This window comes from Haloferax sp. Atlit-10N (genome assembly GCF_003586325.1).
GTDB classification, from domain to species: Archaea; Halobacteriota; Halobacteria; order Halobacteriales; family Haloferacaceae; genus Haloferax; species Haloferax prahovense.
This window is the reverse complement of the sequence record NZ_PSYX01000006.1, coordinates 173,015-230,685: the sequence shown is the minus strand read 5'-3', so window position 1 is coordinate 230,685 and position 57,671 is coordinate 173,015. Positions and strand designations below refer to the sequence as shown.

45 protein-coding genes (1 of these 45 cut by a window edge) are annotated in these 57,671 nt (G+C 65.2%); 20 read left to right on the top strand and 25 right to left on the bottom strand.

Annotation, left to right across the window (positions count from 1 at the left end; translation table 11 throughout):
• Positions 1–61 precede the first annotated feature (61 nt).
• The 6 genes from C5B91_RS17120 to C5B91_RS17090 form a co-directional block, all read right to left on the bottom strand.
• Positions 62–805 carry an ABC transporter ATP-binding protein gene (locus tag C5B91_RS17120; RefSeq protein ID WP_004971743.1) on the bottom strand — a complete coding sequence of 248 codons (744 nt, stop codon included), beginning with the start codon at positions 803–805 and terminating at the stop codon, positions 62–64.
• Positions 802–1,560 (bottom strand): ABC transporter ATP-binding protein, encoded by a 759-nt coding sequence (locus C5B91_RS17115; protein WP_004971745.1) that lies wholly within the window; start codon positions 1,558–1,560, stop codon positions 802–804. The genes C5B91_RS17120 and C5B91_RS17115 overlap by 4 nt, the downstream gene beginning before the upstream one ends.
• The gene (locus C5B91_RS17110; protein WP_008096732.1) at positions 1,560–2,702 is read right to left on the bottom strand and encodes a branched-chain amino acid ABC transporter permease; all 1,143 of its coding nucleotides are present in this window, start codon (positions 2,700–2,702) and stop codon (positions 1,560–1,562) included. The genes C5B91_RS17115 and C5B91_RS17110 overlap by 1 nt, the downstream gene beginning before the upstream one ends.
• On the bottom strand, positions 2,699–3,640 hold the full coding sequence (locus C5B91_RS17105) for a branched-chain amino acid ABC transporter permease (protein WP_008096734.1): 942 nt from the start codon (positions 3,638–3,640) through the stop codon (positions 2,699–2,701). The genes C5B91_RS17110 and C5B91_RS17105 overlap by 4 nt, the downstream gene beginning before the upstream one ends.
• A gap of 276 nt (positions 3,641–3,916) precedes the next feature.
• A complete protein-coding gene (locus C5B91_RS17095) occupies positions 3,917–5,335 on the bottom strand; it encodes a substrate-binding protein (RefSeq protein ID WP_008096737.1) in 1,419 nt (472 codons plus the stop codon).
• Positions 5,336–5,516: 181 nt separating this feature from the next.
• A complete protein-coding gene (locus C5B91_RS17090) occupies positions 5,517–6,728 on the bottom strand; it encodes a Tm-1-like ATP-binding domain-containing protein (protein WP_008096739.1) in 1,212 nt (403 codons plus the stop codon).
• A 452-nt stretch (positions 6,729–7,180) separates the two neighbouring features.
• Between C5B91_RS17090 and C5B91_RS17085 the strand changes: the two genes are divergently transcribed.
• Positions 7,181–12,403, top strand: coding sequence for a ThuA domain-containing protein (locus C5B91_RS17085; protein WP_115820018.1), 5,223 nt, complete (start codon positions 7,181–7,183; stop codon positions 12,401–12,403).
• A gap of 117 nt (positions 12,404–12,520) precedes the next feature.
• Here the strand turns inward: C5B91_RS17085 and C5B91_RS17080 are convergent, their stop codons facing one another.
• The 3 genes from C5B91_RS17080 to C5B91_RS17070 all read right to left on the bottom strand — a co-directional run bounded on the left by C5B91_RS17080 (position 12,521) and on the right by C5B91_RS17070 (position 15,404).
• Positions 12,521–13,921, bottom strand: coding sequence for an alkaline phosphatase family protein (locus tag C5B91_RS17080; protein WP_115820019.1), 1,401 nt, complete (start codon positions 13,919–13,921; stop codon positions 12,521–12,523).
• The gene (locus C5B91_RS17075) at positions 13,918–15,114 is read right to left on the bottom strand and encodes an inositol-3-phosphate synthase (protein ID WP_049913696.1); all 1,197 of its coding nucleotides are present in this window, start codon (positions 15,112–15,114) and stop codon (positions 13,918–13,920) included. The genes C5B91_RS17080 and C5B91_RS17075 overlap by 4 nt, the downstream gene beginning before the upstream one ends.
• 80 nt (positions 15,115–15,194) lie before the next feature.
• Entirely contained in the window at positions 15,195–15,404 is a 210-nt protein-coding gene (locus C5B91_RS17070) for a hypothetical protein (RefSeq protein WP_008096745.1), read from the bottom strand.
• A gap of 184 nt (positions 15,405–15,588) precedes the next feature.
• Between C5B91_RS17070 and C5B91_RS17065 the strand changes: the two genes are divergently transcribed.
• From C5B91_RS17065 to C5B91_RS17035, 6 genes are all read left to right on the top strand, one after another.
• Positions 15,589–16,368 carry a TatD family hydrolase gene (locus C5B91_RS17065; protein ID WP_199519540.1) on the top strand — a complete coding sequence of 260 codons (780 nt, stop codon included), beginning with the start codon at positions 15,589–15,591 and terminating at the stop codon, positions 16,366–16,368.
• 3 nt (positions 16,369–16,371) lie between these two features.
• A complete protein-coding gene (locus C5B91_RS17060) occupies positions 16,372–17,247 on the top strand; it encodes a sugar phosphate isomerase/epimerase (RefSeq protein ID WP_049968643.1) in 876 nt (291 codons plus the stop codon).
• Between the two features lie 45 nt (positions 17,248–17,292).
• On the top strand, positions 17,293–18,243 hold the full coding sequence (locus tag C5B91_RS17055) for a UbiA family prenyltransferase (protein ID WP_115820020.1): 951 nt from the start codon (positions 17,293–17,295) through the stop codon (positions 18,241–18,243).
• 96 nt (positions 18,244–18,339) lie between these two features.
• Complete coding sequence (locus C5B91_RS17050; protein WP_008096749.1) at positions 18,340–19,191, top strand: sugar phosphate isomerase/epimerase; 852 nt, start codon at positions 18,340–18,342, stop codon at positions 19,189–19,191.
• A 368-nt stretch (positions 19,192–19,559) separates the two neighbouring features.
• Complete coding sequence (locus C5B91_RS17040) at positions 19,560–21,944, top strand: PGF-CTERM sorting domain-containing protein (RefSeq protein WP_199519537.1); 2,385 nt, start codon at positions 19,560–19,562, stop codon at positions 21,942–21,944.
• A 209-nt stretch (positions 21,945–22,153) separates the two neighbouring features.
• Positions 22,154–23,815: a multicopper oxidase family protein gene (locus tag C5B91_RS17035; RefSeq protein WP_049968821.1), complete on the top strand. Its 1,662-nt coding sequence runs from the start codon at positions 22,154–22,156 to the stop codon at positions 23,813–23,815.
• 16 nt (positions 23,816–23,831) lie between these two features.
• Here C5B91_RS17035 and C5B91_RS17030 read toward each other — a convergent pair whose 3' ends face one another.
• Together C5B91_RS17030 and C5B91_RS17025 are read right to left on the bottom strand one after the other, a co-directional pair.
• A complete protein-coding gene (locus tag C5B91_RS17030; RefSeq protein ID WP_004971785.1) occupies positions 23,832–24,437 on the bottom strand; it encodes a YqaA family protein in 606 nt (201 codons plus the stop codon).
• Positions 24,438–24,627: 190 nt separating this feature from the next.
• On the bottom strand, positions 24,628–27,651 hold the full coding sequence (locus C5B91_RS17025; protein WP_115820021.1) for an FAD-binding and (Fe-S)-binding domain-containing protein: 3,024 nt from the start codon (positions 27,649–27,651) through the stop codon (positions 24,628–24,630).
• A 156-nt stretch (positions 27,652–27,807) separates the two neighbouring features.
• On the opposite strand from C5B91_RS17025, the gene C5B91_RS17020 reads away from it, so the two are divergent.
• Both C5B91_RS17020 and C5B91_RS17015 read left to right on the top strand, forming a co-directional pair.
• Positions 27,808–28,689, top strand: coding sequence for a GAF domain-containing protein (locus C5B91_RS17020; RefSeq protein WP_049968822.1), 882 nt, complete (start codon positions 27,808–27,810; stop codon positions 28,687–28,689).
• 186 nt (positions 28,690–28,875) lie between these two features.
• On the top strand, positions 28,876–29,640 hold the full coding sequence (locus C5B91_RS17015) for an IclR family transcriptional regulator (RefSeq protein WP_049968646.1): 765 nt from the start codon (positions 28,876–28,878) through the stop codon (positions 29,638–29,640).
• 123 nt (positions 29,641–29,763) lie between these two features.
• Here the strand turns inward: C5B91_RS17015 and aceB are convergent, their stop codons facing one another.
• From aceB to C5B91_RS16985, 6 genes are all read right to left on the bottom strand, one after another.
• The gene (gene aceB / locus C5B91_RS17010) at positions 29,764–31,074 is read right to left on the bottom strand and encodes a malate synthase AceB (RefSeq protein ID WP_008096759.1); all 1,311 of its coding nucleotides are present in this window, start codon (positions 31,072–31,074) and stop codon (positions 29,764–29,766) included.
• An 849-nt stretch (positions 31,075–31,923) separates the two neighbouring features.
• Positions 31,924–32,385 carry a nucleoside deaminase gene (locus tag C5B91_RS17005; RefSeq protein WP_222114937.1) on the bottom strand — a complete coding sequence of 154 codons (462 nt, stop codon included), beginning with the start codon at positions 32,383–32,385 and terminating at the stop codon, positions 31,924–31,926.
• A 60-nt stretch (positions 32,386–32,445) separates the two neighbouring features.
• Positions 32,446–32,589, bottom strand: coding sequence for a rubrerythrin-like domain-containing protein (locus tag C5B91_RS17000; RefSeq protein ID WP_004971811.1), 144 nt, complete (start codon positions 32,587–32,589; stop codon positions 32,446–32,448).
• A 116-nt stretch (positions 32,590–32,705) separates the two neighbouring features.
• A complete protein-coding gene (locus tag C5B91_RS16995; RefSeq protein WP_115820022.1) occupies positions 32,706–35,570 on the bottom strand; it encodes a bacterio-opsin activator domain-containing protein in 2,865 nt (954 codons plus the stop codon).
• 742 nt (positions 35,571–36,312) lie between these two features.
• Complete coding sequence (locus tag C5B91_RS16990; RefSeq protein WP_049968647.1) at positions 36,313–37,878, bottom strand: PAS domain S-box protein; 1,566 nt, start codon at positions 37,876–37,878, stop codon at positions 36,313–36,315.
• Between the two features lie 89 nt (positions 37,879–37,967).
• On the bottom strand, positions 37,968–38,843 hold the full coding sequence (locus C5B91_RS16985) for a hypothetical protein (protein WP_008096766.1): 876 nt from the start codon (positions 38,841–38,843) through the stop codon (positions 37,968–37,970).
• A gap of 131 nt (positions 38,844–38,974) precedes the next feature.
• Here C5B91_RS16985 and C5B91_RS16980 point away from each other — a divergent pair, with 131 nt between their 5' ends.
• The 3 genes from C5B91_RS16980 to C5B91_RS16970 all read left to right on the top strand — a co-directional run bounded on the left by C5B91_RS16980 (position 38,975) and on the right by C5B91_RS16970 (position 41,187).
• Entirely contained in the window at positions 38,975–40,159 is a 1,185-nt protein-coding gene (locus C5B91_RS16980; RefSeq protein ID WP_049913698.1) for an outer membrane lipoprotein carrier protein LolA, read from the top strand.
• Between the two features lie 343 nt (positions 40,160–40,502).
• On the top strand, positions 40,503–40,874 hold the full coding sequence (locus tag C5B91_RS16975) for a helix-turn-helix domain-containing protein (RefSeq protein ID WP_049968649.1): 372 nt from the start codon (positions 40,503–40,505) through the stop codon (positions 40,872–40,874).
• A 1-nt stretch (position 40,875) separates the two neighbouring features.
• Positions 40,876–41,187 (top strand): hypothetical protein, encoded by a 312-nt coding sequence (locus tag C5B91_RS16970; RefSeq protein ID WP_008096769.1) that lies wholly within the window; start codon positions 40,876–40,878, stop codon positions 41,185–41,187.
• 110 nt (positions 41,188–41,297) lie between these two features.
• Here the strand turns inward: C5B91_RS16970 and C5B91_RS16965 are convergent, their stop codons facing one another.
• Positions 41,298–42,728: a DUF6498-containing protein gene (locus tag C5B91_RS16965; RefSeq protein WP_115820023.1), complete on the bottom strand. Its 1,431-nt coding sequence runs from the start codon at positions 42,726–42,728 to the stop codon at positions 41,298–41,300.
• Positions 42,729–42,801: 73 nt separating this feature from the next.
• Positions 42,802–43,149, bottom strand: a complete 348-nt coding sequence (locus tag C5B91_RS16960) for a hypothetical protein (protein WP_115820024.1) — start codon at positions 43,147–43,149, stop codon at positions 42,802–42,804.
• A gap of 120 nt (positions 43,150–43,269) precedes the next feature.
• Between C5B91_RS16960 and C5B91_RS16955 the strand changes: the two genes are divergently transcribed.
• From C5B91_RS16955 to C5B91_RS16940, 4 genes are all read left to right on the top strand, one after another.
• Positions 43,270–44,556, top strand: coding sequence for a DUF6498-containing protein (locus tag C5B91_RS16955; RefSeq protein WP_233547703.1), 1,287 nt, complete (start codon positions 43,270–43,272; stop codon positions 44,554–44,556).
• Between the two features lie 167 nt (positions 44,557–44,723).
• The gene (locus tag C5B91_RS16950) at positions 44,724–45,989 is read left to right on the top strand and encodes a hypothetical protein (RefSeq protein ID WP_115820026.1); all 1,266 of its coding nucleotides are present in this window, start codon (positions 44,724–44,726) and stop codon (positions 45,987–45,989) included.
• Positions 45,986–46,648, top strand: a complete 663-nt coding sequence (locus C5B91_RS16945; protein ID WP_049968655.1) for an ABC transporter ATP-binding protein — start codon at positions 45,986–45,988, stop codon at positions 46,646–46,648. Before C5B91_RS16950 ends, C5B91_RS16945 begins: the two co-directional genes overlap by 4 nt.
• Positions 46,649–46,653: 5 nt before the next feature.
• The gene (locus tag C5B91_RS16940; protein ID WP_008096778.1) at positions 46,654–47,778 is read left to right on the top strand and encodes an ABC transporter permease; all 1,125 of its coding nucleotides are present in this window, start codon (positions 46,654–46,656) and stop codon (positions 47,776–47,778) included.
• A gap of 87 nt (positions 47,779–47,865) precedes the next feature.
• Here the strand turns inward: C5B91_RS16940 and C5B91_RS16935 are convergent, their stop codons facing one another.
• The 6 genes from C5B91_RS16935 to C5B91_RS16910 all read right to left on the bottom strand — a co-directional run bounded on the left by C5B91_RS16935 (position 47,866) and on the right by C5B91_RS16910 (position 53,203).
• Complete coding sequence (locus C5B91_RS16935) at positions 47,866–48,606, bottom strand: ABC transporter ATP-binding protein (RefSeq protein WP_008096780.1); 741 nt, start codon at positions 48,604–48,606, stop codon at positions 47,866–47,868.
• Positions 48,606–49,487 (bottom strand): ABC transporter permease, encoded by an 882-nt coding sequence (locus tag C5B91_RS16930; protein WP_119712792.1) that lies wholly within the window; start codon positions 49,485–49,487, stop codon positions 48,606–48,608. The genes C5B91_RS16935 and C5B91_RS16930 overlap by 1 nt, the downstream gene beginning before the upstream one ends.
• Complete coding sequence (locus C5B91_RS16925; protein WP_049968657.1) at positions 49,484–50,422, bottom strand: ABC transporter permease; 939 nt, start codon at positions 50,420–50,422, stop codon at positions 49,484–49,486. Before C5B91_RS16925 ends, C5B91_RS16930 begins: the two co-directional genes overlap by 4 nt.
• A 2-nt stretch (positions 50,423–50,424) precedes the next feature.
• Positions 50,425–51,528 carry an extracellular solute-binding protein gene (locus C5B91_RS16920; protein WP_081909238.1) on the bottom strand — a complete coding sequence of 368 codons (1,104 nt, stop codon included), beginning with the start codon at positions 51,526–51,528 and terminating at the stop codon, positions 50,425–50,427.
• Positions 51,529–51,688: 160 nt separating this feature from the next.
• Complete coding sequence (locus C5B91_RS16915; protein WP_049968659.1) at positions 51,689–52,663, bottom strand: deoxyhypusine synthase; 975 nt, start codon at positions 52,661–52,663, stop codon at positions 51,689–51,691.
• A 96-nt stretch (positions 52,664–52,759) separates the two neighbouring features.
• The gene (locus C5B91_RS16910; RefSeq protein ID WP_008096788.1) at positions 52,760–53,203 is read right to left on the bottom strand and encodes a DoxX family membrane protein; all 444 of its coding nucleotides are present in this window, start codon (positions 53,201–53,203) and stop codon (positions 52,760–52,762) included.
• Positions 53,204–53,960: 757 nt separating this feature from the next.
• On the opposite strand from C5B91_RS16910, the gene C5B91_RS16905 reads away from it, so the two are divergent.
• From C5B91_RS16905 to C5B91_RS16890, 4 genes are all read left to right on the top strand, one after another.
• Positions 53,961–54,698, top strand: a complete 738-nt coding sequence (locus C5B91_RS16905) for a 2-phosphosulfolactate phosphatase (protein WP_049968660.1) — start codon at positions 53,961–53,963, stop codon at positions 54,696–54,698.
• On the top strand, positions 54,691–55,488 hold the full coding sequence (locus C5B91_RS16900; protein WP_049968661.1) for a sugar phosphate isomerase/epimerase: 798 nt from the start codon (positions 54,691–54,693) through the stop codon (positions 55,486–55,488). Before C5B91_RS16905 ends, C5B91_RS16900 begins: the two co-directional genes overlap by 8 nt.
• Before the next feature lie 270 nt (positions 55,489–55,758).
• Positions 55,759–56,622 (top strand): hypothetical protein, encoded by an 864-nt coding sequence (locus C5B91_RS16895; RefSeq protein WP_233514281.1) that lies wholly within the window; start codon positions 55,759–55,761, stop codon positions 56,620–56,622.
• Positions 56,623–56,641: 19 nt separating this feature from the next.
• Positions 56,642–57,671, top strand: partial view of an ABC transporter ATP-binding protein gene (locus tag C5B91_RS16890; RefSeq protein WP_115820028.1) — the 5' portion only. 788 nt of this gene lie beyond the right edge of the window; the window shows 1,030 of its 1,818 coding nt (coding positions 1–1,030); it begins with the start codon at positions 56,642–56,644; the stop codon falls past the right edge of the window.

Sequence of the window (57,671 nt, the reverse complement as noted above, 5' to 3'; positions counted from 1 at the left end):
GGAAGCGAGGTGGGAGAAAAAGAGCGCGTCCGTCGCGCCGAGGGGCGCGCGTTCGGCGCGGTCAGACGACGAGGTACTCGTCGAGGTCTTCGGATTCGAGTTCGTCCACGGTCCCTCTGTAGACGATGTCGCCCTGGTCGAGCACGTAGCCGCGGTCCGCGATTCGGAGCGCCTCGCGGACGTTCTGTTCGATGAGGAGCACCGTCAGCCCCTGGTCGGCGATTTCCGCGACGGAGTCGCCTACCGCCTTGACGATTTGGGGGGCCAGTCCCTCGGTCGGCTCGTCCAACAACAGCAGCTTCAGGTTCGGGAGCCTGAGCGTCCGCGCGATGGAGAGCATCTGCTGTTCGCCGCCCGAGAGCGTCCCGGCCTGTTGGGTCCGCCGCTCGTCGAGCCGCGGGAACAGGTCGTACAGCTCGTCTATCGACATCGTGCTCTCGCCGCCGCCGAGGCCGCCCCGGCGGATGGTGTTCCACCAGCCGCGGGTGATTTTCGACATCTCGAGGTTCTCCTCGACCGTCAGTTCGGAGAACAGCCGACGACCCTCGGGAACGACGCCGATGCCGCCCATGGCGATGTTGTCGGCCGGCCAGTCCGTGATGTCGTCGCCGTCGAACCGAATCGACCCGGACCGAATCGCCGGCGGTTCGGTCCCGGCGATGCTGCGGACCGTCGTCGTCTTCCCCGCGCCGTTGCGGCCGAGGAGCGTGACGACCTCGCCCTCGTCGATGCCGAGCGAGACACCGCGGAGGATGTGGCTCGGTCCGTAGTAGGCGTGCACGTCGTCGAGTTCGAGCAGGCTCATTGTTCCCCACCTCCGAGGTAGGCCTCGCGAACGGCCGGATTCTCCCGAATCTCCTCGGGGGTACCCTGCGCGATGAGCCGTCCCTGATGGAGCGTGAAGATGCGGTCGGACACGTCGAAGACGATGTCCATGTCGTGTTCGACGAGGAAGATGGTCATCCCCCAGTCGGCGAGGAGGTCGTGGATGAGGTCGACCGTTATCTCGGTCTCCGTCGGCGACATGCCGGCGGTCGGCTCGTCCATGAACAGCAGGTCAGGGTCGGTCGCGAGCCCGATGGCGACCTCTAAGCGCCGCTTGTCCCCGTACGGGAGCGAACCGGCTTCCATCCGGGCCTTCGAGTCGAGGCCGATGGTCTCCAGGATGTCGTTCGTCCGCGCTTGGACCTCGTCGAACGAGTCCCGCCGGCGGAAGAAGTTGACCCGGAACGAGCCGTGTTCGGCCGCGAACGACGCGACCTGCACGTTCTCGCGCACCGTGAGTTCCGGGAGAATCGACGCCGTCTGGAACGACCGGCCGACGCCGAGCTGTGCGATTTCGAACGGCTTCATGCCGACGAGTTCGTTCCCGGCGTAGAACACCTCACCCTCGGTCGGGCGCAGCCGACCGGTGATGGTGTTGATGAGCGTGGACTTGCCAGCCCCGTTGGGGCCGATGAGGGAGACGAGTTCGCCCTCTTCGACTTCGATGTCGACGCCGTCGAGCGCCGTGAGCCCGCCGAACTCCTTGGTGAGCCCGTGGGTTTCGAGCAGCGCCATCAGTTCTCACCTCCCGAGGAGTCGCCGGTCGAGTCGCCGCCCGTGAGGGAGTCAAGCAGTTCTCTGGGTTCGCGGAGCGCGCCGGTGAAGGCGGTCGTCATCCCCCAGATACCGTCGCGGTAGACCCACACGACCGTGGTAAACGAAAGCGAGAGCAGGAGCAGCCAGTAGTTGCCGAGCGTCGGGAAGCCGTTGACGATGCCCTTGAAGTAGAAGAACACGAACGTCCCGATGACCGGGCCGGCGAGCGTGCCGAGGCCGCCGAGAACGGTCATGACGACGACGTCGCCGCTGACGGACCAGTAGAGTCGCTCGACGCCCGCGAACTGGGTGTTGACGGCCATCAGGCCGCCTGCGAGGCCGACGATGGACGCAGAGAGGAGGAACGCCGCGAACTTGTAGCGCCAGACGTCGAGACCGACGAACGCCGTCCGCGTCTCGTTCTCGCGAATCGCCTTGAAGATGAGTCCGTAGGGCGACTTACGGATGCGCGTGATGGAGGCGACGACGGCGACGAAGAAGACGCCGACGAAGAGGTAGAGGTTGTTCACGACGAGTTCGCCGAGGAGGCCGCCGTACTGGTGTTCCAGTTCGAAGAACCCGAGGACGGGCGACCGCGGCACTTCGAGGCCGTTTATGCCCTTGGTTATCTCCACGAGCGGTTCTCGGGCGAGGAAGTAGAGGAACTGGCCGATAGCCAGCGCCACGATGGAGAAGTACACCGTGTGGAGACGCAGGAGAATCAGCGCCGCGACCGCCCCGAGGGCGACCGCCGCCAGCGTCGCGACGACGATAACTGCCAGCGGGTCGTTGTACACGTGAATCGCGAACAGCGCCGCAGCATAGCTCGCGGTTCCGAAGAACATGGCGTGCCCGAACGAGAGGAGGCCGGTCTGGCCCAACAGGAGGTTGAACCCGAGCGCGAATATCGACCAGATGAGGATCGTAACCGCGAGTCCGTGATACCCCTGGAAGATGTCCGAAACGACCGGTGCGCGGCCGAACGCGTACGAGAACGTCAGGACGAACAGCACCGACGACAGGAGGACGAACGACTCGGTGTGTTTGATTCCGTCCCAGGTGTCCCAGCTAATCAACGACGATTCTTCGTCTACGGTCTTGTGGATGTTGTCCGTGCTCATTGTCCGACCTCCGCCGAGGGGAAGATACCGCTCGGCCTAATCGTCAGCACCACGATGGCCAGCAGATAGATACTGGCCTGCGTCATGCTCGGTTCGAGTTCCGTCGCCACCGCGAAGGTGAGCCCGGCGAGGAGCGCGCCGACAACGGTCCCGCGCAAACTGCCGACGCCGCCCATGATGACGATGACCAGCGACGGGATAATTATCTCCATGCCGATCTCGGAAGTCACGTTGAACAGCGACCCGCCGAGGACGCCGGCGAGTCCCGCGTAGGCGGCACCGACGGCGAATATCAGGAGGAACGGCCTGCCGACGCGGATGCCGAGCATCTGCGTCATCTCGGAGTCTTCGGTGCCCGCCCGCACGGCCAACCCGTAGTCGGTGTATTTGAAGAACGCGAAGATGCCGGCGACGAGCAACAGCGTGAGCGCGACGACGAGGACGCGTATCGTCGAGGCCGCGCTCATCCCCGGCGGCGTGCCGATGAGGGGAAGCGAAATCGCGCCCGTGAGCCACTCGGGCCGGGGGTAGATGGTCCCCGTCCGGCCGAAGAGGATGGCGACTAACTCTTGAGCGGCGATGAGGATTCCGAATGTCACCAAAAGCTGGTCGAGAAGTTCTCGCTCGTAGAACGGTTTTGCGATCCAACGCTCCATCGCGACGCCGAGGACGAAGATGACGACCGGCGTCAACACGAGCGCGGGTATGAACCCCCAATCGAGTCCGACCTGTCCGAAGTCGCTCAACAGTCCGCCGTACTGTTCGCTCGACGCGATGAGGAGCCCGATGTACGCGCCGCTCAAGTAGAGGACGCCGTGGGCCATATTCACGTATTTGAGCGACCCGAACACGATGGACAGGCCGACCGCGACGAGCAGGTACAGCGACGCGACGCTCAGCGCGATGAAGAGGAACCCGACGATGCTGTCGATATTCATCGTTTCCACCTCGGTACAGATGTGAGTAAGCACTTCATGGTGTGCACGATTATTCATGAATTCTTCAGTATGTTAATCTTGTGTTTCGCTGACTTCTGGCATGCCAGCGGGCCGCTCTCCGGGTTCGTCGGGGGCGGTCCCGGATGTCGGCGCGGCGCGAATGCAGTCGAGTGGGAGAATGGCGTGCGCGCGGCCGAGAACGCCGATGGCCGCTCGCGGATTATCGACTGCAGAAAATGGGAGTAAGGTACGTCGTATCGAGGCTTGGTCCGGCCGTTACTCGTCTCCGTACTCGTTGTCGCCCATGGCGCAGTTCGACGCCGGGAACTCGCTGCACTCGTAGACGAGCGGGTCGGTCGTCTCGACGATTTCCGTCCGGATACCGAGTTCTTCGGCGCGGTCGTCGCCGACGCCGCGGACCATGTACCACGGGCGCTCGACCTGGTGGTCGCAGGTCCGGTACGAGGAGTCGCCCCACGCGAGGCTCCACTCGAACTCTTCGAGCGTTCGAACCACCGTCGGCGGGTGGAACGTGCCGGCCTCTTCGACGGCGGCCGCGTACACCATCATCGACTCGTAGGTGTGCAGCGAACTCTGGTTGGGCGTCTCGTCGTACTCGGCCTGATAGGCTTCGACGAACGTCTGGCTCGCCTCGTTGTCGGCGTTCGGGTTCCACGGCTCCATGCCGAGGACACCTTCTGCGTCCGCGCCGAGCGGGTCGAGGGTGAACGCGCTGACGTGCGGGATGATGACGTCGATGTCGTCGGTCAGGCCGGCGTCTCGCAGTTGCGCGAGGCCGCTGGCGGCGAAGTTGCCGAAGCTGGAGAAGTACAGCGTGTCGGCACCGGAGTCTTCGAGCGCCTGAATCTGGGAGCTGTGGTCGGTCTCGCCCTCCGCGATGGCGGCACCGCCGGCGTCCTCCCACGGACCCTGTTCGGTGAGGTACTTGCGGGCGGCGTCGCGGTTCGACTGCCCGTAGGAGTAGTCCATGTAGATGTGGAACAGCGAGCGGTCCTCGCCGAGGACTGAGGGCGCGGCCTCGCCCATCGCCATCCCGATAATCTCCGCGTGGAACGTCGGGTGGAAGTAGTATCGCGAGCAGTTCTCCCCGGAGATGCCGGCGGACGTTGAGTTCCCGCCCATGAACGGAACTTTCTCTCGCTGGGCGACGTTCTGCATCGCCATCGTCACCGTACTGGACATGCCACCCGTCCAGAACTGGATGTTGTCCCGCTGAATCATCCGCTCGATGTTGTCCTGTGCCGTGTCGGCGCTCCCGGCGGTGTCGGCCTTCGTCGGCTCGACCTGGTAGCCCATGATGCCGTCGCCGCTCAGTCGGTCCCAGTAGTCGACGAGGCCGCCGCCCTCGTTCAGGTGTTTGACCGCGAGGTCGAAGCCCTTCTCTTGGTCTTGGCCGTCGGGGCCCAACGCGCCGGAAGTCGGCCCGTTGAATCCGATGCTCACGGAGCTTCCCTCGGGCGGGAAGTTCCCGATAGCCTCATAGTCCTCGCCGCTGTCGTCGCCGCCGGACGTGTCCCCGCCAGAGGAGTCGTCGCCTCCGCCGCCGTCGGTGTTCTCGGTCTCGGAACCGCCCCCACCGGTACAGCCCGCGAGGCCGGCCGTGAGTCCGGCCGTCCCGATTGCTTTCAGATAGCGTCGCCTGGATTCGTCAGTTAGCGCTGGTTGATCAGTCATGTTTCTTCGGAACGCTGGTAGTGACATGGTGTCATGGTATAGTTAAACTTTGTGATTATCCGGGTAGAAATCAGGTCACCCGGCCGGCCCGCGAGCGCGAACTCCCCCTCGTCGGCGCTCAGCACGTCGTCGGCAGCGGGGGCGACCCCCGAGTCCCGTTCTCGATTCGGAAACGCCCGGGTTAGGCCGCCGCCCGCATGCGGCGGTCGATGGCCTTCGCGAGCGTGAGCGCGAACTCCTCGTCGTTGATGTTGGCCGACGACTCGATGACCTCCACGTGGTCGTCGAGGTGCTCGCGCAGCGCGTCGAACAGCGCCTCGTCGGCCTCGGGGTCGTAGAACTCCTCGCCTTCGGCGTCGAGCATCGAGACGCCGCCGAGCGGGAGCGCGAGCGTGGTCGGCCCGGTCGCGGTGTTGAGCTTCTCCGCGATGATTCGGCCGAGTTCGGCGTTCTCCTCTGGGGTCGTCCGCATCAGCGTCACTTGCGGGTTGTGGACGTGGAACTGCCGGCCGTCGAACTCGTCGGAGATGGAGTCTTTCGGCCCGAAGTTGACCATGTCGAGCGCGCCGGTCGAGACGACCTGCGGGATGCCGCGCTCGGCCGCGGCGTCGAGCCGGTCCGGACCCGCCGCCAGGACGCCGCCGACCAGTTCGTCGGCCCACTCGGTCGTCGTGACGTCGAGCACGCCGTCGATAACGCCCTCTTCGACGAGCGACTCCATCGCCCGGCCGCCGGTCCCGGTCGCGTGGAAGACGATAGTCTCGTACCCGCGCGCTTCGAGCCAGTCGCGCGCCGTCTGGACGCACGGCGTGGTGACGCCGAACATCGTGATTCCGATGGTCGGTTTGTCCTCGGTCTCGACGGCCGGCTCGTTCGACACCATGCCGACCATCGCGAGTGCCGCGTTGGAGATGACGGTCCGCGAGAGTTGGTTGAGCCCCTCGATGTCGGCGACCGAGTACATCATCGCGATGTCGTGGTAGCCGATGTACGGCTCCGTGTCCCCCGAGGCCATCGTCGAGAGCATCAGTTTGGGGACCCCCATCGGAAGCGCGCGCATCGCGGCCGTCGCGACCGACGTGTTCCCCCCGCCGCCCAGACCGAGGACGCCGTCGAGTTGGCCCTCCGCGTGGAGTCGCGATGTGACGACGGCCGCACCGTCGCCCATGGTTTCGATGGCCTTGCCGCGGTCGCCGGCCTCCCGAAGCGCTTCGAGGGTGCTGCCGCCCGCCTCGGCCACGGCCGCGGCGTCGGTGTCCGGTTCGATTTCGGGCGCTCCCATCACGCCGACGTCGACGAGGTGAACCTCGATTCCCTGCCCTTCGAGCACGTCGCGGGCGAACCCTATCTCCTCGCCCTTGGTATCGAGTGTGCCGACGATGACGACGCTCATCGGTCACCCGCGGTGGACCGCTCGCGTCGGGTCGGTCCGCACCCGTCGTTCGAAACCTCGACGCCGCGCGGCGTCGCCGCCGATGCGACTGATTGTGTGCATGCGCGGTTCATACTTGCAATCGTGGCAACACTACAGACTGTAATTAATATTGGGGTCAGTCCAACGTTCACCGGCTAGTGAAGCATCGAGACATGCGGACACGACTTGCCGCTGGACAGTACATTCAAGTAATGTTAGTTCATGAGATTTGGTAGCCCAAATCAATGAGCCGACGGAAATAATGGCTATACTTCCGTTACACCTCGCCTGTCAGTTGGGTGGGAACGCGGGAGTGAGAGCCGCCCGTTCGGCGAATTGGCCGGGTACACGGCTGGGTTGCGGTTCGCGAGAGCAGCGCAGTCCTGTAATCGCACGGTAACCAACGACGACAGCGGTCGACGCAACACACTATGACACACGACGACGACACGACACGGGAATCGAACCCCGACGACGGCGACAGCGAGGGACTGAACATCAACCGACGCAACTTCATGAAAGTGAGCGGCGTCGGGGCGGCGAACTTCCTCGGGGCCAGCGGCGTCGCACAGGCGAAACAGCTCACCACCGACGACACGATTCGCCTCGTCGCGACGGAGGGAGACATTCTCGCGGCGTACACGAACGAGGAGTCGGTTATCGAGGGTTCGGGTCTCGCCGACGCGATATCCGACTGGCGTCAGGGCGACCTGACGACGAACTCCCTGCTGAAGGGAATCAACAGTTGGCGCAACGGGACGGAGATAGAGACCTCGGCGGACTCGTTCTCGTGGGTCGCGACCGCGCCCTCCGAGATGGAGGATACGACCAACCCGACGCTCGTCATGCACGAGGGCGAGGAGTACGAAATCGAACTCTCGAACGCCATGGACGAGGACATCACGTTCATGCTCGCGGACCCGACCGGCGAGGTGATGGAGTCGTTCTCGACGATGCAGGGGTCTGGCGACTCACAGACGGTCAGCTTCACCGCCGAGTCGTCGATGGCGATGTACTACGCCGAAGAGCACCCCGAGGAGATGCGGGGGAGCGTCGAGATAACGCCGCCTCCGGCCGAAGACAACATCAGCGTCCTCATGATGGGCGGCCCGCAGGGCGGCAGTCACAACGCGCCGGCCCGGCAGGTCCAGCTCACCGAGTACATGCTGGACCGCGGCATCGAGGTCCAGTACACCGACCGGCTCGCCGACCTCGAACCCGACGTGCTCCACCGCTACGACGCGTGGATCATGATGGACAACCGCGGCGCGAACTACGGCCAAGAGCTGACTCCGGAACAGGAGCAGTCCATCGTCGAGTTCGTCGAGAACGGCGGCGGCTTCATCCCGATACACAGCGCTTCGGCGTGTTTCACCGGCTCGGACGCCTACATGAACCTCGTCGGCGGCCAGTTCGCCGCTCACAACTTCGGCGAGATGACGACGAGCTTCGCCCAGCCGAGCCATCCGATTCTGTCGACCCTCGACCCCATCACGGTCGAAGACGAGACGTACCGCCACATGAACCTCAACGACGATATCAACGTGCTCGCCTACGCGCAGTTCCCCGACGGCGACAGCATCCCCGAGTACGACGACGGCCGCGAACAGGGCGAGCCGTGGTCGTGGACTCGCACACAGGGCGACGGGCGCATCTTCTACACCGCGTGGGGCCACGGCAGAGCCCCGTGGGCGACCGACGGCTTCAAAGCGCTCATCGAGAACGCGATTCGCTGGGTCACGAAGAACGAAGACACCATCGCTGAGGACACCAAGGTCCTCAACGACCTGGAGTTCATCGACGCCGACATCCCGTACTATCCGCCGCCGGAGGGGAGCCTCCTGGCGCCGGAGGTCCCCGAGGAGGTCGGCAGCGGAACGAGTTGGAACAAGATGCAGCGGGCGTTGAACCCCAGCGAGACGGTCCGGCGGACGATTACGCCGGAAGGGTTCGACCTCAAGCCGTTCGTCACCGAGGGCGACCTACCTGACGACGCGAAGGGGAACATCCTCGACGCGAAGTTCGACGCGCAGGGTCGCGTCTGGCTGTCGGTCACCCGCGACTATCCGAACGAGCTAGGCCAGGACCGCGACAAAATCGTCGTCTGCGAAGACACGGACGGCGACGGACAGGCCGACGAGTTCACCATCTTCGCGGACGGCCTCTCGGTGCCGGTCAGTATGGTTGTCGTCGAAGACGGCGTCGTCGTCGCCGACCTCGACGACCCCAGCGAGAGCGGGAAGATGGTCCACCTCGTCGACACGGACGGGGACGGGCAGGCTGACGAGCGAAACGTCCTGTTCTCCGGGTTCGGTAACGGCGACACCCACGCCGGCCCCAACGAACTGGCCCACAGCATCGATAACTGGATTTGGGGACAGGTCGGGTACGGCGGTTTCAGCGGCAACATCGCCGGCGAGGAGCGAAACTTCAGTTCCTCGGTCTACCGATTCAAGTTAGAAGACGGCTCGGTCACCGACTTCGAAATCGTCGGCGCACTGCCGGGGAACCAGGCGGGCCTCGGTTTCACCGAGGAGGGTCTCGCCTTCGGTTCGGCCGCGACCTCCGGGCGACCGAGCAACTACTTCGCTATCCCGCATCAGTACTACGACCTCATCGAGGGAACGGGACCGAACGACTTCGGTGCGGCGTCTGATTCGAACCGGTTCCTCCCGGTCACCGACCGCGTCCGGCAGGTCGACCTCCACGGCGGGTACACCGCGGCGACCGGCCACACCATCTACACGGCGCGCGAGTACCCCCAGAAGTACTGGAACAACACCGGCTTCGTCGGCGACGGCACGGGTCACATCCTCGGGTCGTTCTTCCTCTCGCAGGACGGTGCGGGCTACAACACCCACTACGCCCACAACATCGCCGGCGGCACCGACGCGTGGTTCGCGCCGTCGTACTCCTCCGTCGGCCCGGACGGCATGCTGTGGTTCATCGACTGGTACAACTACATCTACCAGCACAACCCGACGCCCGGTGGCTTCGAGAACGGCCCCGGCAACGCGTACATGACCGAGGTACGCGACCACGCAACTGCCCGGCTCTTCCGCGTCGTCTACGGCGACGACGACGGCTACGAGCCGACCGACCTCGCGGACGCGAGCGTCTCGGAACTCGTCGACACGCTGTCGAGCACGAACATGTTCTGGCGGCGGACGGCCCAGCGGCTGTTGGTCGAACGCAACGAGACGGGCGCGCTCTCGTCGCTCGTCGACCTCGTCACGACGGAGACGCTCGACGAGATTAACCTCGACCCGGCGGCGATTCACGCGCTGTGGACGATGCACGGCCTCGGCGCGCTCGACGCCGACACTGGAAACAGCACCGCGATTCAGGCCGCGCTCGGCGCGCTGACGCACTCTTCGCCGGGCGTCAGGCTCACCGCACTCCGCGTCCTGCCGTCGACGACGGACACGCGACAGGCGATTCTCGACAACGACCTCCTCAACGACGAGGACGGTCGGGTCGCCATGTGGGCGCTCGTCGCGCTCGCGCAGACGCCGTCCGACGACGCGTCCGGCGAGGCGGTCTACGAGATGATTAGCGCCGAATCGAACTATCAGGACACGGTCCTCGTCGACGCGGCGTCGCTCGCCGGCGCGACCCACGCCGACGGGTTCATCCCGGCGTACGAGGCCAACGAGGACACGAGCGACGGTGGGGACGACACCGGCGACCTGCCGAACCTCCTCGAAAACCCCTCGTTCGAGACGCCCGCCGGTGGCGACACCGGGGGTGACTCAGACCCGATGCCGGCCGGCTGGTCGACCACCCCGTACACCGGTTCACCGGAGTTCGCGTACGCCGAGACGGGCTACGAGGGTGACCGGAGCGTCCAAGTGTCGTCCACCGAGGGAGCCGACGCCTCGTGGAACACGACGGTCGCGGTCGACCCGAACACCGAGTACACTCTCTCCGCGTACGTCAAGACCGATAGCGTCCAACTCGTCGACGGTACCTCGATCGGTGAGGGCCCGCTCGGGGCGACTATCAGCGTCGAGCAGATAGCGAACACGGACTCGGGAACCCAGTGGGACACAATTCCGTCCGGACTGACCGGCACCAACGACTGGACGGAGGTGAGCATCACCATCAACAGCGGCGACCTCGAAGAACTCCAGATCAACTGCCTGTTCGGTGGCTACGGCGAGGCGACCGGCACGGCGTGGTTCGACAGCGTCTCGCTGACCGACCCCGACGGTACCGACGTGCTCTCGAACGGTTCCTTCGAAGAGAGCACCGGCAGCAGCGAGCCCGCGATGCCCGCCGACTGGACGACGAACACGTTCGCGGGCACCGCAGAGTACACCTACGCGGACGCGGGTCAAGACGGCAGCCAGAGCGTCCAAATCTCGTCCGCGGAGGGCGCGGACGCGGTCTGGCTCACCGACGGCATCTCGGTCCAGCCCGAGACGGAGTACACCCTCAGCGGCTGGATAAAGACCGAGAACGTCCAGGTGAGCGACTCGGCCCGCGGTGCGCTGTTCAACGTCCACAGTACGGACTTCGAGACGGGCCCGCTGACTGGCACCAACGACTGGACGGAGGTGAGCACCACGTTCACGACGGGTGCCGACACCACGACGGTCCAAATCAACTGCCTGTTCGGCGGCTACGGTAACGCGACCGGCACGGCGTGGTTCGATAACGTCTCGCTGACCGACCCTGACGGGAACAACGTCCTGCCGAACGCGTCGTTCGAAGAGGCCGCGAGCACCGACTCGTCGTCGGACCCCGAGGGCCCGGCGAACTGGGAGGGAACCACTTACGGCGGCACGGCTGAGTTCACCTACACCTCGGACGTGGCGCGGACGGGCGACTACAGCGTCCGGGTCGACTCAACGGAGGGTGCGGACGCGTCGTGGACGCAGTTCCGCGACGACCTCGAACCGAACTCCGAGTACCGCTTCCGAGCGTGGGTCAAGACCTCGGACGACTTCAGCAACTCCGAGGACGGCTTCGGTGAAATCGGAAGCTCCTACGGCGTCACCATCAACATCCACTCACTCGGACAGGGCTCCGTCACGGACTACTACACGGACCCCGTCGAGGACTGGCAACTGCTCGAAACGACGTTCTCGACCGGCGCGTCGCCCGGCGAGTTCCAGTTCAACCTGTTGTTCGGCGGCTGGGGCAACGCCACCGGTACCGCGTGGTTCGACGACACCGAACTCAAGCGCATCGGCGGCTCCGGCAACGGGCTGGAACTCGTCTACGACCGCGTCACCGAACACGTCGAGGCGACCAGTGGTGACGGGAGCGACGACGGCGGCAGCGACGACGGCGGCAGCGACGTCATCCCGTCGGGGTCGACCATCGAACTCGAAGCCGAGAGCAACGAGGGCTGGACCGGCGTCTCGCCGTCCGGTATCGCGGACGCGACGAACCCGACGCTCACCCTCGAAGCCGGCGGCGAGTACACGGTCACGTGGACGAACCGCAACGGCGCGCCTCACAACTTCGAGGTCGTCAACGGCGACGACACCGTCGTGAACGACATCTCCACGTCGTACCTCGCGACGCAGGGCGAGTCACAGAGCGTCACGTTCACCGTCACCGACTCGATGGCGGAGTACGTCTGTCGCGCCCACAGCTTCCGGATGCGCGGCACCATCGAAATCGCGAGCTCGGGAGGTAACTGAGCGGGCGAGACGCGTTCCGACCGCGGTCCGTGGCGTCTTTTCTTTCGTATCGAACTTGAGCCGAGCGACGCGGAAAATCAGCACTTCGGGCGCGTCGCGGCGATGCCCGGACTACACCTACACCTGCGGGCCGGCGAACAGCGACGGGCGCTCGAACGCGAGCGACACGTCGTCAGCGATGCCGAGCAGGTCCGCGACCGTCGGGGCGAACCGCCGGGCGTCGACGATTCGGTCGGACGAGCCGTCGGGGGCCGCCGGCCCGCCGAAGCCGTAGAAGCCGCGCGTCTCGGGGTCGACGCGACCGTGCGACCCGGACACCTTCGTCGGGTCGAGCGTCACGAGCCCTTCGTCGCCGAGAAACAGTTCGCACGGGTCGAAGCCGGGCTTGGCGTGGATGTCCATCTCCGTCGCGTACGACGGCGCGTCGGCGTCGTCGGTCCACCAGTAGTACTGGAACCACGCGTCCGCGTCGGCGACGGCGACGAGGTCGCCGGCGTTCGGGTGGTTCGCGTCGCCCCGCGCTTCGCCTTCGACCACGGCGTCGACGCCGGGGAGCGATTCGAGAACCTCTCGGGCGGCCGCCGGCCGGTCGGTGTACACGTGCGCGATTTGGTGGTCGACCATCGCGAACGCCGACGACGCGGCGATATCGACCTCCTCGCCGCCCTCGCCGTCGTCGCGCACCGAGAGCAGCCCCGCGTCGCGGAGCGCCCGGTTCGGGAACGCCGGCGTGTCGACCGCGTTGAAGCCGTACTCGTTGACGACGCCGACCGCCGTTTCGGACCAACGGGGCGTCGCTTCGAGCCAGTCGAGGAACTCGCCGACGAGGTCGTCGACGACGCCGACGGCCTCCCGAAGTTCCGGGGAGTCGGGACCGTGCCGCTGCGCGTCGTAGTCGAGGTGCGGCACGTACACCCACAGCAGGTCCAGGTCGTACCGCGCTATCGACTCCCGCGCGGTCGCGAGAATCCACTCGCTGCTGCGCTCGTCGGCGACCGGCCCCCAGTAGTTGTGCAGCGGGAAGTGGCCGTACTCCTCGCGGAGGTCGTCGTAGAACTCGTCGGGATTCGTCCAGCAGTCCATCTCCATGAGGTTGTTGTCCTCGTCTTCGATGGGCGACGGCGTGACGGCCACGTCGGCGCTCGTGCCGATGAGGTGTTGGAAGAACAGCGCGCCCGTCGTGAGGCCCGCCTCGTCGCTCGCGGCCTCCCACAGCCGCGTTCGCGTTCCTCGGTCGCGCTCCCAGAACTCGGCGACCTGTCGGTCGCGGTCGAACTCGCCGCTGGACACGTCGCCGTGGGCGGCGGGCGACTGCCCGGTCGAGAGAGTCGTCTGTGCGGGCACCGTGACGCTCGGAAACGGCGGTTCGAGCGCCCCGGACGGCTTTCCGGCAAGTAGGTCGGCGATATTCGGTGCCAATCCCTCGTCGAGATGTTCTTGTTGGAGTCCGACGACGTCGAGGACGACGACGCGCCCGGCACCGGACGCGGTCGCGTCCGAGGTCCTTCGAGCCGTCACGTTCCCTCCGCGTGGCGCTCCGCGTAGTCGTAGAGGAGTCGGAACTGCTCGGACAGTTCGTGTCTGTCGACGCCCTCGGGGGACTTGAAGAAGGACGCGAGGTGCGGCATCGTCCCGCCCTCGCCGCGCTCGTCGGCGAAGGCGGCCAGCCGGACCATGTCGAGGACGAGCGGGGCGGCGAGCGCCGAGTCGGCCCCCTCCCACGTGAACTGCATCTTCATCTTCGTCCCGAGGAAGCCCTCGAAGTGGACGTGGTCCCACGCGGTCTTCCAGTCGCCGAGCGACGGCGTGTAGTCGATGCGGACGGCGTTGTGGGTCTCGTACCCGAGGATGTCGTCCAGCAGGCTGCCCTTGCTCTCGATCTTCCCCGCCTTGTTGGCGTCGTCTTCGAGGACGAGCCCGTCGCTGTTGCCGAGAATGTTGTGGCCTTCCCACGAGAGAACGCGCAGGTTCCGCCCCGCGAACATCGGCCCGAGCGCGGACTTCATCAGCGTCTCGCCGGTTTTCCCGTCGCGGCCCATGTGCGGCACCTCGTTTCGCTCCGCGAGTTCGCGGAGCCCACCGAGCGAAGAGCCGGTACTGGGGGTGAAGTTGATGTACGGGTGGCCGTCGAGGAGCGCCGCGTACGCGTACAGGGCGCTCGCGGGGAGGTTCGGGTCGTCGCGCTCGACCGCCGTCTCGAACGCCGCCAGCGTGTCGTAGTCGCCGGGCGTCGGAATCGGCGGCTCGGTCGACGCGGCGTTCACGACGACCAGTCGGTCGACGTCCTGCGAGTCGGCGAAGGCGGCGTAGTCGGCCCGTATCTCCTCGACGATGTCGGCGACGGCCACGTCGTTACTCTCCGTCTCCGAGGACATCCCCTCGACCGCCTCGCCGCACCGGCGCGCGGTTCCGAGTTCGACGCGCTCGTCGATTTCGCGGAGGTCCTCGCGGACCGCGTCGAGGGTGTCGGGTGCCACGACGCCGCCGTGGCCCGCCATCTCCTCGGCGGTCTCCTCGATTCGCTGGGCCCGGATGTCGTGGCCCCCGAACACGAGGTCGTCGACGGCGGGGAGGTCCAGCGCGGCCACCGGTTCGTTGGCCGTCACCATCCCGGTCGTGTCCGCGACGCCGCGGGCGATTGCGCGCGCGCCGGTCATCGAGACGCTCGCGACGTTACCTCTGGCTCCGATAATCCAAACTCCGACTGTCATCGACTCACGATTGCGGTGTGCGATGAAGAATCTTGTCCTTCAATCATGTTGTTTCTGTGTCGGTCCCGGTTGGAGGGAACTCACCAGTCGCGGGAGGTGTCAGCGTCCCGTCTGTCGAGTTGGTCGCCGTGTTTGCTGAAGTCGAGGTTCCGGTCGAGGACCGTCTCTTCGGGGTGCCGCCACGTCTCGTCGCAGTCGACGCAGCGCCACTCCTCGTAGGGGCGACCCTCCTCGGGCGTGACGCGGTTCGATTCTATCGGCTCACCGCAGAACGGACAGTGTTCAGGCATGCGACTACGGAGTCTGCACGGACGAGTAAATAGCTGTCTCCGCCGTCGCTTGCGGTCGCTTCAGTCGGTCGCTTCGCCCGGTCGTTGCGCCCTCGTCCCGCGGCCGTCACCGAATCCACCGAAACAATGATTAACTACCATCAGAGAGGTAGGTCACATGTCGATACCAATTATCGACCCGCACATGCACATGGTGTCTCGCTCGACGAGCGACTACGAGCGCGCCCGGCTTGCGGGCGTGGAATGTTGCGTCGAACCCGCGTTCTGGAGCGGGACGGACAAGCAACACGCGGCGTCGTTCTTCGACTACTTCGAACAGATAATCGAGTTCGAGACCGACCGGGCGGAGCGGGCGGCGGGCATCGACCACTACGTCACCGTCGGCCTCGAACCGAAGGAGGCGAACTACCCCGAGATGGCGGAGGCGGTGATGGACGGGCTCCCCGAGTACCTCGACCGCGATCACGTCGTCGGGCTCGGCGAAATCGGCCTCGACCAGGGGACAGAATCCGAGGAGTACGCGTTCAGACGACAGCTCAGAATGGCGGAAGAGCGCGAACTGCCGGTCATCATCCACACCCCGCACACCCAGAAGCCAGAGGGGACCGAGCGACTCGTCGAGATGATTCAGGACGAAGACGTGACCGAAGAGCGAATCGTCATCGACCACAACACCGAGAACACGGTCGATATCTCGCTGCAGACCGACTGTTGGCTCGGCTTCACCCTCTACCCCGGAAAGATAGACGCCGAGACGACCATCGACATCCTCGAGGAGTACGGCACCGACAAGATGCTGCTCAACAGCGCCGCCGACTGGGACCCGTCTGACCCGCTCGCGGTCCCGAAGGCCCGAGACAAGATGCTCGACCGCGGCTGGGACCGAGACGAGGTCCGGAAGGTCGTCTACGACAACCCCCGGGAGTTCTTCGGCCAGTCGCCGAACTTCCACTACGAGGTGTGACCGATGGAGTTTGGCTTCTCGATGAACGCGTTCCGGCAGCGAACGCTTACCGAAGGCGTCGAAGCAATCGCCGACGCCGGCTACGACGGCGTCGAAATCCTGCTTGACGACCCGCACCTGTTCCCGGGGACGGCCGACGGCGACGACCTCGAACGCGCTCGCTCGCTCCTCGACGACTGCGGCATCGAAGTCAGCAACTGTAACGCCTTCATGCTCAGCGCCATCGAGCCCTCCGCGGAGAGTCGGGCGGCGACGTTCAACCGCGACACCGAGGCGTTCCACCACCCCTCGTTCGTCGAACTCGCGGCCGAGGACCGACAGGCGCGGGTCGACCACACGAAGAACGCGCTCGCCACCGCGGCCGCGCTCGGCTCGGAGAGCATCTCGATTCCGCCGGGTGGCCCGGTCCCGGAACGCATGTCGCGGGCGGACGCGCTCGACGCGTTCGTCTGGGGGCTCCGCGACGTCGCCGACGCCGCGGAGAAACTCGGCGTCGACGTGCTGGTCGAACCCGAACCGCACCTGCTCATCGAGACCTCCGAGGACTTCCTCGACCTCGTCGACCGCGTGGACTCACCCCGAATCGGCTGTAACTTCGACGCGGGACACTTCTACTCGGTCGGCGAGGACCCGGTCGAACTGGTGGAGCCGCTCGCGCCCCACACGCCGCACTACCACCTCGAAGACATCCCGGGCGACCGCACCCACGAACACACCCAACTCGGCGAGGGTGCGATGGACATCGACGGCTTCCTCGAAGCGGTCGAAGCGACCGGCTACGACGGCTACGTCACGGTCGAACTGTACCCCTACCAGGAGACCGCGGCGGAGACGGCCCGAACCGCGATGGAGTACCTCGAAGCCCATGGGTGGGCCTGACCGCGCGGGTCGGAAACGAGAGCCGGACCGACCGACGAACCGACGATGAACCGAACGAACGCGACACCCTCGACCGGCGGTCTTCGACGCTCGCTCGCGAGTCTCGCCAGACTCGTCCGCGTCCCGAACCTGTTCACCGCGCCGCCCGACGTCATCCTCGGGGCGGTGTTGGTCAGCGGCGGCCGCCCGTCGGTTCCGCTCTCGTCGCTCGCCGGCGTCGCGCTCGCCTCGGTGCTGCTGTACGCGGCCGGCACGACGCTCAACGACTACGTCGACGCCGACGAGGACGCGCAGTTCCGTCCGGAGCGCCCGATACCGTCGGGAGACGTGTCGCGCATGCGAGCTCGGAACCTCGGCGTCGCGCTCCTCTGTGCCGGCGTCGTCGTCGCCGCGGCCGCCGGGGGGCCGACCGCCGGCGTCGTCGCCGTCGTCCTCGGCTCGTTCATCGCACTCTACGACGGCGCGCTCAAGGGGACGCCGCTCGGCTTCGCGGCGATGGGCGGTTGCCGGGGAGCGAACGTCGCCCTCGGCATGGCGGTCGTGGCGGGAGCTCCCTCGTCGCTGTCGGCTCCGACGTGGGTCTACGTCGTGCCGGTCGTCGTCGCGCTCTACATCGCCGGCGTCACGTACATGGCCGAGCGGGAGACCGGCGCGGGCGACTCGGGGGCGGTGCTGGTCGGGATGGCCGGCGTCGGACTCGCCGTCGGGTCGGTCGTCGCGGCTGGCGCGGCCGTCGGCGTCGGACTCGCCGTCGGGTCGGTCGTCGTGGCCGGCGGACTCCTCGTCTGGTTCGCGGCGTGGACCGGCCGCGACCTCCTGACCGCCTACGCCGACCCCCGGCCGGGCACCATCGGCCCCGCGGTCGGCACGTGCGTCCTCGCGCTCGTCGTGTTGAACGCGGCGGTCGCCGGGCTTCTGAGTCCCGCGTGGGGTATTGTCGCGGCGGCGTTCGTCGCCCCCGCGGTCGGTCTCTCGTCCGCGTTCGACGTGTCGTGAACCGACGCGGCGCGTCGGTCCGTTGGCGCGTCGGGTTCCATCCCGAACGATTGGCAGTACCAAAACAATTATTCATGTGTGACTGTACCACGACGTATGGTACAGTTAGCCTTCTCTACGAACGCGTACACGCGTTTCGACCTGCCAGAGGCGATCAGGCGAATCGCCGACCACGGCTACGACGGGGTCGAGCTACTGGCGGACGTGCCGCACGCGTTTCTCGCCGACTTCGACGAGACCGACCGCGAGCGCGTCCTGACGGCGCTGGACGAGACGGGACTCTCCGTGTCGAACATCAACGCGAACACGACTTGCGGCTACTACGACGACGCGCCGCCGTCGGCGTTCTTCGACCCGACGCTCATCTCGGCCGACGAGGAAGACCGCCGGTGGCGCATCGAGTACACGAAGGCCGCCATCGACTTCGCCGCGCTGGTCGACGCGCCCGCGGCGTGCGTCGCCAGCGGGTCGTCGCTTCCCGGGACGCCGCCGAGCGAGGCTTACGAGTACCTGCTCGAATCGCTCGACGAACTCACGGCGTACGCCGAGGACGTCGGGGTCGACCTCGGCATCGAGTTCGAACCGGAACTCCTCGTCGAGTGCACCGAGGAGGTGTTGACGCTCATCGACGACGTGGGGAGCGACGCGCTCGGCGTCAACTTCGACGTCGGCCACTCGGCCGTCTACGGCGAGGACCCCGCCGAGAGCATCCGGCAGTGCGCCGGCCACATCACCGGTATCCACCTCGAAGACATCGAGGGCGGCCGCCGCGGGAAACACTACCACCTCATCCCCGGCGAGGGCGACATCGACTTCGAGCCCGTCTTCGGCGCGCTCGATGACATCGGCTACGACGGCTTCGCGACGTTCGAACTGTACACGTACCCCGACGAACCCGACGACGCGGCCCGGCGCGCGCGAGAAGAACTGGCCGAATACGCCCGCTGAAGCGCCGCGGTTCGGCAGGAATTCGCGACGAGAAGCGCACCGAACACCGCCGCTGACGGCATCGATTCCCGCGAGCGACGTCGCGTGAGTGGCCTCGCGGTCCGCACGCTCGGAAACGGTTCTCAGATAATCGTTAACTATTTGCATGGAGCTTTCGATTCACACGCTGATTGCATGCTTTCCAGCGAGAGCGAGCTATCCCCATCCAGAGGTAGCGCGCGCACGAGACGTCAGTCTCCTGTCCGACGAGTCGAACAGACACCGCCGGCGGTCGCGTCCCGCCGAGGCGAGGCGAAGCGGCAGACCGCCGCTTCGCGCTCCGTTCGCGGAACCACTGCTCCATCGAACTCCGACCTGACCACCGCGTCATGAGACCGAGCATACCACGTCCGGGGCGGTCGACGGAACTCCGGAACGCGCTCCCGGTCGTCGCGATGGCGGTCCTCTTGGTGCTCGGCTCGCTCGGTCTGGGCGCGGCTATCGCGCCGGTCGCCGCGGACGCCCACGGCGGGACGCTCACCCGGACAGTCGATGACACGACGCTCGCACCGGGCGAGTCCACCACCGTCACGGTCGAAGTGAACGCCTCCGAACGGGGGAACTTCACCGTGGTCGAAGAGCTGAGTCCGGGCTTCGAATCGGTCGAAATCGTCGACGCCGACGGCGCGGACTTCTCTGGCGTGCGGAACGCCGACGACGAACTGTTCGCCACCTACGGCGACCGCGAGAGCGTCACGCTCGTTTACGAGGTGACCACGGCCGACGACGCGAACGCGACGACCCACGAACTCACCGGATACGGCGACTTCGGCCTCGAAGACATCCGGGCCTCGACGACCGGTGACGGTGAAATCAACGTCTCGACCGACGACGGCGCGAGCGTGGTCCGTTCGGTCGACGACGCGACCCTCGCGCCCGGCGAGTCGGCGACGGTCTGGGTCGCCGTCGAACGGGACGAGGCGGCGAACTTCACGCTCGTCGAGGAGTTCAGCCCCGCCTTCGGCTCGGTCGAAATCGTGGACGCCGACGGTGCGGACTTCTCGGGTGTCCGTGACGCCAACGACGAGCTGTTCGCCACCTACGGCGACCGAAAGCTCGCCACACTCGTCTACGAGGTGACCGCGGCCGACGACGCGACGACCGGCACGGTCTACGAGCTCGACGGCTTCTCGGACGCGAACGGCTCGCAGTCGGCGACTGACGGGACCAGCGAACTCAGCGTGCAGGAGTCGAGCGATGACGACCTCGCGGCCGTCCGTTCGGTCGACGACGCGACCCTCGCGCCGGGTGAATCGACCACGGTCCGGGTCGCCTTCGACCGCGACCGGGCGACGAACTTCACGCTCGTCGAGGAGTTCAGTCCGGCGTTCGGCTCGGTCGAAATCGTCGACGCTGACGGCGCGGACTTCTCGGCCGTACGCGACGCCAACGACGAGCTGTTCGCCACCTACGGCGACCGCGAGTTGGCCACGCTCGTCTACGAGGTGACCGCCGACAACGACGCGACTGCCAGTACGGTCTACGAGTTCGACGGCTTCTCGGACGTGAACGGCTCGCAGTCGGCGACTGGCGGGACCAGCGAACTCAGCGTCCAGGCGTCGGACGACGATGACTCCGGCGCGGTTCGTTCGGTCGACGACGAGACGCTCGCCCCGGGCGAATCCACCACCGTCACGGTCGAGGTCGACCGGGACGAGGCGGCGAACTTCACGCTCATCGAGGAGTTCAATCCCGCGTTCGCGTCGGTCGAAATCGTCGACGACGACGGGGCTGACTTCTCGGGCGTGCGGAACGCTAACGACGAACTGTTCGCCACCTACGGCGACCGCGAGAGCGTCACCCTCCAGTACCGCGTGACCGCCGGTGACGACGTGGACGCCGGAACGGCCTATCAGTTCGACGGCTTCACCGACGTGAACGGCTCGGAGGTGACGACCGGCGGCACCGACGAACTCGACGTTCAGAGCGAGTCCGACGACGACAACTGGGACCTCACCCGGTCGGCCGACGACGCGACACTCGAACCCGGTGAATCGACCGTCGTCTCGGTGGAAATCACCGGCAGCGAGGCGACGAACTTCACCGTCATCGAGGAGTTCAACCCCGGATTCGCGTCGGTCGAAATCGTCGATGACGACGGGGCTGACTTCTCGGGCGTGCGGAACGCCAACGACGAGCTGTTCGCCACCTACGGTGACCGCGAGAGCGTCACCCTCCAGTACCGCGTGACCGCCGGCGAGGACATGGACGAGGACGCCTCGTACGAACTCAGCGGATTCGCGCAGTTCGACGACGACGACAAGGAGATGAGCGTCGACGGCCTCGAATCGCTCTCTGTCGGCGCTGACGGTGACAGCGGTGACGACGGGTCTTCCGACGACGGAGATGACGGAGACGACAGTAACGACGGCGACGGTGGTGACGACAACGACGGTGACGATGGTGACGACAACGACGGCGACGATGGTGACGACAACGACGGTGACGATGGTGACGACAACGACGGCGACGATGGTGACGACAACGACGGCGACGACGGCGACGATGGCGACGGTGGTGACGACAACGACGATAGCAACGGAGACGACGACGGCGACGACTCGGACGACGGAACGACCGAGACGACGACCGCCGACCCCAACACGCCCGCGACGACCACGACTGACACGCCCGTTCCCGGGTTCGGTGTCTCGGTCGCGCTCGCCGCGCTCGTGATGGGCTCGGTCCTCCTCGCGCGCCGGCGAACGACCTAACGAGGCGACTCGTCTTCCCGCAACCTCGAACGTCCTCGAATCCCCTCCGCTCCCGCTTTCGGCTCTAACTCGGTCATTCAGAAGATTTAATATAACAACTCCCAAGTCGTAGTTCAGGGTCCATCATGACAGACTGGTCTAGGCGGCGGTTTCTACAGACAGGCGCAGCCCTCGGCATCGCCGGAACGCTCCCGCAGACGACGACGAACGTGTCCGCGGCGTCACCGGCGTTGGATAAGTTCGTGCAACCGCTTCCGGTTCCATCGGTCCGGGAACCGGACGGGCAGCGAGACGGCGCGGACGCCTACGAGATATCGGTCACCGAATTCAGCCAACAGCTCCATCCGGACCTCCCGGAGACGACGGTCTGGGGGTTCGACGGGTCGTATCCCGGCCCGACCATCGAGGCGGACGCCGGGAGTCCGGTCCACGTTCGCTTCGACAACAGCGAACTCCCGAACGACCACCTGTTCACCGTCGACGAGCGAATCGGCGGCACGACCACGGAGAACCACGCCGGCTACGACGGTCCGGTCCCGGAAGTTCGGACCGTCACCCACTTCCACGGCCTCGAAATCGACCCCGCGAACGACGGGCAGTCCGACATGTGGACCTCGCCGAGCGGGGTCGAGGGGCCGCGGTTCGACTCGGAGTGGCAGGAGCTACCGATGGAGCAGGGTCGGACGACCTCGACGTACCACGACCACACGCTGGGCATCACCCGGCTCAACGCTTACGCCGGGCTGCTCGGCCTCTACTCGATTACGACCGACGCCGAGCGGGAACTCGGCCTCCCGTCCGGCGACTACGACATCCCGCTGTTGCTGCAGGACAAGGAGTTCAACGACGACGGCTCGCTGCACTACCCCGACGAGTTCGTCTCGGCGTTCCTCGGCGACACCGCCGTCGTCAACGGGGCCGTGTGGCCGTACGTCGAGGTCGAACCGCGGCGGTACCGCTTCCGCATCCTGAACGGCGCAAACCACCGGTCGTTCGACCTCCAACTGGAGAGCGAAAGCGGGTCGGGCGCCCCGACGATGTACCAGTTCGCCCCCGGTCACGGCTTCCTCGAATCAGTCGTTCCCATCGGTCCGGGCGGCGACCTCGACTCGCTCTTGCTCACGCCCTTCGAGCGCGGCGAACTCATCGTCGACTTCTCCGACCACGCGGGCGAGACGCTCACGCTCACCAACGGGGCCAACATGGGCCCCGAGTTGACCGACCTCGTCCAGTTCCGCGTCTCGGACCCCGAGACGCCGCCTGAGGACCCGAGCCCCGACCCGACGAACCTGTCGCTTCCCGCACCGACCTCGTACGACGAGAGCGACGCGCGGGTGACCCGCGAGATGACGCTGGGTACCACGGTCGACGTGGAAAACAACCTCATCACGCACACGCTGAACGGATACGTCTTCGGCGACGAGGACGCGCCCGTCTACCCGCAACTCGGGTCGACCGAGATATGGGAACTCCAGAACGAGTCGGGCGGGAGACACCCGATTCACCTGCATCTGGTCACCTTCAGGGTCATCGGCCGCGGCCCCGACGGAACGCAACCGCCGGACCCCAACGAGCTGGGGCCGAAAGACACCGTCCGCGTCGACCCCGACGAGCGCGTGCGGATAATCGTCAAGTTCGAGGGGTACACCGGGCAGTTCCCGTGGCATTGCCACATGCTCGAACACGAGGACAACAAGATGATGATTCCGTTCGTCGTCGAGAACCCCATCGCGGACTATGCGAACGAAAGCGACATCGTGGACGCGACGGGGCTGACGGACGCGGTCGGCGACTGGCGGAACGACGACCTCGAAACCGAGGTCCTCCTCGAAGTCATCGACCAGTGGCGAAGCGGCGACGAGGTCGCCTGACTCCGGTATCGCCGAGTTACTGCACCGGTTCGGCCGAGCGGTCCGAGAACCACCGACTCCGGACGACGTACGCGACGAGGACGACCGCGGTGGCGACGCCGATGATCGAGTACACGTCGACCTCGGTGAGCGACCGGGCGGCCTCGCCGAGATAGACCGCGAGCAGCGCTTCGATGGTGTACCGACCGCCGCGGCCGAGCACCGATGCCGCCAGATACGTCCGGAGGTCGAGGTCGAACACGCCCGACCCGATAGAGAGTAGTTCGTACCCCTCGGGAATCGGCGCGAACGCCCCGAACGCGACCGTCACGAACCCGGAGCGCTCGAAGTATCGCTCGACCTTGTGAACCCGCTCGCCGGCGAACCGCGAGTCCAGCGCGCGCCGGCCACCCTTCTTCCCCATGAGGAAGCCGACCAGCCCCGCCGACACCGACCCGACGGTCGCGACGGCCGCGTACAGGAGCGCGAACTCGGGGTTCGCCGCCGACAGCGGGACGAGCACCAAGTCCGGCGGGACAGGGAGCAAAAAGAATTCCAGGAACGCCACGAGCAGCAGCCCCGGCGCGCCGAGCGAGGCGAAAAACGCGGTCGATAGTTCGACAGTCTCCAGTACGTCTAGCATCGTCGTCTCTACGCAGCCGCTACTGTCAGTAATAAGTATCGCTGTTCGTGAATCTCGACTCCGCGAGCGGAGGGCTGCGAAACGAAGAGTCGCCGCGGGTGCAAAGCGGCGGGTTCGGTGGTGGTTCGCGGGTCGCGTCAGGTCGGTTGGTTCGTGAGTCGCGTCAGGCTATCGGCTGTCGGCTATCGGGTCAGTCGAGGGCTTCGGCCATCTTCTCGATGGGGTGCGGCGGGCGGGACTCGCCGGGTCTGTCGCCGAGTTGGGAGCGACACGACGCGCCGGGTGCCGTGACGACGTCGCCGGGGCTCTCGTCGACCTGACCGAACAGGATTTCGCCGATGCCCTTCGAGAGTTCGTAGTGCTCTTCTTCGTAGCCGAACGACCCGGCCATCCCGCAGCAACTGGAGTCGAGCGGGTCGACGGCGTAACCGGAGCGACGGAGGACGCCCACCGCGTGGTGGTCCTTGTTCGTCGCCTTCTGGTTGCAGTGGCCGTGGTACGTCAGCGTCTCGGCGGGGGCGTCGAAGTCGAGGTGGTCGTCGGCGCGCGCGACGTCGAGGTACTCCATGATGCCGTAGGCCGACCCCGAGACGAGTTCGACGCCCGTCCCGTCGAGGAGGTCGAGGTACTCGTCTTGGAACATCACCGCGTCGGAGGGCTCGACGAAGACGACCGACCAACCGTCGTCGATGTAGGGGCGGAGCCGCCCGACGTTGTGCTGCGCTCGGTCGCGGGCCGTGTCGAGCATCCCCATCGAGAACGCGGCGCGGCCGCTCGCTTCGAGGTCACTCGGAATCCGCACGTGGACGTTCGCGGCTTCGAGGACCTCCACGGCGGCCTTGCCGGGTTCGGGGTAGTTGTAGTTGGTGTAGGTGTCGGGGAAGAGAAGCACCTTCCCTCGGGCGTCGGCGGGCGACACGGACGACCCGCCCCGAGCCTCGAACCACTCCTCGAGCGACTCGCTGCTGAAGCTCGGAAGCTCGCGCTCGCTGGAGATACCGAGGACCTTCTCCATCACGAGTCGGCTCCCCGGAAGCTCCGCGGCGGCGTTCGAAAGCGGGGCGAGTTTGCTCCCGATTTTCGACAGGGTGTCGATGTTGCCGAACACCCGCGAGCGGAGGCTGGTGCCTTCCTTCTGGTGGTACTGGTGTTTCACCTCGGACTTCAGCTTCGCCATGTCGACGCCGGTCGGGCAGTCACTCTTACAGCCCTTACAGCCGACACAGAGGTCCAACACCTCGGTCTGGAAGCGCTCGGAGTACAGTTCGTCCTCGGGGAGTTCGCCCGAGATGGCGGCCCGAAGCATGTTCGCGCGTCCGCGAGTCGTCTGGACTTCCTCCTTCGAGGCGCGGTAAGTCGGGCACATGGTGTTCGAGTCGGTCTGCCGGCAGGTGCCACAGCCGTTACAGAGCTCGACGAGGTGCGAGAAGCCGCCCTCGTCGTCGAAGTCGATGGCGGTCTGTGGCTCGACGGACTGGTAGTCCGGGCCGTACCGGAGGTTCTCGCGCATGTCCGCGCCGACGCCGCGGTCGCTGTCCGGTCCCGGGTCTGAGGGACCGTCTCGGTAGACGACGTTCCCGGGGTTGAACATCCAGTCGGGGTCGAACGCCGTTTTCAGCTCCTTGAACGCGCCCCAGAGTTCGGGGCCGTACATCTTCGGATTGAACTCGGTTCGGGCCATCCCGTCGCCGTGCTCACCGGAGAACGCGCCGTGGTGCTCGACGACGAGGTCGGTCACGTCGTCGGTGATGGAGTGCATCTTCTCGATGCCCTCGTTCTCTTTGAGATTCAGAATCGGGCGGATGTGGAGCGTTCCCGACCCGGCGTGGGCGAAGTACGCGGCGGAGGTGCCGTGGTCTTCCAGCACCTCCTCGAACTTCTGGACGTACTCCGCGAGTTCCTCGGGCGGGACGGTCGCGTCCTCGATGAACGGGTACGGTTTCGGGTCGCCTTCGAGGCTCATCAACAGCGGAATCGCCGCCTTGCGGAGCTTCCACAGTCGGCCCTGGCTCTCTTCGGAGTAGGCTTCGAGCACGTCGAACGCCGCGCCCGAGTCGACGAAGTGGGCGTTCGTGTCGGCGACTGCGGCTTCGAAGTCGTCGACGAGTTCGTCGTCCCACTCCAGCATCAGCGCCGCTTTCGCCCCTTCGGGGATGGGTTCGGCGTACTCGGCGTAGCCCTCCGACTCGCGGGCGAGTCGGAACACCTCGTCGTCCATGAGTTCGACGGCGCTGACTGGGAATTCGAGTGCCTCCGGGACGGCCTCCATCGCGTCCACGAGGTCGTCGAAGCAGTACAGCGCGAGCGCCGTCTCGTCCGGCTTGGTAACGAGCGAGACGGTGGCCTCGACGATGACGCCGAGGGTCCCCTCCGCACCGACGAACAGCTTCGAGAGGTTGATGACCTCCTCGCCGTCGTCGTTCTCGTAGATGACCTTCTGGAGGTTATACCCCGACACCGAGCGCTTGAGCGACGGATACTTGTTCTCTATTTCCCCCTCGTGGTTCTCGACGAGTTCCCGAACCGTCCGGTAGATGTTCGCCTCTAAGTCGTCTTGGGCGAGGATGGATTCGTGCTCGTCGCTGTCGAGGACGACTTCGCGGGTGTGTACCAGCGAGCCGTCGGCCAGAATCACCTGCAACTCCTCGGTGTAGGCGTCGGTGATGCCGTAGCGGACCGAGTGCGCGCCCGTGGAGTTGTTGCCGATGCCGCCGCCGACGGTCGAGCGATTCGACGAGGCGGGGTCCGGCGCGAACTTCAGTCCATGTTCCGCGAGCGCGGCGTCGAGGTGGTCCTGGACGCACCCCGGTTGGACGGTCGCGCGCTTCGCTGACGGGTCGATATCAACGATATCGTCCATGTACTTCGTGAAGTCGATGACGACGCAGCCCCGTCCGACGGTCTGGCCGCCCAACGAGGAACCCGTTCCGCGTGGCAGAACGGGGACGCCGTGGCTCGTCGCGGTCTCGACGGCGGCGCGGACGTCGTCTACGTCCCTCGGCAAGACGACCCCCGCGGGTCGCGCCTGATAGATACTGCCGTCGGTCGCGTACAGCACCTGCGCGTACTCGTCGAACTTCACCTCTCCGTCGACGCGGGAGCGTAACTCCGTCGCCAACGCCGAATACTCCACGGCGTCCGGCCGGTCGAGGTCTAACGTCGTCGCCGATGTCTCTCTTCCCCGAGGGGAGTCGAGCGTGTCTTCGACTGCCATCATCATTGATACACATACGCACGGATTAAATGCTCTGGTGTTGCGACACGTCTCCGCCCCCGAACGGTCCGTCGCGACCGACGTGGGGATTTATATTCACGTCCTCGGTACGTAACGACATTCATGGTCAGGTCACCGAACTGGAATCAAACTGACGTGGCACGCGCTGTCCCGACAGCATCGGAAACGGAGGTCGACCAACTACTCGCGAGCCTCCAGCGACTGACCGGTATTGGCGTGTGGTCGTACGACGTCTCGCGCGAGGAACTGTGGTGGAGCGACGAGGCAAAGCGGATACACGGCTTCGACGCGTCGGCGACGCCAACCGTCTCGGACGTCGTCGAACAGTACGCCGAAGGCGACCAAGACGAGGTGCTCGCCTACCTCGCGGACGCAATCGAACACGGCGAGTCTTTCTCCGTCGACGTGCGGTACGCGAGCGAGCGGACGACCGAGCGGTCGATACGGCTGGCCTGTGAACCGCTGGTCGAAGACGGTCGGACAGTCGACCTCCACGGCGTCGTACAGGACGTGACCGACACCAAGCGTCAGGAACAGCGCATCGAGATTCTCCGACGGACGAGCCAGGAACTTCGGAACGCGAGTTCGAAGGCGGAAGTCGCCGAGATACTCGCCGACGCGGCGAAGAACGTCCTCGGCCTCGTCAACACGACCGTTCGGCTGGTCGACGAGAACCGGAGCATGCTCCAGACTATCGAGGCGACGGAGGAGTGTCTGGAACGCGCCGGCGACCGACCGAACTACTCGGTCAGCGAGGACACGCCGGCGGCACGGACGTACCGGACGGGTGAACCGGTCATCCACGCGAACCACGAGCACACCGAAGACGACCACAGTCGGGGGGCCCTCCAGTCCGGGCTGTACGTTCCCATCGGAAGCCACGGCGTGCTCAGCGCCGGCGACGTTGTCGTCAACGCGTTCGAAGAACACGACCTCGAAGCCGCGAGTCTCCTCGGCCAACTCGGCGCGGAGGCAATCACGCGCATCGGCTGGGTGAAACGGTCGCGGGCGATTTGACGCACACTGAACGCTCTCCTCGTCACGAAGTTCGACGCTGCCAGAGGCGAACCGTGAGTTCGCGACGCGCTGTTTGTTCCCGGGGTAGTCGGATAGAAACATATCCGAATTGACAGGGCTGGCTCGCCAGTTCAGTTGATTTACATTATGGCAACAGTTATCAACCATCAACATAATAGTTGAGGTATGATTGAGAACGTGACCGGGCGACGGCTCAAGACGACCCAAGCCTCGTTGGAGATTCTCAGCCTCATTTTGGAACACGACGGCCTCACGCTCGCCGAACTGGACTCCATGGTCGACAGTTCGAAGAGCTCCATCTGCAGTCACCTCAACACGCTCTTGGAGAGCCGATACTTGGTCAAGCGCGACGGCGTGTACCACGTCAGCTTCAGGGTGGCGCTGTTGGGCGAACGCGCTCGACACCGCTATCCGAACGACGAGGTCGTCGAGCGGGTCGTCGACGAACTGGCTCGCGCGACCGACCAAGAGGCGAACTTCACGATTTTCGAACACGGTCGGCTGCTCATGTGTTACGGGTCGTCGACCGAGGAGGGGAGAGACGCGAACGGCACGCGGTACCGGTCGGAGTATCACCTGCACAACACGGCCGCGGGGAAGGCCATCCTGGCGGAACTGGACCGCGACGAGGTCGAGTCGATAATCGACTACTGGGGCCTGCCGCGGGAGTCGGAGGGCACGATTACGAACCCCAACCAACTGTTCGACGCGCTGGACGAAATCGCGACCCAGAAGTATGCCGTCGTCGACGAGGAGTTCGCGCCGAACCTCATCGCCATCGGTGCGCCGGTCCACGACGGTGACGGGCGCATCGTCGGCGGGCTCAGCGTCGGCGGACCGAAGTATCAGGTGGACATGACGCGACTCGAACGCGAGTTCGCCGACAAGCTACTGAACGCCGTCGAGTCGCTGGAATCGACGCTCGCGTGACCGACACCGTCTCGCGGATCTCACGGGGTACCGAAGCTTTCGCTCGCGGTCGAGTCGGACGTCGCGCGAAAAGGACAGACGCGGTTGGTTGGACTTGTCTGGGTGGCTGACTGACCGGGTGCGTTAGTCGTCTGTCCCGACTGCCATCGCGCGCTCGACGATGTCGGTGCCGTACATCTCTTCGAGCGCGTCGTGTTGGTCCGGGCGGTGCTCGTACACGTCTTGGAACAGGGCGACGGGCGTCATCGCGGCCTGATAGGTCGCCTCGTCCCACATGCGGTCCTTGGCGATGTCGACTTCGACGCCGTCGATGACGAGCGTCGTCGCTTGCGTCATCGCAATCGCGCCCTTGCCAGCTTCCTTGGCCGCCTCGAACTCCTCCATGGAGTCGACGATGTCGTCCATGCTCGGGACGTAGGTGGTCAGGTCGAGGAGCTCCTCGTGGAGTTCCTCGCCGTCGAGTTCCTGTTCTTCGCCGTCGACGCGGAGCACGTAGCTGTCGTCGCCGACCTGTTCGAGCGAGAGTTCGTCGCCGTCGTACACCTCGGCCCCGTCCTCGGACGCGAGTTCGATTTCGTCGTCGTCGAGTTCGAGGAGCCAACTGCCGGTCTTCGGCGGCAGGGGTGCCTCGTTGGCGGTGACGACCTGTCCGGGCGTGAGCGCCCAGATGCCCGTCATCCCCATGGCGCGGTTCTCGACCATGCGCTCGCGGTAGCCTTCGACGTCGCGGATGTCGTCGTACGGGCCGTCGACGGCGATGCAGTTGGCGGCGCTCGCGCCGCGGGAGGTGTTGTGTCGCAGTTCGGCCCACGCCGGAAGCTCGCCGGTCGGCGTCATGGCGCGCATGTCCTTCGTGTAGTCGACCTGCCCGTCGACGAGGAGGAACAGCCGTTCGAGGTTGTTGGACGGCTTACCCTTCTCCGCGCGGAGGTCGCTCATCGCGAGTTCGGCTTCACCGCTCTCGATGATGACCGACATCGACAGGCTTCCCTCTTCGAGGCCGTGTTCGTTCTCGATGATGGTGAAGAACTCGTCGGCCTTCTTCCAGTCGTCGAGGTCGCCGACCTCGGGGATGACGAAGCCGTCGATGTGCTCGACCGCACCGTTTTCTGGGTCGGTGATTTCGAGCATCTGCTTGAAGCCCTCGTAGCGAGTCGAGGGGTCGTCGCGGTGCCACACGACGCGGGGGTGAATCTCGCCGGGGAAGTCGGCTCCGTGCTCGGAGACGACCTCGACGAGGTTCTGGACGCCCTCGGCCCGCATCGACGGCGCGGTGGCGTCTTCGTTGTCCGGAATCCAGGTGTCGGGGGCCTGCATCCCCCGCAGTTGTGCCGCGCTCTGCAACATCTTCGCCGAGTTCTCGCCGCCGACCGCCGTCGGCGAGGTGAAGAACGTACGTACGAACTCTCGTTCGTAGTTTCTGTCGCTACTCATATCGACAGTGGAAACGTCTCTTCCGAAACATATTAAATATTTAGACTCGCCCAATCGGAGGCTTGCGATTCGACGGTCGCCGGCGGTTCAGATATCGGAAGTCATCTCGCTGACCGAGGTCGGCGAACGTCTCCACCGATGGAGAGATGCTCCGGATATCACTAACTTACATTATGTAAATGACTGCAATGTCATGTGTTCACATTATACAGATATGTGGAATTAAATCGGTTTGTGTTACAGGCATAGCTCTGTAATTCTAGTTGGGGGTCACCCACAACAACACGCGACGTTCGGATTATGTAAATGAGCTCGCCGCCTCTCGGTTCTCACGGTCCTCTCGATATCGGAAATTCGTGAGCGTCGACCGTCGTCCGACAGCGCCCCGAAGTCCTTTCGTGTTCGACTCGGTTCGACGAGTTCGGATGGACACCGTGGTCGGTTATATCAGATGGTAATAATAGTTTGAATACTGGTATTTACTTGGTGGCTCTCTTTTCACTCATTACGTCCTGTTGTGTAGTTATTTATGAACGTCACCCGAGAAAAATTTTGCATTCTCTTGTTGATTTCGTTTAGAAATTCTAAGATAGGTGAGTTTGTATCGGTTCAGGTGGGCGGAGGTGTTCCTGAGAGATATCTACACTCCCGCGTTATACGCGGCTTACCGCTGGTATTGATGGAATCTGTATTGGCACCTTCATCTCAGCGACCGACAAATAAATCAGTATTAAGAACATTCGATAAAACCATCTAATAACTGATAATTTTGGTTCGCCGCAATCGCGGCGTCCGCGCGTGGCTGCAGCGCCGTTCGGCCGCGGCCGGCCGGGGCTTTCGAGCCGTCGGTTACCACTCGTACGCTCGGTGAATCTGCCGGGCTTCCTCGTTCAGCACCGGGCCGACTACCTCGGTGACGCCGTCGAGAATCGCCGCCGACCGGACGCCGGGGCTCGAACCCGTGAACTCTCCGATTTCGTCGCCGCTGACGCCGTACACGACGCGCGCGAAGCCGGCGGTCGCCATCCCGCCGGCGCACATCGGGCAGGGCTCCGTGCTGGTGTACATCACCGTCTCCGCCCGCTCGTCGGGGTCGTACTCTCGGCATGCCCGATAGGCGAGCTGTAACTCGGGGTGCCGACGAATGTCGGACTCCGTCACGATGCGGTTCGAGTCGCGCATGACGACCTCGTCGTCGCGGACGAGGACGGAGCCGAACGGTTCGTCGCCGCGGGCGGCGGCCTCGCGGGCGAGTTCGAAACTCTCGCGCATGTGCGCCTCGTGGTCGAAGTCGTCGAGGTGAGTCGTCACGTCGCCTACGGTCTCCACGCCGAGCGGCTTAAATCGAACGACGACCGCGCCCTCGCGCGGTTACTCAATTGCCGTCCGTCGGTTGCGCATCGCTCCTCCGCAGTCCGGGCAGCGTAGCGGGTTGTGTTCGGTGAGGACGATACCGCCACACTCGAAGCATTCGTACGTTCCTTCCTCGCCGGGGGTGGATTCGACATCTCTCATGGTTCGCGAGCGCCGGTCGTGTCCCGGACGCTCTGCCCATGCGTAATAGGTGTACAAGGGAATATGAGGTAGTTACACACCAAACCAGTCGAGAGAATACCGGCTAGATAACGAACCTACCCGCCTCTTCCGGTGGCGGAACCGGAGTGCTCGTCGAACAGCGTCGCGAACAGTTTCCGCTGGACGGTCCGCACGTGTTTGTAGAACGCCGGCGGGGAGATACCGAGCGTCGCGGCGACGTCTTCGCCCGTGTTCTCCCGTGGCGATTCGAAGTAGCCGCTGTAGTAGGCCGTCTGGAGCACCTCGAGCTGTCGCTCTGTCAGCTTGTCGAGGAACCGCGAGAAGAGGTCGCGCTCGGTCGAGCGGTCGAGCGTCTGTTTGGTGCGGAGTTCGACGCCGGCGAACGCTTCGTCGACGAGGTGCGTGACGTTCCGAACGTCGATGCTCTCGGGGACGTCGACGACGAGCGTCGTCTCCTCGGGGGTCGCTCGCACCTCGCCGAGGACGGCACCGTGGTCCGCAAGCTCCGGTGCGAGAAACGGCTGGGTCAAGCGTAGGCGCAGGACGCCGGCGTCCCCGTCGGTGCTTATCCGTCGTACGTCGGCGACGGCGACCAGTTCGTCGGCCGCGGCCGCGACGGATTCGACCGCCCCGTCTTCGACGGTGACGAACACGTAGTTTCCTTCGGCGGACTGTTGGACCCCTCCACGGTAGGTGAGCGTGCACCCCGCGTCGCGGGCGAGTCGCGAGAGGACGAACGTGGGGTCGTCGACGGCGAACCCGACGCGGGTGACGGCCGTGGTGAGCAGTGCGTTCTTCCGTTCGAGGGCGCTCAGCGCCGACGCGATGGTCTCGCCGAGTTCGGCCAAGACGGCGGTCGCCGTCTCGTCGAAGGCGTCGTGCGTCGTCGCGTACACCGTCAACACGCCGTGCGAGAGGTCGTTATAGACGAGCGGGATGCTGAGCACCGACAGGTAGTCTCGGGTGAGCGCGCCCTTCCGCCAGGGTTCGTCCCGGAAACCGGACGCGACGTTGGGAACGGTAGTCACCTCTCCGGTCGCCGCCGTGCGTCCCGCCGGTTCGACCGACGACGCCGCGACTTCGAACGTCGTGCTGTCGAGATAGCCCCGTTCGTCGCCGGCCCACGCGCGGGGCTCGACAGTCTCGCCGATGGGGTCGACGGAACCGACCCACGCGAACGCGAACCGGTCGGCGGCGGTCAGTAGCTCGCAGACGGTGTAGTCTATCTCTTCGCGCGTCTGGGCTCCGACGAGCGCTTGGTCGATTTCGCGGATGGTCTCGTTGATTCGGTTTAGCTCGGTGAGCCGGTCGTTCTGTCGCTGGAGCGTCCGGTCTTGTTCGCGGAGTCGGGATTCGCGCGTGACGCGGTCGAGCGCCGCCTCGGCGGTCACCGCGAGCAGGTCGGTCAGTTCCCGCGCCACCGCGTCGAAGGCTCCGACCTCGGTCGAGCCGGCGACGAACACGCCGTGGTCTCCGAGTGGGACGTACGCGACGCTCCGGAGACCGGTCACGGAGTTCTCCAACCGGTCGGCCTCGTGCACGTCGTCGAAGTACAGCGCACTGTCCTCGACGAAACTGTGGCTCGGGAGCGTCTCCCCGTCCGCGGGCACTGTCGGGAGCGGGCCGTGGGCCTCGCGCATCGCCGGCGAGTACGCCGCCGGTCTGAGCGCGTTGGCGTCGGCGTCGAAGAGGTAGACGGCGCTCGCATCGAGCGCGAGCACGCCGGGCGTATCGTCGACGACGCGCTGGGCGATTTGTCGGTGAGTCCCCGTGTAGAGGAACTCGCGAGCCGTCTCGTGGAGCGTCGTCAGCGCGTCCTCGCGCTGCTTGCGCTTCGTGATGTCGCGGCAACTGAAAAGCAGCGTTCCGTCCCGAATCGAGACCTCACGGACGTTGACGAGAAGGGTGTGCTCGCGGCCGGCCTTGTCGGTCACCGTACTCTCGATGTTTTTCAGGACGCCGCGCTCCGCGAGTTCGTCGCGGTCGAAGAGGTCCTCCCCCAGCAGTTCGTCGATGGGGACCCGTTCGCGCAACTCGTCTGCGGTGTAGCCGAAGATGAAGTGGACGTTTGGACAGACGTAGGTGTAGGCCCCCGACTCGTCGGTGATGAGGACCGTATCGGTCATGTTGTTGAGCGTGACGCGGTGGAGTTCCTCGGAGCGGCGGAGGTCTCGTTCGAGGGACACCCGCGCTGTGATGTCGATACCCTCGACCACGACCGACGCGACCTCCCCACGCTCGTCGGTCACGGGGCGGACCGATAGCTCGACGATGCGTCGTCTTCCGGTCTCCGACGGCTGTGGGACCACCGCGTTCCCGGCCGTCCCTCCGAGCGCGTCCTCGACGAGCCGTCGCACGTCGTCGCTCGTCGGGTCGTCTCCGTTCGACCACCACGGGAGTGACCAGAAGGCCCCGCCGACGAGCGGGTCGACGGGCGCGTCGAGGAACTCCCGCGCCGTCCGGTTCGCCCGAGTCAGCGACCCCTCTCCGTCGAGCACCCACGTCGCCGTCCGTTCGTCGTCGAACATCGCGTCGAACTGCCTGGCGCGTTCGCGCTCGCCGGCCGACTGTCGCGCCGACCGGAGCGCCCGTCCGGTCCGCGCGAGGAGTGTTTCGACGTCCGGCGAGTCTGCGTCAAGCGCGACGTAGTCAGTCGCGCCCGCACCGAGGACCTCGCTAGCGAGGACGTCGCTCCCGCCGTCCGCGGCGACGACCACTGGAAGGGTCGCGACCGTCGAGAGAACGTCTGTGAGGAGGTCGACGACGGTCGCGTCCGCGAGGTCGGCGTCGACGACGACGCAGTCGACCTCGTCCGCTTCGACTGCGCGGAGTGCCGCCGCCTTCGTCTCGGCTTTCAGCACGGTGACGCCGGGTCGCGAATCGAGTCCCTCGGCGAACCGCGTCACCCAGTCGCTCTCGCCGACGACCAGCACGCTGCCAGAATCGGAGACACCGGACATGGCTAGAGACCAAACCCCCGTTGACAAAGGCGTTCGCTATCTTACCATCGCAACCTTGAGTAATTTAGATACTCTCGATTTTCCAAGTTCATCAGATTATGTGGATATTTTGAATATTCTAGATTTGTCAGGGAATGTGGGTTCTTCCAACTACGCAGGTTGTCCGCGGTCGCTCTCTCCTGTGCACCACGTGGAGTAGCCGAGTTGCTCAAACTATGTGTGTGTCTTCGACTATTCAACTAATCCAGATAATTTAGATTGCTCACACGTCGTCACCACCGCACGTTACCGACCTCACAGAGATTCTACGCGAGATGTGGATTATTCAGATAACCACGAGAATCTAAGCGACCCACACGACTCGGGTTCGGTGCATATGTGGATAACTGGAACTACGCGGGTAGCCTCGATAACGACGACTTTTCCACTAGCTGGTGCTCTCAGTACTGCGGTTACGGTGCTCTTTTGACCGTGTCTCTCCGTCGGATGCAAGTGAGACAGCCCGTCTTCGACCGCTCCGAGGGTCGAACCAGACACAGTAAATAATCCACCTAATCTAAATTTCTCGGAGTGTGATGCTGTTCTGGGTCGTGCTTCTCGACGGCCATCTTCGCAGTACCGGCATTGTTAGGATACTGTGAGTATCTTGACGAACCTCCATTACCAGAAGAATCCAGCCAATTTGAATTATCTGGAATATCTGGGTCACCTGAATAGTTCAATTAATATCAAATACGCCGCGTCAGTTCTCCGGCGCGGGGAGTCTGAGTTCGACCGTCGACCCGCCCTCGGCGCGGTCCAAGATAGACACCTCGCCGTCGAACTGCGTGACGAACCAGTGGACGGTCCACAGCCCCATTCCGCTTCCGTGCGTCAGGGGGGTCTCTTTCCCGCGTTTCAGAATCTCCCGCTCGGTCTGCGGGATACCGGGGCCGTTGTCCTCGACCGCGATTGCGACCCGCTCGCCTGAGAGGCGTCGCGACCAGACCGCGACGACGGGGCGGTCCCTGTCGTTGTGGACGATGGCGTTCTGTACGAGTTCGTCGAGCGCGAGGTACAGCGAGTGCGTGCTCGCGAGCACGGTCTGTTCGCTCGGTCCGATTTGAACCTCCGCCTCGGGGTGCTTCCGTTCGTACGTCCGTTTGAGATCGGCGAAGACGTCGCTGACGCCGACCGGGTGTCTGTCCGTGCTCCCCTCCACGGCGTTCTCGAACTGCCGGGCTTTCTCGCCGGTCGACACGAGGCTGTCGGCGTTCTCGATGATTCGGTCCGTCTTCGAGACCATCGCCTCCGTCGAGAATCGGCTCGCCGCGGCGACCAGCGTGTCGAGCGTCCGCAGTTCCGAATCGATACCTCTGGTCGTCTCGCTGAGTTTCGCCAGCGTCTCGTGCAACCGCTCGTAGTCGTCTTCGTCTATCGACGGGCTGTCGAGCGCTTCGAGGTCCCGTTTCAGCTCGCTCGCGTACCCGCTGACGACGTTGAGGTTGTTCCGAAGGTTGTGGCGAAGCACTCGGTTCAACACCATGAGCCGCTCTTCGCGCTCTTTCCTGTCCGAGATGTCGCGCACCGCGCCGCGGACGTTGGCGCCGCTGTCAGTCGGCTCACCGCGAACTTGCACCCATCGCGTTCGCCCCGTGGCCGTTACTACCCGCATTTCGACGTCAAAGGGGTCGCCGTTGACCCGCGCACTCTCGATGGCCTCGTCGATGACAGCGCGGTCGTCCTCGTGAAAGAAGTCCCCGAGTCCGTCGAGCGTCACCTCCGCGTCGGACGGGATATCGACCAGCCGTTTGGTCCCATCAGTCAGTCGTAGCTCGCCGGTCTCGTAGTCGACCTCCCATCCGCCGATGTCGGCCAGTTGTTCGGTGCGTTCGAGGCGGTCGCGGTTCCGCTCTAACTCCTGTCGGTACTCGTAGGTCTCGGTGACGTCTCGGACGATTTTCGTGAAGCCTCTGAGCTCCCCGTCGTCGCCGCTCAGCGCGCGGACGATTACGTGCGCGAGGATGCGCGACCCGTCCTTCCGGACCCGCCACCCGCGTTCCTCGTAGCTTCCCTCGGACTCGGCGATTGAGAGCACCGTCTCGGGAGACTCGCCGTCCCCGTCGGTGGGATAAAAGACAGACAGGTGACGACCGATAATCTCGTCTCGCTCGTAGCCCTTTATCCGTCTCGCACCCTCGTTCCACGTCGCCACGAACCCGTCCGCATCGAGGAGAAATATCGCGTATTCGGTCACCTCCTGAAAGAACTCTCGAAGAATGAGGTCGGACTCGATGTGTTCGAACAGTTCGCTCCGCTCACATGACATTACTGGTTGAGTACCATCCACATGCTGATAAACTGCTCGGCGATTCGGACGGCGAACGGACGAGAGAGCGTCGCTGCTCGGGCGGTGAGTCACCCGTCAACGAACCGACCGACGAGCGTCGTCTCGGCGACGAACGCCAGATAGCCAGCGAGCGCGACCGACCCGACGACGGGAATCGCCGGCACGACGACCGACGAGCCGAGGAACACCGAGACGCCGACGACGGCGAGGGCGAGCGTCACAAGTCCAACCGCGAGCGACAGCGAGAGCGCCGACACCAGGAGCAGGACGAGGTACTCGCGCGCTCGGTCGCCCGCGCGGTCGCCTTCTGTCCGGGCGTAGCCGGCGGCGGCACCGACGCACGCGGCCGCGACGATTCCGGCACCGCCATTGAGACTGTAGTTCGTCTGCGTCGCCAGAAGATACCACGAGTAGACGACGAAGCCGAACACCCCGACCAGCACGCCGGTACAGCCGCCCGCGGCCCCGCCGACGAGTCGGTTTCGCCGCTTTCGGTACCACCCCGCCTCGGCGCGGTAGGCGAGGAGCGACGCGCCCGCGAAGACCGAAAGCGCCGTGAGCGTCGGGAGGACGAAGTACGGGACCGTGAACAGACGCTCGTCGAGGACCAACTGAAACACAGCGGTCGGGACGATAGCCAGCGCCCAGCCGACGAACAGCGCCCCGACGAAAACGACCCGCTTGCGGTGTGCCGACGCCGACGCGGCCGATCGTCCACTCGTCACCCAGCGATAGCCGCCGAAGCCGCCGACGAGGAGGCCGAGTGGGGCGGCGAACTGAATCGAGACCACCCAGTCGGGTGGGAACGCGACACCCGTCGTCGCGCGGTAGTAGTTCCGAAGGAATCGGCCGAGCGTGTCGAGGACGAACGCTTGGACGAGTCCCCACTGGAAGGCGCAGAGCCACGCCTGCCTTCGGGTTGCGGAGCTAGTGGAGGGCGACATGTCCCGGCCATCTCACCCGCGAAGGGAGTAGCTATCGGTCCGCTCGGGTTTCGAACGCCCCCGTCGTCCAGAAGTATTTAGCCGTCGGCCCCCCGACACGCAGTCGAACTCCCTGTCAGAGTGCTCCCAGTATGACTCGCCCTCCACTCCGACCCAACCGACGTACACTCGCCGTGTTCGTGCTCGTCGCCGTCGCGCTCCCCGCGGTCCTCTGGACGACGGGCGGCGCGATAGGCGACGCGAGCCCCTCGGTCGACGCGAACGTAACCGAGCGCTACCGCGCAACCGACGCGCTCACCGGAACGCAGACGGTCGAGATTCGAACCGATGGAACGGTCACGTCTCGCACCGTCGCCGACGTGACGCTCGTCCCGGAGACGGAACGGAAGCGCGTTCACTTTCGGAACGCGGCGAACCGACAGTACGACCGGCAGGTCTCGAACGGCTCGACGCTCTGGCTTCACGACACTGACCGGGACACCGTGACCGCCATCGAGCTGACGGGCCCACCGACCGAGTCGCGGACGGCCGAGCGACTCCAACTCCTCGTCGCGGCCGCGGGGCTGACCGACGACGCCGGTCGCCCGCAGTCAATCGGCGTGTCGCCGCTACCCGTCGTACCGCGACATGCCGGTGCCGCCCCGCAGGCTGACGCGAATCACAGCTACGTCGTCGAATTCGTCGAGACCGACACCGTCGACGGGCGCGAGGCGTACGTCATCGATATCGCGCCCGAGGCGAATCGAAGCGAGGCGGGCTACCACCAGCGGCTGTGGCTCGACGCCGAGCGGTTCTACCCGCTTCGCAAACAGACGTCGTGGACGGCAGACGGGTCCCGACGCTCTGTGACGACCACGTACACGAACGTCACGTTCGATGCAGCCGTGTCGGCGGACGCGTTCCGGCCGGAAATCGGTGCGAACACGACCGTCGAGCGACCGAACACGCCGAACACGGAGTGGTTCCGGAGCAGGGCCGACCTGGAAGCGCGGAGTTCGGTTTCGGTCCCCGAGCCGACGGTCCCGCCCGCGTTCGAACTGGTCTACGCCACGCGGACCACCGGTCGCATCGACGGGGTCGGACTCCGCTACGCCGCCGGCGGCCGCGAACTCACGGTCGCGAAGTTCAACTACACGCTGGACATCGACGCCGACGAGCGCGACGCGACGGTGGGCGGCCGGCCGGCGACTATCGACTACGGTCCGACCACCTCGGTGTCGTGGAACTGCGACGGCTACGGCTACACCGTTCGCGGGACCGGCGTCGAGACGGACCGCCTCGTCGAAGTCGGTCGCTCGGTCGGCTGTCCCGCCTGAAACCGCGCGAGTTTCTGGGTCAGAAACTGGCCCCCTTTTTATATTATCTCCCGGCGCATCGGTTGAACTGCGATGGGCCCCGCCGAACCGACACCGTACTGCCCTCCCGAGCAGTACCGTTCTGTGCCCTCTGACAGCACTCCGGCACCCATCGCGGTCATCGCTGACGCGACAGTCCCTCCACAGCATCGCCGTACTGCCCCGCAGTATCCCCGCGCTAACCCGCAGCCCCACCGTGCTATCCCGACAGCCCCATCGTACACCCGTCCCGAATCGGTCGCCGCGACCAACAGGGGTGGAAACCCATGGGCCTATTAGTCCGACGAGCAGTCATTCGACCACCGTGAGTGAGGAACCGGCGCTGGGCGATATTCTCGACCTCCTCAGCGACGAGTACGCCCGGGACATCCTCGCAGCGACGAGTACCAAACCAATGTCCGCACAAGAGCTTGCCGACGAGTGTGAGATGTCCAAACCGACGGTCTACCGTCGGGTGGAACGATTACAAGCGTACGGACTCCTCGACGAACAGACCGAGATTCGAACCAGTAACAACCACTACAGCGTCTACGCCGCCACGCTCTCCGAGTTCTCCGTGGAACTAGACGACGGGTCGTTCGAGTCGTCGCTGACGCGCACCGACGACGAGTCGTTCCCCGGCCAGGTGGAGACCGACACCGCAGACCGGTTCAAACGGATGTGGGAGGACCTCTGAGATGACGACGCTATCCGCGGTCCTCGACTGGCTCATCGTCTCGCTCGCTCTCGGGTCGACGCTCGTCGGGAGCTACGTCGGCTATCAGGCCTATCGCGGCTACCGCCGTCACGACAGCCGGACGATGCGGTCGCTCTCCGCGGGTCTGTTCCTCCTCACGGCCGTCGCGTTCGGCGTCGCCTTCGTCGGGTCGGTGCTCCTGCGCGAGGGCTACATCGGCCTCCAGTACCAACAGCCGCTCACGCTCGTCACGCGGCTGTTTCAGTTCTGTGGCGTCGTGCTCATCGCCTACTCGTTACATTCGCGAGGGTAGTCCGTCCCCGGGTCGTCTCGGGCGGCCTCGTCGGGGCTCTACTCGTTCACTCACGCGTCTTCTTCTCCGCACTTTTTGGTTCGCTCACAAACCGCTCTGGTCGTCTCGCCTCACGAGTGCGCGAGCTTCCAGAACCCCTTGGGGACGATGGCGAAAACCGGGAACAGGAACAGCGCGGGCAACCAACTCGTGGACGGACCGAGCGGGGTGACAATCACGGTGACGACGCCGATCGCGGTGAGGACGACCGAAGCGATGGCGGCCCCGACGAACCGGCGGTCGAGCGGCGGGAGGTCGGTCGAGCCGACCGGGAGGTCGAGCGCTTCGACGAACGCCCCGGCGTCAGCAACAGGCCCGAGCGTGCGTTCCGTCTCGTCGTCGCCCCAGCCGACCGTCGCCGCGATGGTTCGCGTTCCGAGGTAGCGGTCGGTGGGTCGAGTCGCCACGACCTCGGCGTCGCGGAGGTCGCCGACCGCCGTCGCCCACTGCGACTCGTTCGTCAGGCGGTCGTGAACGACGAGGCGGTCGCCGAAACGTCGGTAGGTCAGCCACCCGCTCGCGAGCACGCTCTCGACGATATCGCCGACGAGCATGAACGCGAGGAGGCAGAGCCCGAAGAGACCGAACCCGACCCAGACCGCGAGCGAGGTGGTCCCCTCGACGACGAACGCGGTCCCGCCGATCCAGACCATCGCGGCCATGGTGACGTAGAACGGTCCCGTCGTGGTGACTGCGCGCCAGACCGCGGCCGCGACCACCGCGCGACGGTCCGCGTCGATTGCGACCGAGGGGCGGCCGCTGGGAACGTCGACCTCGTCGCGGGTCGCGTCGCTGTCGGGGCCGGAGAGCCAACTCGTAAGCCGGCCGCCGCCGCCCTGCTCTGCGCGGAAGCCAGACCACTCAAAGAGTACTTTCACGAACACGAACCCCACGAGCGCGACTGTCGCGCCGCCGAGGATGACGACGAACAGGAAACATGCGAGAAACATCGCTTGCCGGGCGGGAATCTCGACGAGGGCGTACGGAGAGCGCTCCGCGTATCGGTTCCCCCGGAGGAACGTGGCGGTGGTCTCGCCGGCCTGCCCGACGACGAGCGCGGCGACGCTGACGACCGCCTCCGGGCGGGCGAGTACGTCGAGCACCGAGATGACCTCCGAGAGCGGCGCGAGGAGGAAGACGCCGACCCACGCGCCGCCGCCGATGACGGCGGTCGCAAAGGGGACGTTACGCGGGTACACCGGCGGGAGCCGGTCGTGGATGGTGACGCTTCCGCGCTTGTCGATGAGGTCGTTTTCCGACAGGCTGAAGACGCCGTCCTCGCGGGACGAGGTCGGCGGCCGGCCGGCGAACAGCGCCTTCACGCCCGAAAGCGGGAACAAAAACAGCAGTTCGAGGACGTAGACCGCGAGGAGCGTCCCGGGATTCCAGCCGAACCACAGCACACCGGCGAGCGGGAGGAGATTTGCCGAGAGCACCGGGAGGAACCCGATGCCGGCGGATAGAGACGAAGTCGGGGCGTCGCCGTACCGTGGAGGGGCCATCGGATGTGTCGTTTCGGTCATCCGGTCATATATCTGATGAAACCCGTCCTCCAACCGCCTCGACGGCGCGCCACTACTCGGGGAGCGACTCGTAGTCGGCGACCGTGAGCGCCTGTCCGAAGAACATCAGACCGATTCCGGTGATTCCAGCCGGGACCGAGAGGGAGAGCAGCAGCGAGAAACTGAGCGCGCCGATGCCGCCCCCGAGCGCACCCCGCTTTCGGTCGCTCCAGCGTTGGTCTCCGAACCGGAAGAGTCGCTTCCACCCGTCGCGGTGACGGAGGACGAGCGCGGTCGTCGCCGCGTACAGCGGAGCGATTGCCACGGGAAACAATCCCGGCGCGTCGGGGGCCGAGACGGCCACACCGGCGACAACGAGGCCGACGACGAGGGAGGCGAGGTATCGAATGGAGGGACGCACGCGTTCTAGATAATTTGTTGACAACATCAATCTTTTTTCCGGGCGCGGAAACGCGGTTCCGACCGCCCGACGCGAGTCAGACCACCTAACTGCCCCGAGGGAAATGTCTCTCTATCAACAATGCTCACACCCAGCGAGAGACGACGAGCGAAGGTGGCGGTGTTGATGGCGGTCAACGCCGTCCCGCTCGTCGGCGTGCTCGCGCTCGACTGGTCGCTCGTGGCGCTGTTGGCGGTCTACTGGGTCGAACTCGGCGCGTGCCTCGTCGGTGCCGCGGTGAAAGCGCTGTTCGCGGAGGGCAAGCCGACTTACAACGCGGACGGCTTCTCGTGGCTCGTGTTCGGTGCCCTGTCGGAAAAGCGCGGGCGAATCAGTCTCCCCGTCCTACCGCTGTCGATTCAGGTCGCGAATCTCCCGGCCATCCTGATGACCCTCGCCGTCGGCAGCGTGGGCTGGGCCCTCTTCGGTGCAATCGGTGTCGGGGGTGTCGGGGAGACCACGGGCACGGCGATGACCGACGCCGAAACACTCTCCGTCGGCCTGGGAGTCATCGCCGTCGTCTTCGGCCGAGCCGTCGACGTGGGTCGGTACTTACTCGGTGGAACCTACGCGTCGGTCCCGCCGCAGCAGCCGCTTCGGTCGGCGCTCACGTCGATGGCCGGGACCGGCTCGGCGCTCCTCATCGGCGGGGGGTTCGTCATCGCGGGTGCACCCCCGCCGTTCGTGCTGGCGTTTGTGCTCGCGGTGAAACTGCTCGCCGACATCGTCGGCGTCTACCGCGACCGACTGGAGGCGTTCGACGAGCGCACGTCGGTCGAACTCGGATTCGCTCCCGACACTCCCGAGTGGGAGCGAATCGAGAGCTCGCGGGACGGGTCCGAAATCGTCCGACCGAAGCCCGCGGCCGTCGTCGTGGGCGGGGTCGTCCGCGGGCTCCGCTCCCCGCTCGCGCTCGTACTGGGCGGGGCGCTGACGCTGTTCGGCCTGCTCAGTACCGCGACGACCGACGGCGTCGCGGTCGAACTGCTCGGTGGAGCGGTGGTAGTCGCTGGGGCGTTCACCGCGCTGGGCGTCTTCGACTGGTCGTTCCGGTATCTGGCGATGGAGTACCGCACCGCCAGCGAAGAAATCGGGGGTGAGAAACTCGTCGGCTACGACCGACTGCTCGGGCCACAATGGCGACTCTCCCGCGAGTCGCGCGCCGAGATGGAGCGCGCTCGGACCGTCACCGACCGACTGTTCGGAACCGAGACGCTCCGGGTGGAACGCGACGGTCGAGAGTACCGACTTCCCCACCTCCCGCCGGACGCCGCGGGAATTGGCGGGCAGTCGCCGAGTGTCGCCCGAGAGTTCCGCTTGGTGTCGGAGCCCTCGAAACCGCACGCGGGGAACGAGGGTCGGGGGTGAAGTAGATTAGTCAACCAGAAAATAATTAACAGTAGACATTTTTTGGTTACACGAATGCGGAACGTAGCCCTCCACCACAACTCCAAACGGCACCGTACGAAACAGGGTGCCGCGTTAGTCGCATCGACCGCTGAGTCCCCGAACTACCCCTCATCGAGAGGGAGTGTATGAGACGAACACGAGTCGTTTCGCTCGCGCTGCTGCTCGCCGTCGTCGTGAACGCCGGCGTCGCCTCCGTCGGTCTCACCTCGGCCGAGCAGGCGAAGGCGTCGATATCCGGCGCTTACGTCTCGACGGAGAACCCTTCGCCGGGACAGCAGTTCACCGTGACGACGAACGTCACGAACGTCGCGACGAGTTCCGATAGCATCACGCTGACCGACATGTACGTGCGCTCCGTCAGCGGCACGGAAGAACACGCTCGGGTCGAGGATGTTGGGTCGATATCACCCGGGAACACGCTCTCCGTGCCCCTCTCGCTGTCGCTTTCGGACGTCGGTACCCACAATCTCCGGGTTCACGCCGTCGTCAGGTCCGACAGCGGTGACACCCAGCATCTGAAGTACCCGCTTTTGATCACCGTCACGAAGCGGAGTTCGGTCATGGTCTCGGTGCAGGCGTCCGAGCCGACGGCCAACACCGACACGCCGGTCAACGTGACGGTTGCCAACGGCGATTCCAACGCGATTTCGACCGTTCGGCTGCAGCTCTCCGGCAACGGGTCCGTCGTGGACCCCGAACGAGTGACCGGTTCTATCGACCCCGGTGTCGACCGGACGTTCCGATACAACGTGACGTTCGAAGAGGCCGGACCGAAGACGCTCAACGCGACGGCGACCTACACCACGAACGACGGGTCTCCGAAGACAGTCTCCGACGAAACCGTGTTCAGCGTGGTCAACGAGTCCGACGAGGACCAACTCGAAGGGAGAATCCAACTCGTCGGCGTCGAGACGTCGGGTGACGGCATCGTCACGATCCAGGGCGACGCCGCCAACGTCGGCGGGACGAACGTCAAGTCCGTCCTGTTGCGCGTCGAGGACACGGCGTCGGTGAGTCCGATGGGCGCGTCCGGCGAGTACTTCGTCGGCGCGGTCAACGACAGTAAGTTCGATACGTTCGAGCTGATAACGCGAACGAAGAGCGACGCGACGGAGGTCCCGATTCGCGTTCGGTATCTCGTCGACGGCGAGCGCCGGACCGACACCGTGACAGTCAACCTCAGTTCGACGAGCGCCGGCGCGAGAGCCGCGGCGGGACCGGCTCCGAACATGGGCGGTCCGAATCAGGCAGGGGCTGGCCCTTCCGACAGACGTTCACAGCCACAGCCCCGGTCGGGTGGTGCGCTCGGCGGTCTCGGCGGGCTTGTCCTGCCTCTCGTCGCCGTTGTCGCGCTCGGCGGCGGCGCGTACGTCCTCTGGAAGCGACGATGAGCGTCATCGAACTCTCCGACGTCGTGAAACGATACAATAACGGGGACGAGGAGATAGCGGCGCTGAAAGGCGTTGACCTCGCGGTCAACCGCGGTGAGATGGTCGCGATTATCGGCCCCTCCGGGTCCGGGAAGAGCACGCTGTTGAACGTCATCGGCCTACTCGACACGCCGACTGAGGGCACAGTCACCCTCGACGGTCAAGACGTGACGGACCTCGGGACCGACGGACTCACCGACCACCGTCGGGAGAGTATCGGCTTCGTGTTTCAGGCGTACCACCTGCTTCCGATTTTCACCGCGGTAGAGAACGTTACTGTCCCCTCGATGTGGGACTCGACCGTCGACCGGACGGACCGAGCGAGAGAACTGCTCGACCGCGTCGGTCTCGGTGAGCGCCTCTCGCACAAGCCGAATCAGCTCTCGGGCGGCCAACAGCAGCGTGTCGCCATCGCTCGCGCCCTCGTGAACGAACCGCACATCATCCTCGCGGACGAGCCGACGGGCAACCTCGACCAAGACACCGGTGCGACCATCCTCGACGAACTGACCCGAATGAAAAACGAGGAGAACGTCGCCATCGCGGCGGTCACGCACGACGAACAGTTGACGAACTACGCCGACCGGACGGTCGAGCTGGTCGACGGAGTCAGGCGGTGAGCTGAATGGACCCCAGACAGAGATTCCCGAGCGTCGTCATGGCCTGGCGGAACCTGTGGCGTAACAGGCTTCGGACCGTCTTAGCGGCGCTCGGAATCGTCATCGGTGTGGTCGCCATCGCCGGACTCGGTATCACCGGCTCGGCGCTCAGGTACGGGACGGCCCAGCAGTTCAGCGACATCACGAACCAGGCGACGGTCATGCCCGGAGAGGACGCCGACCAGCGACACCTGACGGAAGCGCAGGTCAGCGCCATCAGGGAGGTCGCCTCGAACGCGACGGTGATTCCCATCAAGGAAGGGAGCCTCCAAGCCTCGTCGCACACCGCCGAGACCTATACGAGAGTCGAGCAGGTGACCCATCCGAGCGACCTGTATAGCGCCCACCGAGGGACGATTCCACAGCCGTTCCGCACGGGCGTTCTGTTGAACAACGAGACGGCGGCGCAGCTGAACGTCACGGTCGGCGACCTCGTCATCGTCGGAGACCAGTCGTACAAGGTCCGCGCGATTCTCGCGGAGGGCGGCATCGGCTTCCGCTCCAGCGGCGTCGTGGTCTCGCCGCCGGCGCTCGACAAACAGGGCTACTCCTCGGTGACGATTATCGCCGAGGACGGCGACGCGGCCCAGCACCTTGCCAACGCGACGGAGGCCCGGTTCAACACCGGCGAGGAAGTCGTCCGAACGTCGTCGTTCGGTGGCCTCAATCAGCGCGTCGGCTCGCTGTTCAGCACTCTGAACCTGGTGCTTCTCGGCATCGGCTCGATATCGCTCGTCGTCGCCGGCGTGAGCATCCTGAACATCATGCTGATGAGCACTATCGAACGCCGGAGCGAAATCGGCGTGCTCCGCGCGGTCGGCGTCCGCCGACAGGACGTTCTCCGGATGATTCTCACGGAGGCGACGCTGCTGGGACTCATCGGCGGCGCGGTCGGTGCCGCGCTGTCGGCGCTCATCGGCGCGGTCCTGTACAACGCGCTCTACAGCTCGCCGATGCTCGTGTTCCGGTGGGCGAGCGCAAGATACCTGCTCATCGGCTTCGGGTTCGGCGCGTTCGCGAGCGTTCTCAGCGGCATCTATCCGGCGTGGAAAGCCGCCAACAAGCGCCCGGTCGAAGCGATTCGAAGCTAGCGCTAGCGGGTCGGTGCCGCGGTCGGACCGAGGTGACCGTGTCCTCGGCTTTTCGCCGTCCACAACCGCGTCTCTTGCCCCCGCGAATCACCACCTAACGAACGGAAGGTCCGGCGCGTCGAGCGCGACGAACTCCGAGACGAACTCGTTCGCCGGCGACTCGTATATCTCACGGGGCGTTCCGACCTGCTCGACGCGACCCTCGTTCAATACGGCGACCCGGTCGCACATCACCATCGCCTCCTCCTGGTCGTGGGTGACGTAGAGTCCGGTGACGTCCAACTCCGCCAGTAGCGCGCCGATTTCCGTCCGCAGGCGCGCCTTCAGTTGGGCGTCGAGCCCCGTCATCGGCTCGTCCAACAGGAGGATGTTCGGCTCGATAGCGAGCGCGCGCGCCAGCCCGACGCGCTGTTGCTGGCCGCCGGAGAGCGTCGTCGGGTCGCGGTCGCCCATCTCGCCGATGTCGAGCATTTCGAGCAGTTCCTCGGCCCGATTCCGCCGCTCGCGCTTCCCGACGCCTCGCATCTTCAGCCCGAACGCGACGTTCTCGGCGACGGTCATGTTGTCGAACAGGGCGTACTCTTGGAACACCAACCCGACGTTTCGGTTCTCCGGGGGGACGTTCGTCACGTCCTCGCCGTCGAACCTGACCGTCCCGTCGGTCGGCGTCTCGAAGCCGGCGACGGTTCGAAGCGTCGTCGTCTTCCCACACCCCGAGGGGCCGAGCACGCCCAGAATCTCGCCGTCCGAGACGGTGAGCGAAACGCCGTCCAGCGCCGTCGTGTCGTCGTAGTCCTTTCGGACCGCGTTTAGTGTCACGTCTGCCATTAGCTACCTCTGGTGTCGAATCCGCGGCGACCGACCCGCTGTAGGAGGAGGGTGACCGCGACGATGATGAAAAAGAACATCGACACGGCTGCCGCCGCCTTGGTGAACGAGCTGTTCGAGATGTGTCGCTGCAAGAAGAGCGCCAGCGGCTGGGTACCTTTCGCCCAGACGATGTACGAGAAGTTGAACTCCGCGGCCGCGAGCGCCCAACAGATAATGGCTCCCGAGACGATACCCGAGCGGGCGTTCGGTACGATGACCGTCAGAAACGTCCGCGGCCACGACGCGCCCAGCGAGCGAGCCGATTCCTCCAGTTGCCGCAGCGGCATCGACTCGAACTCGCTTTGGACTGCCATCACCATGAACGGCGCTTTCAAGAGCGAGTAGCCGATGATAAGTCCAAAACTCGTCGCCGAGAGGTCCGGGTACGCTCGGAGGAACGCGACACCCAAGATGACGCCCGGCACGAGCGGGAGCACGGAGACGGCGTTGACCCACTCTTTGCCCGGGAACTCGTAGCGGGAGACCGCGTACGCGATGGGAACGCCGACGACGAGGTTGATGAGGACGCCGCCGAGCGCCAGCCCGATGCTGAACGCCAACTCCGCCGGAACCAACACCGTCAGCCTCTCGCCGCCGAGCGGGAGGCTGAACAGGGGGCTCCATCCCATGCTGCGCTGTGAGCCAATCGTGTCCGCGAGCCCCAGCACCGCCCGCCAGTTCTCGAAGGTGACGAACCCCGATGGGAGGACACCGGTCCAACTCGTCGCGAACGAGGCGACGACGGTGAGGACGATGGGTGCGATGAGGAACGCGACCGTCGCGAACAGGGCCAGCGTCACGATAGACCGCCCGAATCGACGCGAGAGGGACAACGTCATATCCCGACCTCCGCGCTGGTGTACCGAAGTCCGAGAACGGTGAACAGGAACGTGAACGCGAAGTAGACGGTCGCCATCGCGCCGGCGACCTGGACGTCGTAGCCGACGCCGAGTTCCCGCGAGAGCTGGAGCGTCCAAACGACGAGCGTCTGGATGACGACGAGCGTCCCGAAAATCGCTAGTCCCGTCCGGAACGTGAGAATCAGCGCGCCGGTGATGCCCGGTCGAATCTGCGGGAGCGTGACGTACCGAAACGTCTCGAACGGCGTCGCACCGAGCGCCTGGGCTGCCTCCTCGGCGGCCGAGTCGACCTCGGCGTACGTCCCGCGGAGGATGAGCGTCGCGCGCGGCACCATCGAGTACACGAAGGCGACGAACAGTCCCGGGACGCTGACCGCGAACGCAAGGTCGGTGGGTCGAGCCCCGGTGAGGGCGGCCGTGACCGCGGTGACGACGCCGTTGTTCCCGAACAGCACCAGAATCATGAACGCGGCGACGATGCCGGGGAGACTGATGGGAAACGAGACGAGCGTGACGAGGAGGTCCTCGCCGGGGAGGTCATATTTTTCGAGGGCGTGCGCGATGGGGACGGCGAGTCCGACCGAGACGAGCGTCGTCCCGGTGGCCAGCCACAGGGAGTTGAACGCCACCTGTCGGTAGTAGGGGTCGCCGAACAGCGTCGCGTAGGCGTCGAGCGAGAACCCGACCGACCGGTACTGGGCCGTCGAGACGCTGATGCGAACGACTTCGGAGAGGGGATACAGGCCCGCGACGAGCAGAAGCACCGAAAACGGCGCGCACAGCGCGACGATGCGGCGGTACTCGCGCTCTCGCTCGGTGACGGGGTTCGCGACGGTCTCGAACGCGCCGACCACCCGCGCCGTGAGCGCCTGGAGCGTCGAGAGTGGACTGTTCTCGGCGTGTCGGTCGGACATCCTCAGATGTTCGCGCCGCGCGTTATCTCTCGGATGATGTCCTCCTGCCGGTCGACCAACTGACTGTAGTCGACTTGGAACTCCGTCCGGTCGTACTCGGCCGGGTCGATGAACTCGTCGGGAAGCTCCAGCTCCGAGGAGCGAATCGGCCTGACGTAGGCGTCGAGGAACTGCTGTTGGCCCTCCAGCGAGAGGACGTAGTCCATAAACAGTTTGCCCGCCGCCGGATTCGGCGCGCCCTCCAAGAGCGCGTAGCCGTACGGCATGTTGAGCGCGCCCTTATTGCCGTTTTCGCCGCCCAAGAGCGCGACGCCGACGTTCTCCTCTGCGACCTCGTCGTTGTTGTACTTGAGGTCGAGGCCGGAGTAGTCGTACCGGACGAACGTCGCGTACTCCCCGCGGGAGAACTGCGCGAGGAAGTTGTCGGTGAACTCAGCGCCGCCCTCCTGAATCCGTTCGTAGTAGTCGACGACGGGCTGGAGGTCGTTCATGCTACCGCCGCGGGCGTTGTTGACCGACAGCGCCGCCGCGAGTCCGACCGCCGCCTGCGGGGTCTGGAGTGCGAGGTCCTGCATGATTTCGGGCTGGAGCAGGTCCTCCCACGTGGTTGGCTCGTCGAGGCCGCGTTCCTCGTAGATGTCCTTCCGGTAGGTCACGGCCGTCGTTACCCGGCGGGTCGCCGTGACGTGCCCGTCGTCGGTCTTGAGCGTGTCCGGCACTTTGTCCCACCCCTGCGGCTTGTACGCCTGTGTAAAGCCCTCGTTCCGGGCGACGATGCCGTAGGTGTAGCCGCCGTTGTACCCGGAGTGAGTCATGTTGTTCGAGTGTGAGCGCATGTGTTGGAGCGCCTCGCCCGACGAGCGATCGTCGTCGTGGACCGCCACGCCGTAGGAATCCTCGAACGACTGCATCAGCGACGGCCAGTTCATCCACCCGGACTGCACGCAGTAGAAGTACAGCGTATCGGGGAACGCGGTGGCCTCGATGTTCGTCTGGAAGTCCTGATACCCGACCTCGTACGTCTCCGCGTCGCCGCCGCCGGAGCCAGTCGAAGAGGCGTCACGTTCGGAATTACTCGTTGTCAGACAGCCGGCGAGACCCGCCAACGCCGCGGCAGAACCCCCGATGAAACTTCTCCTGGTTGATACCATCACTCGGGCAACACGACCGGCCGCTAAAGGGAATTGCTATGAGCCTAACGTAGCCGTTTCGACGGTTGGGACACCAACATAGCGCTACAAAGGAGACAATAGATACGGAGTCCCGCTAGTTCTTGAACGCGCCCGCAACAAGAAGCGGGAAGACGAGCGTCGCCTCGGCTTCGATTTGCGTGTAGTTCGTGTCGTGGTCCTTGATTTTCCCCCACGACACGGCCTCGTTCGGGGGCGCGCCCGACAGCGAGCCGTCGCCCTCCATCCCCGTCGAGATGTAGACGACGTAGTCCGCGCCGCCGCGGAAGAGGTTCGTCATGATGGCGTGGTGCTTGGGGACGCCCCCGCCGACGGCGATAAGACCGGTTTCGTCAGCGAGGAGGCCGTTCTGGATGAGCGAGTCGTAGTCGTCGAGAATCTCGATGCCGACGTCCTTGTCGTAGCCCTGCCGGTAGTAGTACAGGAAGTTGCCCACCTCGGCGTCGGTGAGCGCCGGGCAGTAGACCGGCACGTCGTTTTCGGCCGCCTGCTTCAACACCGAGTGCTCGTCGTCGAGCGTCTCGCCCAGCTCGCGGGCGAACGCCGTCGGCGTCCGCACCTTCTCTTCGGCGAAAAAGTCCTCGAAGAAGTCGTAGAGATACTCTTCGAGCCAGACGTACCGGTCGGAGGGGACATAGATGTTGCCGAGGCGGTTGATGCCACGCTCGCGGAGTTCGCCCTCGTCGGCGTCCCACGAGCCCATCTTGAACGGTTTCGCGGTCTTGATGACGTCCTCGGTCAGCGAGCCGGAGGTGGTGATGAGCACGTCGACGAAGCCCTCGCGGACGAGGTAGGCGACGGCCTCGCGCAGCCCCGACGAGATGATGTTCGAGGTGAACGTCAGGTAGACGGTCGCGTCCGCGTCTTGCATCTCTTCGGCGATGTCGATGGCTTCGGCGAGCTGCGTCGCCTGAAAGCCGGTCGTCGCGTACGCGTCGAGGAACTCGTCGAAGTCGAACGCGCCGTCGAAGTCGTAGCCCCGAACGTCGGCCGAATCGATGGCCTCGTCGCTCCCGGGGACGACGTGGTCGTGAGTGTCGTCTTCGGTCATCGGCTACGGCTCGCACCGGCGCGCTTGAATCAGTTCCGTTCGGTTCCGAAAACAGCCGGACAGCGTGGGGGTAGACACCAATCCACTCGATGACTGTCACCGGTTCGACGACGAGTCGACGCCGCCGTCGGACTCCGGGCGAGTGTACCACCACGCCCACGCGACGAGCACGCCCTGAAGCGGCAGTCGGAGCCACAGGGCGGCGTCGGAGGGCTCCCGAAGTGACGCCGGAACACCTTCGAGCACGATATCGCTCGTCGCCATGTAGACGTTCGCGGGGAAGACCGCGACAAGTAGCGCGATGAGTCCCCACGCGGCGATGCGTTGGGTGCGGCGGAAGACGACGCCGACGCCGAGGACGATTTCGGCGACGCCCGAGATGTAAACGAGCGCGAGCGCCGCCGGGAAGACCGGCGGGACGACCTGCGCGTACGCGTTCGGCACGACGAAGTGCATCACTCCGGCGAGGACGTAGAGCGCGCCCATCACGTAGCGGAGCGGCGTCTTGAACCGGCGGAGTCGTTCGGCGGCGAGAACCATTTCGAATCAACGTTGGACCGGCGGTCAAAGACGCTGTCGGCGTCGGCCGGCGTTGGTACCGAACCGGAGACCGAAACCGCAGCTTTCGAAAATCAATACTTGTATAGTAATAATACATGATATCTGATATATTTGTCACTGAGCCTGAGGACTGCCGTTGTGAGATTGCGACACCACTCGGACGCGCTTCCCGACCCGCCGTGACGGACGCGAGACGTTCGCAATTGAACCCCTCCCATTCGTCGTAACCAGTCTTTTCAGCAGCTTCACACGTTTAACCGGGAGAATGTCTGTAACGCTCGCCCCGAAGAACCGCGCTACCGAGTGCGAGTAACCTACCGACGACGCTTGTACTTGAAAACGTATTCTTGGGCCGTAGTTAAGCCGTTTCCCGCAGATACTATCAAGTGGGTCGAACTCGCAGTCGTGGTGCGAGAACGCAACCGAAGCGGCTCGGGTAGCTCTCGAGTGACGGCACGTTCGGTGCCTAATTTCGGGATAGAACTGGTGAGTTAGATATGTAATTCTTCAGTTATATTTTAGTCTTACTTTCTGATAATTTTTATCGAAGCGATAGTCGCGAGCCCGCTATCCGTCGATTCGAACACGGTTCTACACGACCGAACGACGCGGTACGCGCGAGTGACGAGTCGTATTGCCGGGGAACTACCGGCGGGCGAAGCGAACTACGGACAGTACGGTTCGATATATATCGCTACTAGCAATTGACTTGTAGGTGTTGTAGAGAACGTGGGCTATGTCCGCAGATGGACGACAGACAGCGGTGTTCGCAGAGACATTGATAGAGGGCTGTGAGAACATCCCGGCAGAACCGGCTCCGGGCGACTACGTCGTGGTCGACGTGACCCACTTCTCGGCGACCGTGGCGGAACTGCTCGCGCTCGGTGCGGAGTACGTCCACGTGACCGACGAACGCGGCGACGAACCGGCGTATCAGGAGGACCACCCCGAGTGTCTCATCGGCGGCGGCAAGACCGACGACTACGAGCCGAACCCCGGCTACGACTTCTTCAACTCGCCGAGCTACGTCCAGCGACTGGACCTCGACGGGCGACCGGCCGCGATGACCTCCACGAACGGCGGGCGCGCCGTCTCGACGCTCCGCGAGCGCGGAGGTCCCGATGTCGAGGTGTTCGTCGGCGGCTACACGAACGCCGCGGCGGTCGCGGACCTGCTCGAAGACCGCGGGCGGCCGGTCACCATCGTCGCTAGCGGGTCGAGCGGCCAGCCGACGTCCGACGACACGCTCGGCGCGGCGCTCATCGACGACTACCTCCACGGCGACGGCCTCACCGACCGCGACCGCGAGCGGTACGCGCGCCTCCTCGTGACGGCGAAAGGGCCGCGATACGAGCAGAAACACGAGATTCGGCGGCGCGACCTCCACGAGTTCGAGACGGCCATCGACTCTCGCTCGGTCGTGCCCGTCCTCCGCGGCGACCGCCTCGTTCCCGCAAGCCAAGTCGATGTCTGAGGCGACGCCCGTCCAGCGACCGCGGTTCGGCGCGTCGATGGACATCCGCTATGCGGCCAACGTCGCGTCGTTCGCCGAGTTCCTCCGCAGATTCGACCTGAATCACGTCGAACTCCGTGCGGGCTATCTGGACGTTCGGGCGGACGAGCGAGACGCCGAGCGCCTGCGGGCGGTCGCCGAGGAGTTCGACGTGAGCTACACGGTCCACGGCCCGCACCTCGACGTCGCCCCCGGGAACGTCAACGAGCGCCTTCGGAAAGCCGCGGTCGCGGCGACCAAAGAGGCAATCGAGCTCGCCGCGGCAATCGACGCCGGCGGCGTCATCGTCCACGGGGGCTCGGTTCGGGCTCGGTACCCCGAACACGTCCGCGAGCACACCCGCGCGCAGGCGGTCCAGACGCTCCGCGAGTGCGCCGAATTCGCCGCCGAGGCGGGCGTTCCGGTCTGTCTCGAAAACCAGCGCGACAAACCGGGAACGCGTCGGCACACGGCGACTCCGGACCGACTCGCAGCGTTCCTCGACGACGTCGGCGTCGGCGACGAGTTCCTGAAGCTGACGCTCGACGTGGGCCACGCGAAGGCGACCGGCGTCGACTACCGACGGTTCGTCGAGCGGTTCGGCGACCGAATCCAAGTCGCGCACCTCCACGACAACGACGGGACGGAAGACGCGCACGAACCGCTTCCGTCCTTCCGGTCGGTGGCCGCGGACATCGACGCCCCGTACAACGTCTTGGAGATGAAGTCCCGCGCAGACGTCGAGCGCTGCGTGGGCGCGACCGACGCCTGACGGTCGGCGTCGGTGTCGATGTTGGTGTCGGCGTCGCCACCGCTCAGTTCATTTTTCGACGCGAACAGTCACTCAGGAGCACCCGAATCGGTCCGCGAGCGCCGCAACCGCAGAGCGTCCGAAGTACGTCCGGAGGGAATCCAGAGCGCAATATATCGACGCGATTGCTATGTACTGCCACCGACCACTCCACAGAGTACAGTCCGATATACAGTCGTACGTCATACTCATACCAAGCGTTAAACAGGTTGCTTAACCACCACCACCCGGATGGTGACAACGTCCAACAACTCGAGTAGTGCGTTCAGTTTCGACCATAGGGACATGATGGCGTTCATCCTCGTCATGTCGCTACACGGTCTGCAGAGCATGATTACGGAACTTCTCCCGGAGTTCTCGATAGGCGGGTTAGGCGTCTCTATCGGACCGTTCTGGTTCGTTGCGATGTCGGTCGTCCTCCTGTTCCGCTCGTTTTGGGCCTGTCTCGCGATTCCGGTCGGCGGCATCGTCTTCGGAGAGATTCTCATCGGTGACTTCAGCGCGCTCGGAGCGGTCGAAGGGCTAATCGTCGTCACGCTGTCGTGGTTCTTCGTGATGTCGCTCATCACGGACCCGAAAGACGTCAAGCAAATCGCGGCGCTGGGCTTCCTCGCGAAGGCGATGGAAGAGACCGCGGCGTGGTTCATCGACGTCGGGAAGTTCTACATCGGCGTCGAAGAGCTCGAAGCGATTTCGTGGCTCCCCGAGACCGTGTGGGCCACCGAGGGAATCGGTGCCCTGCTTCAGATTATCATCGCCGGCGTCGTCTTCGGGGCGATTCCGACCCTGTTCCTCTACCCGCGGCTCCGCGGGAAGATCGAACCGCTACTCGGCATGAGTCCCGTCGAGGGGCGCGACGGCCCGATGTTCACGCGCACGTCCCTGAAGCGACTCATTGCGTGGGTGGCGCTGATTCCCGTCGCGTTCGCGTTCGAGACGCTGAGCGAGACCAGCGGCGGGCTCATCACGTTCACGCCGGAGTTCGTCGAAACGTACGGCCAAGCGTTCCTGTTCGTGCCGATTGCCATCGCGGCGGTCATCTCGTTCGGGCTCGTCGCCTACCGCCAGCGCAAGGTCGGCGGCCTGCAGGACTGAACCCCATCGCTTTGTTTTTATGAGCAGCAACAACATCGTCGTCGAGAACCTGACGTTTCAGTATCCCGGCGGCAACGAGGCGGTACTGCGCGACGCGAGCGTGACGATTGAGCCGGGCGAGTTCACGGCCGTCGTCGGTGGCAACGGCAGCGGAAAGACGACCCTGTGTAAGACGTTCAACGGCCTCATCCCACACTTCTTCGAGGGGACGTTCGACGGGCGGGTCACCGTCGCCGGCACCGACACCCGCGAGTCGGACGTCGCCGAACTCTCGAAGACGGTCGGCTACGTCTTCCAGGACTTCGAGAACCAACTCGTCCAGGAGACGGTCCGCGACGACGTGGAGTTCGCACCGCTCAACTACGGCCTCGACGACTACGCCGAACGGGCGACCCGCGCCCTCGAAACCCTCGGTCTCGACCACCTCGAAGACCGGTTCATCTGGGAACTGAGCGGCGGCCAACAACACCTCGTCGCGCTCGCGGGGGTGCTCGCGATGGATCCCGAGTTCATCTTCGTCGACGAGCCCGCCGCACAGCTCGACCCCCGAAACGCCCGCGAAACGTACGAACAGCTCCGACGACTCAACGAGAAGCAGGACAAGACGGTGATCGTCATCGAACACCACTCCGAGTTCATCGCCGACTACTGCGACGAGATGGTGCTCGTCTCCGACGGCGGGGTCGCCTGGAAAGAGCCGGTCGAGGTCGGGCTCAACAGGCTCGACGACCTGCTCGCCCACGATATCCACCCGCCGCAGGTCACACAAATCGCCGACGGCCTGCCGACCGAAGTGGGAACCCTGCCCAGCGGTCGGTATCCCGTGACCGTCGACGAGGCGGAAACGGCGTTTCAACCCGCGGCGACGCGCGGCTCTCGGGCCGCCGTCGACGGCGGCGCGGTGGCAACAGGTACAGACGCCGCCGAGCTGACCGAGCGCGAGCGGGACGGGGACGCGGTAGTGACGATGCGGGACGTCGGTCACGGCTACCCGACGCTTCGCGAGGGGTACAATCGCGTGCTCGACGGGCTGGACCTCGAACTGTACG

Coding starts and splice junctions, on each gene's coding strand:
- C5B91_RS17120 (WP_004971743.1), bottom strand. CDS start 805: ATGAGCCTGCTCGAACTCGACGACGTGCACGCCTACTACGGACCGAGC.
- C5B91_RS17115 (WP_004971745.1), bottom strand. CDS start 1,560: ATGGCGCTGCTCGAAACCCACGGGCTCACCAAGGAGTTCGGCGGGCTC.
- C5B91_RS17110 (WP_008096732.1), bottom strand. CDS start 2,702: ATGAGCACGGACAACATCCACAAGACCGTAGACGAAGAATCGTCGTTG.
- C5B91_RS17105 (WP_008096734.1), bottom strand. CDS start 3,640: ATGAATATCGACAGCATCGTCGGGTTCCTCTTCATCGCGCTGAGCGTC.
- C5B91_RS17095 (WP_008096737.1), bottom strand. CDS start 5,335: ATGACTGATCAACCAGCGCTAACTGACGAATCCAGGCGACGCTATCTG.
- C5B91_RS17090 (WP_008096739.1), bottom strand. CDS start 6,728: ATGAGCGTCGTCATCGTCGGCACACTCGATACCAAGGGCGAGGAGATA.
- C5B91_RS17085 (WP_115820018.1), top strand. CDS start 7,181: ATGACACACGACGACGACACGACACGGGAATCGAACCCCGACGACGGC.
- C5B91_RS17075 (WP_049913696.1), bottom strand. CDS start 15,114: ATGACAGTCGGAGTTTGGATTATCGGAGCCAGAGGTAACGTCGCGAGC.
- C5B91_RS17070 (WP_008096745.1), bottom strand. CDS start 15,404: ATGCCTGAACACTGTCCGTTCTGCGGTGAGCCGATAGAATCGAACCGC.
- C5B91_RS17065 (WP_199519540.1), top strand. CDS start 15,589: ATGCACATGGTGTCTCGCTCGACGAGCGACTACGAGCGCGCCCGGCTT.
- C5B91_RS17060 (WP_049968643.1), top strand. CDS start 16,372: ATGGAGTTTGGCTTCTCGATGAACGCGTTCCGGCAGCGAACGCTTACC.
- C5B91_RS17055 (WP_115820020.1), top strand. CDS start 17,293: ATGAACCGAACGAACGCGACACCCTCGACCGGCGGTCTTCGACGCTCG.
- C5B91_RS17050 (WP_008096749.1), top strand. CDS start 18,340: ATGGTACAGTTAGCCTTCTCTACGAACGCGTACACGCGTTTCGACCTG.
- C5B91_RS17040 (WP_199519537.1), top strand. CDS start 19,560: ATGAGACCGAGCATACCACGTCCGGGGCGGTCGACGGAACTCCGGAAC.
- C5B91_RS17030 (WP_004971785.1), bottom strand. CDS start 24,437: ATGCTAGACGTACTGGAGACTGTCGAACTATCGACCGCGTTTTTCGCC.
- C5B91_RS17025 (WP_115820021.1), bottom strand. CDS start 27,651: ATGGCAGTCGAAGACACGCTCGACTCCCCTCGGGGAAGAGAGACATCG.
- C5B91_RS17015 (WP_049968646.1), top strand. CDS start 28,876: ATGATTGAGAACGTGACCGGGCGACGGCTCAAGACGACCCAAGCCTCG.
- aceB (WP_008096759.1), bottom strand. CDS start 31,074: ATGAGTAGCGACAGAAACTACGAACGAGAGTTCGTACGTACGTTCTTC.
- C5B91_RS17000 (WP_004971811.1), bottom strand. CDS start 32,589: ATGAGAGATGTCGAATCCACCCCCGGCGAGGAAGGAACGTACGAATGC.
- C5B91_RS16995 (WP_115820022.1), bottom strand. CDS start 35,570: ATGTCCGGTGTCTCCGATTCTGGCAGCGTGCTGGTCGTCGGCGAGAGC.
- C5B91_RS16990 (WP_049968647.1), bottom strand. CDS start 37,878: ATGTCATGTGAGCGGAGCGAACTGTTCGAACACATCGAGTCCGACCTC.
- C5B91_RS16985 (WP_008096766.1), bottom strand. CDS start 38,843: ATGTCGCCCTCCACTAGCTCCGCAACCCGAAGGCAGGCGTGGCTCTGC.
- C5B91_RS16980 (WP_049913698.1), top strand. CDS start 38,975: ATGACTCGCCCTCCACTCCGACCCAACCGACGTACACTCGCCGTGTTC.
- C5B91_RS16970 (WP_008096769.1), top strand. CDS start 40,876: ATGACGACGCTATCCGCGGTCCTCGACTGGCTCATCGTCTCGCTCGCT.
- C5B91_RS16965 (WP_115820023.1), bottom strand. CDS start 42,728: ATGGCCCCTCCACGGTACGGCGACGCCCCGACTTCGTCTCTATCCGCC.
- C5B91_RS16955 (WP_233547703.1), top strand. CDS start 43,270: ATGCTCACACCCAGCGAGAGACGACGAGCGAAGGTGGCGGTGTTGATG.
- C5B91_RS16950 (WP_115820026.1), top strand. CDS start 44,724: ATGAGACGAACACGAGTCGTTTCGCTCGCGCTGCTGCTCGCCGTCGTC.
- C5B91_RS16945 (WP_049968655.1), top strand. CDS start 45,986: ATGAGCGTCATCGAACTCTCCGACGTCGTGAAACGATACAATAACGGG.
- C5B91_RS16940 (WP_008096778.1), top strand. CDS start 46,654: ATGGACCCCAGACAGAGATTCCCGAGCGTCGTCATGGCCTGGCGGAAC.
- C5B91_RS16935 (WP_008096780.1), bottom strand. CDS start 48,606: ATGGCAGACGTGACACTAAACGCGGTCCGAAAGGACTACGACGACACG.
- C5B91_RS16930 (WP_119712792.1), bottom strand. CDS start 49,487: ATGACGTTGTCCCTCTCGCGTCGATTCGGGCGGTCTATCGTGACGCTG.
- C5B91_RS16925 (WP_049968657.1), bottom strand. CDS start 50,422: ATGTCCGACCGACACGCCGAGAACAGTCCACTCTCGACGCTCCAGGCG.
- C5B91_RS16915 (WP_049968659.1), bottom strand. CDS start 52,663: ATGACCGAAGACGACACTCACGACCACGTCGTCCCCGGGAGCGACGAG.
- C5B91_RS16910 (WP_008096788.1), bottom strand. CDS start 53,203: ATGGTTCTCGCCGCCGAACGACTCCGCCGGTTCAAGACGCCGCTCCGC.
- C5B91_RS16905 (WP_049968660.1), top strand. CDS start 53,961: ATGTCCGCAGATGGACGACAGACAGCGGTGTTCGCAGAGACATTGATA.
- C5B91_RS16900 (WP_049968661.1), top strand. CDS start 54,691: ATGTCTGAGGCGACGCCCGTCCAGCGACCGCGGTTCGGCGCGTCGATG.
- C5B91_RS16895 (WP_233514281.1), top strand. CDS start 55,759: ATGGTGACAACGTCCAACAACTCGAGTAGTGCGTTCAGTTTCGACCAT.